Origin of the sequence: Ensifer sp. Root31 (genome assembly GCF_001424825.1) — a bacterium.
In the GTDB taxonomy this organism is placed as follows: Bacteria; Pseudomonadota; Alphaproteobacteria; order Rhizobiales; family Rhizobiaceae; genus Ensifer; species Ensifer canadensis.
Window position 1 is genome coordinate 1 of the sequence record NZ_LMCO01000038.1, and the last position, 44,068, is coordinate 44,068.

Consider the following 44,068-nt stretch of genomic DNA (forward strand, 5'->3'; position numbering starts at 1 on the left):
CGGTACTTGGGCGTGGCCTTGACCGTGACCGAGCCATAGAAGCCGGGCTGAAAGCCAACGCTCAAGAATCTCAAACTCCGAAACTCGCAGAATGACTGCAACGGAACTATATTGCAGTCAATGAARGCGATTGCGAGGGTCTGACTATGGCTATCCTGACAGTACGAAATGTACCTGATGAAGTGCACCGGGCTTTACGCGTCCGAGCGGCGATTCACGGCCGTAGCACAGAGGCGGAAGTCCGCGAGATTCTGGAACGTGCGGTAAAGCCCGAACAGCGTGTTCGCATCGGCGATGCCTTGGCCGAGTTGAGCGGGCGGCTTGGATTGACCAATGATGATTTCGAAGTGTTCGACCAGATGCGAGAGAAAGCGCCGGCGGAGCCAATGAGGTTTGAATGATCGTCCTGGACACGAATGTCGTCTCGGAGGCGATGAAGCCGGCCCCGGATTTGGCTATACGCAATTGGTTGAATGACCAGGTAGCCGAAACCTTGTATCTGTCCAGTGTAACGCTGGCGGAGCTACTGTTTGGCATCGCTGCGCYACCGGAGGGCCGGCGCAAAAAGGCGTTGGCCGACACGCTTGATGGCCTGCTCGAACTGTTCGACGATCGCGTGTTGTCATTCGACACTGCGGCCGCTCGGCACTATGCGGACCTTGCGGCAACCGCGCGAGCAGGGGGGRAGGGATTCCCGRCACCTAATGGATAYATTGCGGCTATTGCAGCCTCCAAGGGATTTACAATCGCGACACGCGATACGAGTCCCTTTGAGGCGGCAGGAGTCCCCGTCGTCAATCCTTGGAACCACCTATAGACTCGGCAAGGGGCGGGTCTCGGGTTCAACTGGGTTCAAGGCGAAGCATCGAAACTCACCTCGGAGACCGCAATGGTGGTGAGAAGTCGCCCATGGCCANGTCAATCCTTGGAACCACCTATAGACTCGGCAAGGGGCGGGTCTCGGGTTCAACTGGGTTCAAGGCGAAGCATCGAAACTCACCTCGGAGACCGCAATGAGTGGTGAGAAGTCGCCCATGGCCAGCACACGGGAGGACGAAACTGTCATTCGAGCGAGGTGTTACCGTGCTGAAAGGAAGGCCGAAAGATTTGAAGCACATCTGCCACGAGGTCGGCGTTCCCACCCGCTATTTCACCATTCGTAAGTTGGCACCAAGGACTGCCTCCTTGCGCACATACATGTAGAGGAACAGTTCCTTGTTCGGTAACAACACTGAAATACCGTCGAGCCGTCCGAGCGCACGCTCCGCTGCGCTGAGGCGAGTGAGCAGGCCCGTGATCGCGATTGGCGGAGATGGGGGAAGGGGAGGCGGCACAAACGCCTTGACGCGCTCGCCACCCACAGCGGTTTCCACGAAGCGACCTAGTCGCCCGTTGGTGTTGGGGTCGTTTCTGACCATATCCTTCCTGAGCCGATTGTTGTGCTGACGTCAAATTGCACGGCGTCTTAATAAACGAAACGGCATTTTTGTTAATTAACGCATTCGCTTAATTAACGATAGGGCAATCGAAGCTGGTTCGAATCCTCAAGGCGAGGGATTGGAGACATCGGGCCTGGGGCGGCATGTTGCCGGCTGCCGGTCGTCTCAGTCGGGTGGAGAGTTCGCGATACCCGCTCTTGATCGGAACGCCCGAGAAGCGCATCAACCGCGATACTTGGCCAGCTGACCCGAGCGTCTCCACGACCGTCTGCGAGGACACCCAACACAAAAAACGGACATTAGAGTTCTTGCCGCCTAGGTCTGGGATTGACCCGAAGCGGTCATCCGCCTTTTCGAGCGTGAGGTTGGGAAGCTAGTTGAAGGAGCCGATCCATCTCGGGATGCGAGTGGAGCACGGCTACCGGAACATTCGGCCCGTAACGATCTATTTGCTTGATGAAAATAGGTGCGTATTTTTTCTCGAAGTTCCAGATATAGGAGAGGAACTCGCGATCTGGCAGTGGCTCAGGACAACCATCAGCCATCGCTGGCCGAACGGAGCCGTAGAAACGAGAAACCCTCTTCAATAAGCCGAGGAGCGCGACCCGTCGGGGAACACGCACCCACAGAACTAGATCAGTTTGCGGCAATCTGATGTCGAAGGAAGACGCTCCACTGCCGTCCATAACCCATCGGCTCCGATGGACCATATCAGCGATGAATTCTCTCTGTTCCCGCGGATCACGCTCTACCCAGCCAGGAAGCCACCGCACATCTCGGTCGAGTGATTGAAATTCTAGGCCAAATGACTCTGCAATCTTGGCGGAGAACGTTGTCTTGCCGCCACCAGAACATCCAATGACAAGAACGCGCCCGACTGTCGCCAAAAGGTTAGCGGTTTCAGTCAACGATACATATCGAGGCATGCAAACTCGCCTTGCCGAAAGTTAGACCAACATGCGTGCGTGAGTCCGCTTATGCATTTTCTTTAACCGCTGCAATCAACAGCTGATGGAAAACAGGTTTAATCCAGACACCTCGCTTTCGATTTGCTTGAAGCCACGTGCAAGGTAGTAAGGCGAGTTGTCAGGCGTTGCACAGAGATAGCAAAATGCGTGTCCCCGCGCCGAAGCCTCTTTTCGAGCAGCGTCCATCAACTTCGCGGCGATACCGTTTCGTCGCATCTCCGGCTCAACCCAAAGAGCGGCAATCCACGGCGTGTATTGTGGCCGGTCATCAAGGTCATTTTCGATCAACAAGACTGATCCGACGTACTCGCCTTGCTCATGGGCGACAAGAGCGAGCGGAATGCCTTCGCCCTCAATCATTTGGTCAAGGTGAGCCCGATATTCGGCTAAAGACACTTCGCTCCCAGTCCACCACGCATTCCAAGCACGGTCAGCGATGATGTCCGCGCAAGTCGGAAGGGCTGTAAGATCGCAAATTTCCACTGAACATCCTCCGGAGCGGCTTTCGAAGCGACCGCAGGGTCACAAGGGGCGTGTGGTATCGTGCAACACCCAGACGAGCAAGGGACGTTCGGTTCTGGCGCAATCAAGCCGTCCAGCCCTCGCTGGTGACGTCTGCTTTCGGGCAGCGGCCAAGTTGGTCTCTACGGCGGAGTTGACGGCGCAAATCCGCCGTCCCTGCGTAACGAATTAGTTGTCCGCTTCGGACTACCAAATCGTGTCCATAGCCAAAGTGCCCAGTGATTGAAGGGGGTTCTTCACGAGCGCGTTGCACGGCTTGTTGCTGCGATGTTCGCCTTTGGCGTCTAAGATCGCATAATGTATCGTTTGGAATAAGCACCTTGGCGCCGCTTTAAACGTTTCGAGAATTTTCAAAGCCATTGAACTGCTTCGTCGACCGCCAATCGCCACGCCTGATGTATCTAACATTATCGTTACAATTAACAGTAACGCACTTTCCCCACCCCCGTGCGCCCTAGGTAAACGATCTCACAGCGGCGATAGCTGCTGTTGGGAGGAAGCTCAGCGAGGCTTTCGCAAACTGCAGTCTCTATCGATGGTGGCAGCGCCACCGCGAGCATCTCATCTGAATACAATCGGGAGAAGTGAGAATGCGAATTCAGCGATATTTATCTAGCTTGTCGATCATTGCCATCATTGCGGCCACTGCAATGCCCGTCCATGCACAAAGTCCACAGCCGCAAAAGGACGCGACGGAGGCAACGAAAGTTGCCAATGGCAAACTGCTGCAACAACTTCCTTTCAGCGACACGACTGATTTCGAGGATGCCAAACGCGGCTTAGTCGCTCCCTTGCCGAGCGAACTTCTCAAGGGAGAGAGCGGGAACGCGATCTGGAACCCTGAACAGTACGGCTTCATCAAGGAAGGGGCCGAAGCGCCGGCGACCGTCAATCCTAGCCTTTGGCGGCAGTCGCAGCTCATCAACATGAGCGGCCTGTTTGAGGTAACCGACGGAATCTATCAGGTCCGCAACCTCGATCTTTCCAATATGACGATCATTGAAGGCACCGAGGGCATCACCATTGTCGACCCGCTCGTCTCTGCGGAGACGGCAAAGGTTGCCATTGACCTCTACTTCAAGAACCGGGGCACCAAGCCTGTGAAGGCGGTCATCTACACGCACAGCCATGTCGACCACTACGGCGGTGTGCGCGGCGTGGTTTCAGAAGACGACGTCACCTCCGGCAAAGTTAAAATCTACGCTCCGGAAGGCTTCCTGGAAGCCGCTGTGGCGGAGAACGTGATGGCTGGTACGGCCATGAGCCGCCGGGCAAGCTACATGTACGGCAACCTGCTTGCGCCCGACCCGAAAGGCCAGGTCGGTGCTGGACTTGGCACCACGACATCGGCCGGAACGGTGACGCTCATTCCTCCGACCAACATCATCACCAAGACCGGTCAGAAAGAAACAATCGACGGCCTCAACTACGAATTCCTGATGGCCCCTGGCTCCGAAGCGCCTTCGGAAATGCTGTGGTACATCGAGGAGAAAAAGGCGATCTCGGCCGCCGAAGACGCGACCCACACGCTCCACAATACCTACTCGCTTCGTGGCGCCAAAATCCGCGAGCCTCTACCGTGGTCCAAGTATCTGAACGAGGCGCTCGTCATGTGGGGCGACAAGGCGGAGGTGATGTTTGCCCAACACCATTGGCCGACGTGGACCAACGAGAAGGTCGTGAACCTGCTTGAAAAGCAGCGCGATCTCTATCGCTACATCAATGACGAAACACTGCGCATGGTGAACCATGGGATGACTGCGGGAAATCGCCGAGACGTTCAAACTGCCGCCTAGCCTTGATAATTTCTGGGCAAACCGCGGCTATTACGGCTCGATCTATCACGATGTCGCTGCCACATACGTGCTTTATCTCGGCTGGTTCGACGGCAATCCGTCGACGCTGCACGAACTTCCGCCGGTCGAAGCGAGCAAGAAATACGTCGAGTTATGGGCGGTTCGGACGCCGTTCTGGATAAGGCGAAGAAGTCGTTCGAGGCGGGGGACTACCGCTGGGTTGCCCAGGTCGCAAACCATGTCGTCTTTGCCGATCCGAACAACCAGCCCGCCAAGGATCTCGTCGCCGATGCGCTGGAACAGCTCGGCTATCAGGCGGAGTCCGGACCCTGGCGCAACTTCTACCTGACGGGTGCGAAAGAGCTGCGCGAGGGTGTTAAAAAACTTCCGACGCCGAATACAGCGAGCCCGGACACCGTGCGTGCGATGTCGCTGGACCTGTTCTTCGACTATCTCGGCGTACGGCTCAATGCTGAAAAGGTCGGCGACGCTCACATCGTCCTCAATTTCGACTTTGGTGCCGACGGCAAGTATCTCGTCGAACTTGAGAACGGTGTCCTGAACAACACGAAAGACAAGCAGGCCTACGAGGCCGATGCCACCATCACCCTGACGCGAGCCGATCTAAACAGCATTGCGCTGGGGGAGACAAAACTCGACCAGGCCGTTTCCGACGGTAAGGTCAAGGTCGCCGGCGACAACGCCAAACTCGGCCAGCTCGTTTCAATGCTCGACAGTTTCGACTTCTGGTTCAACATCGTGACGCCGTGACAACCCAAATCTTCCTGCCGTCTTAAGGCGGCAGGAGGTCGCGCTTGTTAAGTGAGAGACCAGCTTGAGAGAGCGCACGCGAGTTCGGGAGGCTTGCTTCGGTTTAATCGAGCAGGCTCCCCGTTCGAAAAACGCATCGATGTTTCACGCTTGGTAAAGTCACGACTATTCGTCAGCAAAAGCCGACGCGATCTCCTTTTTAACCTTCTTAGCCGCCCGTTTTTTTACGGGCGCTCTCTCGAATATGGTCAATATCCTTTCGAGGGATTTATCTGCTTCGGCCTTTCGCACCGCGCTCTTTTTCATCGCTGATTTAAAGTCCGGTTCGCATCCCACTGAATTGACGCTGCGAGGTTCGTCGGCGTGCTTTGACGTATGAGAAGCATCTGGTAACTGGAAAATTTGCTCAGGTATGGAACTGCTCGACGGCGTCATTATCCCCGCCAAGCTTTTCTCCGCAAACTTCCCTCCAGGTGTTGTATCAGGGGGAGGTGGACTATCAGAACGATCTTCAGGATGCCCAATCGTCAAACTGGTTGCATTATTGGTGATGTGCCGGCTTTTCGGCGCGGGTATCTGCAACCACGCGCGTTTCAACAGTTCGTTGTCGGCATAGTAGAAATTCCGAACACCAAAAATTGGTTGCTGGTTTCGAAGCTTGATGATGCACCGCGTCTCGTCCATTGAGCCGAGTTCGTCCGGGCGCATCAGGGGCCGCATCGTGGTCTTATGAGACATCGTGGCGCCCTTGCGATCAAACAGGGTCAAGCCCGTGGAAACGGCCTTGTCGACCGTCACTTCCTTCCGCTCGCCCAGCAGCTGCGAAATATACCGCTGATCCTCGGGATCCTGCGCTCCAAGGAAGATTTGAGTGCGGGCGGAGTTGACGAGCGTCTGACGGCCTTCGCGCGTGTAGACGTTGTCGATCGACCGGAGCGATTGGACAAAGAACCAGCAGGGAATGCCGTAGCCGCCGAGGACGGTCGCGACGGTGAGCGCGTTCTCCAGCTTGCCGAGGTTCTGGAATTCATCAAGCAGAACGAGCACGCGTCGTTCGTTACGCGCCATCATGTTTCGCGACATGTAATCCATGAACTGGACCATCAATACATTGAAGATCGGGCCGATCAAGCCGATCTGCTGGATGCGGAAATCCAGATAAAGGCTCATATTCTGTCGGCGCATGGTGCGGATGTCGAACGTCGATCGCGCCGTCGCCCGCAGGATCCGATTGTTCTTGAACGGCCGCACCGCTGCGGCGAGCGAGCCATAGACACCATCGAATTGCTTGCTGGCCATGACGGCGAAGCGGGCGAGGGTGGTGTATGTAAAGGGACTAATCCATTCGGCGCGAAGCTTAGAATTGGCGACTTCCTCCAACCACTCATGAAGCGGCTTGTTGCCGCCTTCGATCACATTGAGGACCGTTCCAAGGTTCTTATCCTTGTCGCAGACATCCGGATTTTCCAGTACCCATGACGTAACGCCGGCGAAGAGTGCGCGGGCGTCGGAGATCCAGTAAGCGTCGCCCTTCGGCGTCGGCAAAAGAGCCGTCGCGATGGAATTGATGTCAATATCGCGCTGGTCGGGATCGATCGCGACGAAGTCGAGCGGATTGTAGCACTCCGTATCGCCATTTTCGTCTGCCGGTGAGAAACGTAACACGCGCGAGAATTTCGAACGATATCCGGCCGTGGCCTCATAGGTCTCGCCGCGGATATCGAGCACGACGATGCTGTCCGGCCATAGCAGGCAGTTCGGCACGATCAGCGATGCGCCTTTGCCCGACCGTGGCGGTCCGATCACGAAGCCACCGACGTCGTCCCCGTCGATCCAGAGCTTCTTTCCGCCGAACAGCATGGGCTTCATGAACCGACGCCGGCCGGACCCGCGCTGCGTGAATCCGCCCGGAACCTTCATCAAGCTGCCGCCGATCCGACCGACGAACACGCCACCGTTGCGCGTGAGGCCAAGGGCGCGGGCCTCCTGCGTACTGAGAAAGCAAGCGTCGGTCGATTTCTTCTTGCCAGTTATGGCGGCAACAAACACAGCGCCACCGGCAAACAGGCCAGTCGTGGCCGCTATCGCCGGCCGATGCCAGTCACTGGCGGCGAGATCGAGCCGCGCCGCGCTATAGGATGCAAGGATATCGTCCTGCAGCGCCTGAAACATCCATGTCGAGTTGTCGAACGCATAGTAGAGGCCGGCATAGGCGAGCGAGGCGACGAACGAGGCTACGGCGGCGGCAATCGCCAGCCCGAACAGCAGGATTGCCGGGTTCATAGCATGTCCCCCTTGGTAAAGACGATTTCAGAGACGACGCGGCGACCATCCGGAATGCGCGAGAGCTGGACAACGACAGGGATGACTTCCTTGAGGTAGTCGATAATCTCCTGCTTCCCGAGCGCAACGCCGCTCTGCATGACCATGAGGGCCAAGCGGTCATAGGCCGAGCGCGCTGAGTTGGCGTGGACCGTTGTGAGCGATCCCGGATGGCCAGTATTGATAGCCTGAAGGAAGGAAAACGCCTCGGCGCCACGAAGCTCGCCCAACATCAGCCGATCTGGACGCATGCGCAGCGATGCTTCAAGTAGCTCCTGCTGCGTCACTTTGGCGCGGCCCTGGCCTCCCTTCGAGGCGAGCAATGCGACTGTGTTCGAGGTGATCGGCTTTAACTCGCGCGTGTCCTCAATGGTGACGATGCGCTCCTCTTCGGGAACCTCCTTGAGGAGTGCATTTAGGAAGGTCGTTTTGCCTGTCGACGTACCGCCGGATATGGCGATCGAAACTCGCGAGCGCACAGCAGTTTGAAGAAACTGCATGGCGTTGACCTCGCCCTTCATCATGGCTGCAAGCTCCTCCTCGGCCGCCGAAAGCCTGAGTTGCCGCCCGACCCTGGTGTGCTCGAACGCGCCACGGTTCTTGTAGACCTCCAGCCCTATGTCGTGGATGACCTGCTTGCGGATGGATATCGCGCCGCCGTCGGGGGCGGCCGGCGGCAGAACACATTGGAAGCGTTCCCCGGTCGGGAGCGATGCCGACAGAATGGGATGCTCGTCGTTGACGATCTGGTTGGTGGAACCGGCAACGCGCTCGCTCAATGTCCGTATCCAGTCGGCGGTAAACTGCGCATCGAGCTGGCGTTCCATGCCGCTGACGCCGAGCCGCTCGATGAAGAGTTCGCCTGGCCGGTTGATCGAGATTTCGGAGACTCGATCATCCGAGAGATGTGGCTTTAACCGCTCCAGCGCCTTTTCGAGAAAGGGGAACTGCTTCATTTGTGGATCGGCGCGATCGGATAATAGGGCGTGGAATCGACGTTGCGCCGGATTTGCCCGCCACGCTTCAGCCGCATCATCTCCTGCCGGACCGGATCGGCATAGAAGTCGGAGAAATCGAGATCGCGCCGCAGATAAACGATAATCGACTCGCCCTGGGCGACATAGATCGTCGGCGGGATCTTCGCGCTTTCCTTAAAAGCTTCGTTGGCAATGTCCTGAAGGATCGCCGATGACTTCTCCGCGGCGATCGATCGCGCCTCCGCGGCCGTTCGGCTCGGTTCGGTTGTGATCGTCGTGACCGCGCCGGTGATGGGATCGACCGTCGAGATTGATCGGGCGCTTTCTGTCGCAGTTTCCCCGAGTGCCGAGACATATTCCGCAGCACCGCCGATCACCGAAAGCATGATCGCAGAACCGAAGCGTTCCCAGAAATGCGTGTCGATCTCGCCGGTGAGCCCGGCGCGGCCGAGACGGTCGGCGCCTGGCGAGCCGATCTCGACGGAAAGACCATCCGACCGGATCACGCGGGACCAGACGATGAAGATGCGCTTCTGGCCGCGCGCCAGGCCCGACTTGTATTCGCCGATGAGGCGCGAGCCCTTGGGAATAAGTATGCGACCGCCGTCGAGAGACCGGACATCCTCACGCACGACGGCGCGCACCATGCCGGGAAGGTCGGTATTGATGGCCGTCTCCAGAAAGCCGCGGATCATCGTGCCCTGGGCCACAAGCGCGTCGGTCCGATCGAAGCGCGTCGCCTTCACGATGCTGGCGGCCTGCTTTTCCGACTGAGCGAGGAACGCCTTGTTCGCGTCGCTTTCCGCGCCAGGAACTGAGACGAGCTGACCATCGTCGGCAATCGTCACCGACTGGTCGCCGTCTGAAAGGCTTTCGCGGCCGGAGCCGTCGACGATAATCTGGTCTGAGCGGAGCCGCTCCCACCGTGCCTTTTCCTCCTCCTCCCGGCGCTTGGCCTCCAGCTCGGCCAGCCGAGCTTCCTCTTCGGCGCGCCGGCGCGCTTCCTCCATCCGAAGTCGTTCTTCCTCGGCGCGGCGACGCGCTTCTTCGAGCTGACGCAGTTTTTCCAGATCGACGCCCGGGTTCACGGTGAGATTGGCCGCCGCGGACTCCACTGGCTTCTTTTCGGCAGTCGGAATCTGCACAAGGTTCGGATCGGCCGCCTGTTCTCCCGGCTCCTCCGGGAAGTTGCGGATGCTGGAGTTCGAGGTCTCGAATGTCTCGCCGGAGCCCTCGGCAAGGCTGGCGCCTTGCGGCCCCATCGGCCAGTTGACGTAGGCAAGGACGCCGGCGCCGACGACAAGCAGAAGCGGAAGCGCGAACTTGCCGACGCGGCCGTTACGTTCGCTCGCCACACTGCTTTGACCGTCGAGGTGATCAAAATCGATCTTGCTCATCGCTGGCGCTCCTCTTTGCGGTCGAGGCGCTTCGGTCCACGGGCGTCTTCGATGAGATCGAAGGATTGGCGATTGGCTTGCCGATTGTAGAGGCAAAGCCATTTGTCGCCAGCGCGCAGTGTGAACTGCCCCGCGATCTTGTCGACGACGACATATTTTCCCTGCGTGCGCAGGTTGACGAGGGATTCCTGGCGCTTGCCTTCGACGACGAAGATGGCGGGGATTTCGTCGGGAAATTCCAGATACATATGCGTGCCGTCGTCGAAGGCGACCCGCGGCTTCAGGCTGGTATCGCCGCGGAAGACGTAATCGTAGTTCAGCCGGCTCGGGTCGAGATCCTTCAGCAGCGGATCCTTGGCACTCTCCTGCGCGGCGGCCAACAGCTGGGCGTTGACATCCTCGTCGGGATATTTGAACCGAACCTGGAATGCAGCCCGAAGGTCGGCCGCGGCCGAGCCCTTCAGCAGAAGGGCATAGACGCGCTGGTTGGTGACGATGTTGACGTTCGTCTCGGCGTTCTCGCGTAGCGGCTTGACGAAGAGGATCCCCGAGCCCTTCTTCGGGACAATCGACCAGCTCGCCGTGTCGCCGGCCGAGATCGTCTCGATTACCTCGGAGCTTCCAAGCTGGATCATGGTCGAGACGCCGAGACCCGCAGGCACGGTCACGACCGCATTGTTGTTGAAGGTGATGTAGCGGATGCGGGGATCGGCCGAGACTGGGGTTGCTACGGCAAGTAGCGATAGCGCCGCGAATGAAAGAAGAGATTTCCGCATCAGCGCGCCGCCTTGTCCGCCGGCAGAACTTCCGGCAGCGATTCCTGATCGCGCCGATACTCGGTGGCCTGGAAGCCAAGCGGGTTGTCGAAGCGATATTCGTTCTTTAGCGGCGCCGTCGTATAGCGGAAGCGGACCACCGAAACCCAGTGTTCGCGCCGAAGGGTGTTGTCGCGTCGCATTTCGGTTGAGAAGCGGACCGTCGCCGTGGAAGAGTTGAGGAACGAGACCGACTTTATGTTAACGGCGATGCGCGTATTGCGGCCGAGCATCTTGTCCTTCGACTGCAGGTTCGCGGGCTCGAAGTCGTGACGGAGATCCGAGGCGGCCTGGCCGGTCGAGTAAAGCTGGGCCAGATCGTAATTGTCCTTGAGTGCCCGAGGATCATACGTCTCGCGCGCCCGGATATACCGCACGATGTTCGCCGTCTTGATGGCATCGTTCTCGGAAAGCTTGCTCTCGTTCAAGGAGCGGGCGACTTCCACGAAGCCGGTGGTTTTGTCTGCGATCACCACCACGGCCTCGAACTGCTTCAACGGCACCAGCAGATTGAGGGCCGAGAGGCTGAGCAGTGTGGCTAAGCCAGCCACGGTCGCGACTGTCCATGCGATTTTCCGCGAGCGGCGCTCCTTGCGATAGAGTTCCGCCTCCCACGATGCACCGGCTACCCAGTAGGCGGTGAGATCGATTGGCGGGGTTTCGGGCGTATTCGCGGTTGGCTCAGCGTTGCTCATTGGAGTATCCGATGGTCCGCCGTCAGCGACGGATTAATTATAGTTTATGAATCAGGCCGAGCGATCACCTCTGCCGAATACATTGGTGCGGGAAGGGATCTGGATAGCCTGGAATTCGGGGTCGCTCAGCTCCGCGGCGCAGCGGTTAGGAAACTAGCTGCACCACCGCATCAGCGTTCTCTTGGAAGCCGTGTTCGTGAAATAGAAGGAGCGGTCATCCTTCACGTCGATCTTGACCGTGTCACGATCGCCGTCCGATTCATCGGAGCCGGCCTCGATCCACAAGACATCGAGAACAAAGGAGTTACCTTCCTGTTTGACGGCCAGAACTTTCCCGGCGGTCTTGTTCGCGCCGAGGCCCTTGTCCTCGACATAGATGAACGCCGCAGCTGCGGCTTCGCAGCCGCCTTCGGCGGGGGCATAAGCGCCAGTCAGCAAGGGCAAGATCGAGCTTGGCGATTGCGCCCATGCCACGCCGGGAAGCAGCAGGCCGACTATTATGATCGTCGAGACTATTTTCATCATCAAAAAGCCTCCTCGTTCAAAAGCCGAACAAGCTGCCGAGGCTGTGAGCGTATCCGGCAAGCGTGTTGTAAAGATCGATGCAATCCTCGGCAAATGGTTTGAAGAAGATGATGGCGGCGATGAAGAGCAGGTAGCCGAAGCCGCCACCTTTCTCGGATTCGGCGCGATCGCGTTCAGCCATCTCTTCGTTGAGGCGGTTTTGCGCGTCCATGGCAGCGAAGCGCCGACGGTCATCGTCCCAGGGGTGCACGGCCTTTCTCCTTCAGATAAACTATAATTACCAAGATTGGACATGGGAGACCACCTTAAAGTTGCCCATTCTTTTCTGTTTCTCGCTGAATTGCGCGAGCGCGAGCAGCCTGTACATCTGCCGACGTTCGGCGAGTACGAAGGCGAGTCCGCAAGATACGGGCGCGTCCGCTAACTTGCCGATCAGCGTAGGCGATTGAGCGTCTTCCGCCGATAATTGCCGAATCCCCTTGCCCTAACACACCGCCGCCGACGATGGATGCGGCGAAGGTCGGGATGAACCTGAACACCACGATCCCCAGGAGGCAGACGATCACGAATGGAGCCACATAGGAGAGCTTGCTTTCCGTCGCGGTACTGTTGGCCGTGTTGATGGCAAGTTCGATGAGCTGGTAGAGGAAGGCAAGAAACGCCATCATCAAAGTCTGCGTCACCATCAGATTGACCATCAGCAACAGCCAGCCTTCGGTGAAGCGGAAGGTCCAGCGATAGAGTGCCAGGATGATAAATACCGGTGCCAGCGCCAGGGTGATGAACAGCATCAGCTTGGCGGCCAGAATCGCGGCCGCAGCGACCGCGATGAAGATCATTGCGACGACGAACACGACCGCACCGATCAGCGCCCCGACATATTCGAAGGTGCCGGTGGCAACCTGCTCATAAACCTTACCTGCGGTCTCGAAGACGGCGTCGAGGATCTTCACCACGCCCGTTGTATCGTCGGTTCCGCCATTGAGCACGCCGCCGGACCCAGCGATCGACTCGATAATCGTGTCGGAGATCAGGTTCGGCACGGACTGCACGAGCTTGTAGAGCGTGGCGGAGAAGGCGCCCCAGTTGGTCGCCATATAATAGATGAAGAAGGCTCGGCCGAGCCGCCAGGCCGCCTCCGGCACAGAGAAGCTGTCGCGACCGGCAAGGATCATATAGCCCCACCAGATGACATAGAGGGTGAGCATTGACCCGAACAGGACATTCACCTGAAGCGCAAGGCCCTCGTAGGTGTTCCGAATGAACGTCTCGCCTATCGCGTCCAGCTTTGCGAAAATGTCCGATATGATCGTGGTTGCCGCCATCCGTTCATTCCCTCAGGACAGGCGCGAAGACGTCGTTGACCGGCGATGCCAGACCACACAACTCCTCCGCCTCCACAAAACTCGATATCGGCGGACAGGGGGCATTCTTTTCACCCTTCGTCTGGCATCCGGCCACCAGCGCGAGACCAGAAAGCATTATCGCGACGAGCAATGGCATGCGGCCTCACTTGAAGGGGTTGACGTCTTTGTATTGCAGCATCTTGGCTGTCTCCGACTGCTGAGTGAGCCGCATCTGCATTTCTGTATTGAGCGCCGAAACCGCGCCATTCGAGACACTGATCAGCTCGTTGATCGTGCGCGCCGTCTCCAGCTGCATGCGGGTATTGGCGTCGACCGAACCCTTGACGTCTTCGGCCGAGCCGATCTGGCCGGTGGCCGACTGAAGCGATTGCTCACGCTGCGAAACCCCTTGTGACGCCTGCTGGGACAGCGCCGAGAGCAGGGCGACCGTGTTGACGGTACCGGAAAAGGCATTGTTCATCGCCCCGGCATCCTCGCCATCGATGATCGCCTTGACTTGCTTGACGAGCTGCAGCCCGTTGATCAGCGTCGCGGCAACGTTCTGTGCGTCGGAGCCAAGACCGCCGAATGACAGTGTGCCGCCGTTCATGATCGAGGAGAACGATGGCGCCGCCGAGACGGACATGTTGCCGCCGAGGCCGGTCGAGGAAATCCCCATCGACCCGTCGCGACTGCCGGACAGCGCGCCGAGGATCTCCTTGGTCTTTTCGAGGATGTTGGTGTTGGTTTTCATGATCTTGCCGGTGTTTTCGGCGTTCTTCCTAGCGATCGCCAGGTTCTTTTTATCGATCACTGGAACGTCGGCGAGGGCCGGTGTCGAGAAGGCGAGGGCGGTAGCCACGGCGAACGTCGTTTTCATTGCAGACCTCCTTGATCGGCCGCGTTGGCGGCATTCTGGATGAAAAGAAGATTGTTGCCGATCGCGCCGTCGGTGCCTTGAGGGGACATGATCGTGGTTTCCGCATCTGCATCCACGACTACGGCGCAGCGTGGCCAGTCGTCGCGCGACAACTTCATCTGTTCTAGGATGACCGGATCGCAGCTGTACGGATTGACCTTTGGATCGGACTTCAGGGTTTTGGCTGTCTCCGAGATCTTCGACAGCTTCATCTGCGTTCTGGCCTGAAGCAGCTCGTTGAAGAGCGTGCGTGCCGTGATGAGATTATTCATCAGCTCGGCATTGACCGCCCGCGCCTGAGTGTTGTCGTCCCACGCATCCTGATAGATTTCCGAGGCCCCAGCGGACGCTGAAAGACTATCAATGCGCCGGCCCGCCTCCTGGACGCGTGCCGTGCTTGCATCGATGCCGGGAACGACGCGACCGACCGCGCCTACTGCCGCGCTATTCGAGCTACGCGTAGCGCCAGAGCCATAGTCGACATAGGATTTGAACGACGGCGAAGAAATGTCCTCGATATTCGAGCCGCCGGCATAGGCGTTGAACCAGGAATGGTTCCGACCGACCTTGCCGGCCCAGTTGCTTTGCTCCGAAGCAGTCGAGCCGTTGTACCAGGAGGCCAGGCACGCATAGTCGGTGCTGCCGCATTTGTTTACGCCCATGCCGAGATATTTGACGCCGCCCTCAATGTTCTCCTCATTGATCTCCCGGTCGAAACCCATACCCTTGCCGGTCTTCTTCGTCAGCTGCATGACGCCCTTCACGCCGGTCGGAGAGCCTGAGCACGTCGAAATTCCGGACTCGGCGTGGGCCACAGACAAGGCAAGGCCGACCGGGACATTGTGCTTGTTTGCATAGTGCTTGATCAGCTCGACGTTTTTGGCATCCTCGTGCACGGCTTGCGCCGGTGAGCGGTAGAGACGGCGGTACTTCTCCTTCTTTGAGATGTTGCAATTCGTCACCGTCTGCCCCTCGAGTTGATGGCTTCGTGTCTCCGTGTCCTTCTTCGAATGCCCTTCATCCTCGGAGCGCTTTTCCTTCATGTCGTTGTCGTTAACAGGAACGTCCGCGATGGCGGGTGCTGGTGCTGTGACCAGTGCAGCGGAGAGCAGGAGAAGGATCGTTCTACGCACTGGTCGCCTCCGGGAGGGTCCAGCCACAAAAATGTGGGAGCCAGGCGGCAGGCTCCTCGCCATAGCTTAGGCGTAGCGTCTGGCATTCGCGTACCGTTTCCGGCCGACCGGACAACACCTTCACCAGATCGGGCATCGCCGACAGGTCGAGCCGAGCGATAATTGAGTCCTGTGCATGTTTGATCAGGAACGTGCGGCTCGCTTTATCCGCCTGCTTGACGAAGCGGAACTCCTTATCCGAGAGCCCGAAAGCTTTGCGGTAACTCTCCTCGTCGGCGGAGGCGTTGGGGAAGAAGATGTTGGTCATCGTCTGTTCGATGATCGTGTTGCGCAGTTCTGAGCGCACCACGTCGGCTGCCGATTGCGTGCCGAAGCCGACGATCCCGTTCATCTTGCGGATCGTCTTCAGCCAATCCTTGATGAAGCCGGAGAAGACCTCATCATCGAGCAGCCGCCAGCCTTCATCGAGAAAGATCATCGACGGTCGGCCGTCGAGGATCTCCTGGATGCGGTGGAACATGTAGAGCAGAGCTGCCGATCGCGTCCGCTTGTCGGAGAGGATCTCCGTCATGTCGAAGCCGATCAGCGAGCCAGAGAAGTCCAGTTTGTCGGCGGGATTGTTGAACAGCCAGCCCTTGTCCCCGGTGGTCCATTCCTTCAGCCGGTCGGCGAGGTCGCCAATCCCAGAGCACATGCGCCCTCGCATGGCCTCGGCGAGCATATCGAGCCGGCGCTGTTGCCGGTCAAAATCCGTATAGATGCTATCAACCGCATCGGAGATGACGGCCATCTCTTCGGCATTGAGCACGCGGTCCGAAGGCGTGACCAAATAGGAGACGAGCGTCTTGCCAAAGCTTCGGTTGGCCGGCGTGTCTTCAAGCTGGAGCGGTGCAAAGCCAGTCGGCTCACCCGGCGAAAGCCGTTCGTAGCGCCCGCCCATGGCGCGGACGAAAATCTCGCCGCCGCGGTCCTTGTCGATGAATACGCAGCGCGGCCGTGGCTCGACACGCATGCCCTGCGCCAAGAGGAAGGAAAGCGCCACGGTCTTGCCCGATCCGGTCGGGCCGATGATGGTGAAGTTGCCGACATCAGCCTCGTGGAAATTGAAGAAGTAGGCGGTTTGGCTGGTGGTCTCCAACAACGAGATGGGAACGCCCCAATGGACCTTATGCGTCTGGCCGGACGGGAAGTTATGCGCGGAGAACAGCCCGGCAAAGTTCACCGACGAGATCAGCCCTTGACGAGCAATATAGGAGAAGTTGGTTGGCAGTTGCGCCCACCAGGCGGCTTCCTGATTGAGGTCCTCGCGAACGGCGACAACGCCCATGCGCGCAAGTTCGGCGGAAACGTCGGCGACGGCACGGTTTAGCCGCGAGAGATCGCGCTCGAACACCGCAACCGTCATGTGGTGTTTCCCGAACACGACTTCGCCCGAGGCGAGCCGGTCGCGCGCCGTCTCGATGTCGTCTTCGACTACCGTGCCGCCATCGTCGGAGTTTGCGATCTGCCGGCTGATCGTCACGATCGCCTCTGTGACGGTTGTCCGATCTTCCGGCGCGAAAGAATGGGTAACGATGAATTCGTAAGGCAGGCGCAGCAGTCCGTCGAGCTGGCCGGGCGTCGTCATCGGCGGATATTCCTTGATCGACACCATCGCCGCGACCTTGGAGGTCGAGCCATCCGCCGACCAGATTTCTGTTGCCTTGCGGCCGAACATGATCCGCCCGGTCCCGATATAGTCGGCAAGCGACATGCGAGGCAGCGGCATTGTCCGCTCGTCGCCGGCGGCGAGGATCTTGGCTAAGAACTCGGCAGGCTCGGAATAAATACCGCCGTCACGGGTAACACAGGAAAGAATTTCCGGGCGATAGGAGCGAAAGTCGCCGACGATACCAGAGACCATGTCGTTGAGGTCGCGCAACGCCTCGCTGCTGGCTTCGACCTCATTGTCAGCCATGCGGAAGACGTCGAACATGCGGTCGACCTTGCCGGCGCGCCCGGTCATAGGCCGTCGGATGACCGTGAGGTAAAGCTCATTGACGAACATGGTCCGGTGCTTCAGCCCGTCCATGTAGCGGGCGTTCAGCTCGTCGGCGAAGGGATTATCGAAATCGCCGTCGATTGCTGGCACGATCTGGCGACGGATGATAGTGGCGTAAAGGGCAAAACGCGACGATCCGAGCGACCGAACTGTCATGTTGCGGTTGGCCAGGCGCGCATTGATCTCCGCCTGATCCATCGTTTGGTATGGGAGGCCGGATAACCGGATTACCTGCAGCAACAGGCCGGATTTGGTGACGATCGTCGCTTCATCGACATGGCGGAGATACGGGACATGCGTGCCGATCCCCATGTCGCGGGTGCGTTCGCGCCCGAACTTCAAGTCGCGATTGACGATGTTCATGGGGCGTAGCTCCCCGCTTTCCAGAAGCGCCTGTTGCGGATCGCTCTGCGCATCGACAGGAACACCTGCACGACCCGGACGATGTGGATATCCCGCTGGCATAGGTAGAGCGCGACGAAGTGGATCGGCAGGACGACCAGCGGCGCCAGGAAATTCGATGATGCGATGAAGATGACGATCCCAAAGATGCCGTTCACCACGAACACGATGATATCCACCCCGAAATACATTGGAGGCCTCGTCAGCGGCAGGATGAGCGGTTCGACATCGGGAGCATCGTCTTGCATATCAGAGGCCCGCCGAGGACTTCATAGCGTCGACCAGTTCGGCCGCACCGAAAATGATCGCAATGCCGATGATGATCGAAATTGCAACCTGCCAGGCCATGCGTCCAGAGAGGAACAGAAAGCCGAGGAAGCACACTGCGATGATCATGAAAGATCGCGCGACGTTGCCCTGCAGGACACCGACGAACCAGTCAAGAATGCCTTCGATCGGGGCCGCAGATTGCGCATAGGCGAATTCCGGCACCAACGCGGCGGGCGTTGCCAGCAGCGCTAGTGACAGAATAACTTTGCTTCTCGATCGCTGCATCATGGGAAGAATGTTCATTCGAATGTCCTTCGTATTTTTGGGAGGATGGAAGTCGGGGTGAGCGTCATTACTCCGCGGTCCACACGTGTTCCTCGCGCCATGGGGAGGGCGCTAATGCGACCGTCTCTTGTCGATGCGCGCTACCGCTGCGCTTTTCCAGGGCCGCTGTTGCCTTTGCATTCAGCTTCCACCGGTTCATCACCTTGACAATGTACTGGGCGGTTTCATTGAATTCGGGGATGCCACCCTTCTGGTAAACCCGCTCTGGACCGGCATTGTAGGCGGCGAGCATCAGCAGCGGATCTTCGAACTCCCCGTAGAGTTTCTTGAGATAACGCACGCCGCCGCGGATATTGGATCGAGGATCGCAGCGATCGGTTACGCCGTAGTCGGACGCGGTTTCCGGCATCAGTTGCATGACACCGATAGCGCCCGCGTCGGAGACCTGATGTTTGCCGCCGGCGCTCTCGACGTCGACCACGGCGAGGGCCAGATCCGGATCTAGCTCCTCCTCGGCGGCAATCGTCCTCACCATCTCCAGAACGTCGGTAGTGTCGACCGCTTCACAAGCATTCGCCGTTACGGTCGACGCGGAGATGAGGAGAAGAAGCAGGGTAATTTTCAAATTCTTGGCCCCAGGTTGATACGCTGGCGAATAAACTATAATTAATTCGCATTAGATTCCTCTGTCAACCCGGAAATGGCCATGCATACGCGCATACAGCAACTCAAGGTTATCAGCCTTGCCGTCACGCTTCTTTCCGTAAACGCGACGCTCTTGAGGGCGGACGGTGAGGATCCCTATGCGGAGCCGTCCCCGAATTACCTTCGGCAGTTCGTACAGGAAGGGATGAAGATGTTCGTGCTGGAGCTCTTCGACGCCGAGGGAAAGCTTGTGGCACGTTCCTTAGAAAAGGTGGAAGCCGAGGTCGGGATCGAAGGCCCTGTCAAGCGAACGATAGGGGGCCGCGAGATCAGCCTACGGGGCCTGAACGCCTGCCCGTCAGAAAAGGTTCTCTATAATCGTGTGCAGACATGGAGCTGTGTCGATGCCGCGCGCGATTACGCCAAGGCTGTCTACAACGGGCGCGCCAGCGTCATCCTATGTAAGACCCTGCTGCTATCACCGCCGGAGGGAGAAACAATACCAGCATCATGTTTCCTGCTCGTTGGCGGCAAGGGCGAGCCTTTCCGGACAGTGAACGACGATGACAGCATGGTCTTCCTTGGCCTGGCTGCAATCGGACGAACGCAAGATGGTCGTTCCCGGCGTCCTGACCTTGAAGAATCGCAATCTCTTTCCCAGTCCATGGGGTTTCGCAATGCGGACTAATCTTTTGCTTCTTATCGCTATCAGTGAACAGTGGCTTCTGCTCAGGAGAAAACCACCGCGTTTGCTTCGGGCGCGAGTTTCGAGCAGTCGTTACAAGGTTTCTGAACCGCCTGCAATAAGCCTGCAAAGGTCGACCTCAAGCGCCTCGGAGATGACCGCAATTTCCCGAATGGTCAGATTTTTCCAGTCGCCCATCTGAATGAGTTCGAATCTGTTTTCGGCAACTCCAGTCAGCAGCGCGAGCTTGCGGGGACTCGTTCCTTTCTCCACCATTTGCTGTGCCAAGTGAGATACAATGTCTGCTGGACTCTCGATTGGCATCGCGGCCTCCCATTTTACGTTTACAATACCGCCAAGGACGAGCTCAATTATTAGATGCAGATCCTCGGCGGTTCACAAAGCAAACTATTACGCATGGTGATGTAAATTATAATTAACGTCCGTGCGGTTTCGCGTCACGCTACTAGACGAGATGCCTGCTATGTCCTGCGATCATCAGCCCAAGTCGCCAGTTCGGTGTAGGGTTCAGGATCGTAGACGTATTCGGCGGGGATTGCGGGCTGCGCCATCAATGAAAGATAGCGCCGGAGGTTTTCCTTGCTGTTGCTAGCGGCCAGTCCGTAGAAGTTCCCGCTATTCCACGTGATGACGCAATGCCTGAAATGAGCGTATACCGCTGCTGCCATCTCGGCTAACGTGACCTCGCTGTGGTGCATTGTCGCCAGCACCAGCTTGGACTTACGCTCTATTTCCTCGGCCCCGAAGTACCGGGACTTGAATCCGTAGTCCTTTTGAAACTCCCGCAACTGATACTCCCGGAGATCCGTCGCACGGAATTTCTCCACGAAGAGCAGAATCCCATCTTCCTTGAGATGCTGCGCGACGAACGCGATCTGCTGACTTCGGTTGGGTGAGTACATTTGGAATGTCGTATCTTCCAGGATGATATCGAAACCGCCAGTGAACGGCTCAAGGTGGATTTCGGAATGGAGATGTTCTTTCGTCAATCGATGAAAGGGGCCGAGAAAGAAACTGGCGTGCGGCGGCTCGCCAAAAGCCAGGAAGCACTTGTAGTTTTCCTCGTTAGGGCTGCAGGACAAAGACTGGATCTTGCCTCGGCTCATCTCGGAAAGCGTGCGCGCCATCGTCCCTTCGGCTGTGCCGAGGCTATAAAGCAGAACCTTGGTCGTGCTCAGTTGGCTGTAGCGCAGGACCGCATGGGCCATACGGAATTCTTCCTCGAGACGATAGGGAATGCTGCCGTGATAATGTTGATCGAAGAAGCCCTGGCGGCGCGAATGCAATTCGACGAGCCGATGCAACAACGGGTCGTCGGGCAGGAGGCGCGTATCCACGGTCGGTTTGCGAACTGGTGCGCCACCATTGCCGGCGGCTGTCTCGGCGAAGAAACCGGCTAGATGATTCAAACGCGGGGCACGGTCGCATTCGGTGAAAAACTCTTTGAAATTTTGCATCGCAATACACCTAAGCAATCAGAGGGGCGACGCTGCCAGCTGCAACGGCAGTGGCGCACAAATTTCATGCGCTTAGATTTGCCTTTCCGCGGGCGGCGCCTTATTCCAGGTGTAATGCCGGTTTCGGCAACGCGCTTTCATGCGCATGCCACTTTTGCACGAAAGTGCCAAGATCACCCAACTGCGGGTTATCCAGAGTTGTTCGGCAGCTCAAGTTGATTCTATGATCCGGGTGATTTTGAAACGAATATTGAGGGATTGCTTCTCTTGACGGAGACGCTTGGCTTCCAGCCTGATGAGGTTCGCCGTTCTGATCACAAGACGGTCGTACACCAGCACATGGATTGGGGCGTAGTACGGGCCCATGTTGTAAAGCGAACCGGTTTGCTCCGACAGGAGACTCGGTTCGCGCCAGAGAAGCACGCCTTATTGTTCAATTTGCAGGGTGACGCGCGATCCGGGGACGACTATGTGGATGGGCGGCGTGTGGCGTTCACCCCTCGGCGGCCCGGATCGGTCGTTTTTTTGCCGGCGCATAGCGAGTGGACCGGGTGGGACGAGGGGGACGCTAGAGGCTGCTACCTTTTTGTCTCCATCGACCCCACCTTCATCGAGCAGACGCTCGGCGCCGATCATGTCCGAGGGTTGCATCCAGCTATCGGATTTAGAGACGGCATGATTGAGGCTTGTCTCCACACGATCGTGGCCGAACTCAAGAATCCCGATCCGGCCAGCATCATCATGGCGGAGAGCCAGGCGGTCCAGATGTTTATCCAACTCGCCAGGTTGAACGGCTCGGGATTGGAGCCTTTGAAAGGCGGGCTCTCACCATTCGACCTTAATCGGGTCGTCGCCCTGATCAACGCGCGTCTTGTGAACCCGCCAAACCTAAATGAACTCGCCGCGGAAGTAGGTGTCAGCAGACGCCACTTCTTTCGTGCGTTTAAGCAGTCTACCGGGATGTCTCCCTTCGCCTTTGTCGCGGATCTGCGCCTGAAACGCGCTGTCGACCTTCTGCGGGGGACGGATCGCTCAGCCACCGACATTGCCCTGGATTGCGGGTTCGGGAGTTCAAGTCATTTCGCGGTCGCATTCAAACGCGCCTTTGGCACTGCTCCCTCGGAGTTCCGCCGACGGTGGCGAATTTGATGGGTATCGGCGCGTTATTGGGCACGTTTTCGACAATGTGGTCCCGGTTCGAAAGCGGGGTTGCGGGGAAGTTCCCTATTAATATGGCGCATCCACCGAAAGGCGCCGCCAATGCTCCAACTATATTCTGTCGCAGATCCCAAGGCCGCCACTCAGGCATCGCGATCCTTCAACTGGTTCCTGGCGAGCACCTTCGTTTCGGCCGTTGGCCGAAACGGGTATCAAATAGCCTGTGCATGGATCCTCGTGGCGCAGGGATTTGGCGCCGCCTCAGTTGCTGTGTTTTTCGCGATCCTCAGTGTCACTGAGCTGGTATCGAGCCCGATCGCCGGCTGGATGTCAGATCGGTACGATCGCCGCGCTCTGTGTGTTACCGCTGACGTCATCCGGTTCGCTGGAGCTTTGGCGCTCGGAATGCTTCTGATCGTAAGCGAACTTCAGTGGGCGATCTGGTTGTCTGCTATGTTGTTCGCGACGTGCGATCGGATTGCGCTTACATCGTCCCAGTCGATGATACCCTCCGTTGGCGCCGGCCTGTCACTGCCAGCCGCAAACTCGATGGTGTTCTTTCTCATGCAGTCGGGGAGCCTCGTTGCGGCATTACTGACCGGTGTGCTCCTGCATTTCGCCATTCCGACGTATACATTTACTTTGCTCGCGGCGGCATTCGTGCTGTCAGTCTGTTTCATGCTGGCTGTACGGCGGGATCTGTCTCGTCAGTTTCGCGCCGGCGCAGACTCACGACCGGCATTGGAAGTCGATGCGCATTTGCTGCAATTGGGTGCAATCTATGCGCTCCTCTATACCGGAGGAGTGCTGGTCAGCGTCATCGGTCCGAGCTTCGTCTTTGTCGAGTTGAAAGGTGACGCGATTGACTTCGGGCAGTTGGAGGGCGCTTGGTCAGCAGGATCCATCCTGGGTACGCTCCTTCTAATACCGGTGCTGCGAGCGGCAAGGATTACTATCCTGCAGTTTGCGATCCTCGCGCTGACTGCTATCTCGTTCGCCCTTCTGAACGTGCTCGACACTCCGTGGACCCTCCTGATCTTTGCTATCCTCGGTGCGCTTTATAATTTGGGCAGGGTCGGTATAGAGGTGATGCTACAATCCTCCGTGCCTCAGACGGCCCTTGGCCGTGCGAAAGGCGCAGTGCATAGCGTCGGCGTTTTGCTCGGGGTAGTCTTGTTTGGCGTGGTCGCAGCTTTGGGGAACGAAGTGGAGCCCTCAACGATTTTTCTGGCGTTCGCCTTTATTCTTGCAGTGGGCACTTTGGTTTTGATCATCTGTCGTGTCGCCGACAGCCGATAGACCGCAGGTAACTCAGCTCCGGATTTAGCCGCGAGTTCTCGAAGATCGTATTGGGTTCGGTGTCGGAAACCACTTTCTACAGTTTCGGCCACAGGTTCCGCGCGGTTCTCGACTCAACCAGGGTTCTCACATCGGTGCCATTATGGAGCCCGAGGGTGGTGGGTTTGAAGGGCGAACCTACGTTAAGGCGCTAACCCTCGAGAAGCCCCTAGATGTGGTCATGAGTTTCACTGCTCTAGATCTCGATTTCCCCGACGCTCCGGCGGCGTCGTCACGACAACGACGCCAAAAGGCACCGACAAAAAGCGAGGAAGACAATCCAGCGCCAAGGCCGGTTCATCTTCATGAGAGTGCCAGAACATCACAATCGTGCCGCGATATTGTCGTCGTCGACAATTTTTACTCACTTAACCCTAGCGAAGCACCGCCGGATTCTCTATTTTCAACGTGAGGCAGTACGCGCTGCCTTGGGGCGTCGAAACCCCTACGAGCGACTGATGCTGGTCGATTCAGCATCAAACTCTCTGACCTTTGGTCGGGGAGCCTGTGGCGTATGTCCAGGTTCCTCGGAACTAAAGGCCACAGGGCTGTCTCGTACAGTTTCGAACTCCCCGATCAGTCGGAGGTTTAGTGAGTTTCGCGGGGGCGTACCGCGACAAACTCTCTTTCCGGGGAGCGGCCAATGCGGAATCCGAAATTCGCGAAAACAGTCAGACGTCTACTTTCACTCGACTCGTCTTCGATCAGTCAAGCTCGACACCCCGCCGATCAGAACGGCTGGCGTCGCCTGTTGTCGCCCATTGCTTTCCTTGGCCAAGGCCTGCCCCAAATCGGGGAGGTCCCATGTCATTGAACGTTGCCACCTCAGAGCCAAATTCCGTTTTCAAGACCGGGAGTTGCCGAACAATCTCCCGCGAGAAAAAGTCTTGGGATCGTGTGCAAGCTGAACTCGTTCGGCGGACTGGATTGGAGAAGGAAGAAATCGCAATCACATCGGACCGGCATTTGGTCATGCTCAATGTGCAAGGCGATTGTGAGCAGGGCCAGTACTTTCTGGACGGAAAACCCACCAGCTTCGTGCGCCGAAAGCCCGGGTCGATTCTCTTTGTTCCGGCCGGATGCAACTGGCAGGGATGGGAAGCTGGGGCACCCACGGCCGCCTACCTTTCGCTTTCGGTCGATCCATCATTTGTGACGGACCTTGTCGGCCGCACCACGCCTAACCTGCAACCTTCGCTGTCGCCGGATCTCGGTTGTGAGGATCCAGTCCTTATGAATGCGGCGCGTGGGATCGGTGCAGAAATACAAGACCAAGGGCCACACAGTGGTCTTCTTGTCGAAAGCTATGTTGCGACGATCTTCGCGCAGTTGCTCCGGCGGCAGAGGTACATTCCCTCCGTCAGCAAAGGCGGATTGACGCCGGCAAGCCTGAATAGGGTCATCGAGAAAATCGACGAGAACCTCGATGTCGGGCTTTCCCTCTCGCATTTGGCCGAGGTGGTGAACCTTAGTATTCCCCACTTTTGCAGGGCGTTTAAGCAGTCGCTTGGTTGTCCGCCCTATGCCTTTATCATCCGGCGCAGGATCGAAAGAGCAAAGGAATATCTGCGCCATTCGTCGATGTCCGCTACGGACATCGCCTTGGCCTGCGGTTTTTCGAATTCAAGCCACTTCTCGAATGCGTTTCGCCGAGAGGTCGGCATGACACCCGTAGCTTATCGTGGGGCCTGGCCCACCGAAGGGACCATAGTTTCTTGATCAGATCGTGCAGATGCATCAATCCGCGGCAAGCGCGATCTCGGTAGCGTCGCCATCCTCGGCAAACAACAGCCGAGGACTCCGTCGTGCACAGCAACGCCATATCCGACTATCGTTTTAGCCCACCCGACGCACGCATAGCGTTACGTGTTCGCGGTCTCAAGAAGCGCTTTGGCGACCTGGAGGTCATCAGGGGGGTCTCCCTCACTGCCCTCCGCGGCGACGTTATTTCTATCCTCGGCAGCAGCGGGTCGGGAAAAAGCACGTTGCTGCGATGCCTGAATTTCCTGGAGGAGCCGAGCGGCGGTGAAATCTGGATATCGGGGCGACAGGTTAGCGCTCGGCCCGGCAGGACCGGGCAGCGGGAAATCAATGCCCTGCGCGTGAAACTCGGGATGGTGTTCCAGAGCTTCAATCTCTGGTCTCACAAGACCGTCCTCGAAAACATCGTCGAAGCGCCGATACACGTCTTGGGTTTGTCCAAACGGGACGCCCGCCTTCGGGCGGAGGAACTGCTGCTTAAGGTTGGTCTGGCCGACAAACGTCATACCTATCCCTCCCACCTTTCCGGCGGCCAGCAACAGCGTATTGCGATTGCGCGTGCTCTGGCGATGGAGCCCGAGATCCTCCTTTTTGACGAGCCGACGTCGGCCCTCGATCCCGAACTGGTGGGTGAGGTGTTGAAGGTCATTCGTTCACTTGCAGAAGAGGGGAGGACGATGCTCATCGTTACCCATGAACTCGGCTTTGCGAGGCAAGTTTCCAACCGGGTTGTGTTCCTCCATCAGGGACAGATCGAGGAAGAGGCTGAACCGGAAGCATTCTTCAGCAACCCAACGTCACCCCGACTAAAGCAATTCCTGTCGGCGCAGCGCGAGGAGTTGCGTCAATGATCGACCTACAGGGCTTTGGCGATCAGATCGCTGCCGGGGCGGTAACGACGCTACGCGTTGCAAGCACTAGCCTGGTTTTGGGGATTGCTGTCGGTCTCTGCGGCGCGATGGCAAAACTGAGCCGGTTTCAGATACTCAGGCGATCGGCGGAGGCCTATACCACGATTATTCGCGGTGTCCCCGAACTCCTCCTCATTCTTATCCTTTATTTCGGCGGCACCGTTGCGATGACGGCGATCTTCGGTCGCTATGTCGAAGTCGATGCGTTCGCAGCCGGCGTATTCTCGCTGACCATCGTTTTCGGGGCTTACGCCACCGAGGTCTTCAGGGCCGCGATCCGAGCCGTGCCGGTGGGCCAGATCGAGGCAGCGCAAGCTCTCGGCCTGTCTACTCCTCATACATGGCGGCTCGTGATCCTCCCGCAAATGTGGCGATACGCGCTGCCGGGCATCGGAAATCTCTGGCTCACCCTGCTGAAAGATACGGCCCTCATCTCCGTAGTCGGCCTCGAGGATCTGATGCGCAAGACCGGTGTGGCGGCGGGTTCAACTCACGATCCTTTGACCTTCTATTCCATCGCCGCCGGCCTCTATCTCTCCTTCACCTCGGTTTCCCTGGTCGGCCTGACCTTGCTTGAACGACGCGCAAATCGCGGCGTCCGTATCGCAGAATGAGTAAACAATCATGAACTGGCACCTTATCGTTGACGTTCTGCCGCCTCTGCTTGAGGGAGCGCTTCTAACCGCCCAACTGACGGTCGCCTCCGTCTTGCTTGGCTTCGTCATCGCGTTACCGCTCTCGCTCATGCGAGCATCGACAATGACCGCACTCTCTCATCCGGTGCTTCTTTATACATTCGCGTTCCGTGGAACGCCGCTCCTCGTTCAGCTTTTCCTGATCTACTACGGTGCGAGCCAGATCGAGTGGATCCGTTCGAGCTTTGCCTGGGCCATACTGAAGGAGCCCTTTTGGTGTGCGCTCATCGCGTTTTCCCTCAACAACGCCGCTTACACCACCGAAATTCTCCGCGGTGGAATACGCGCCGTGCCGAGAGGGGAGATCGAGGCGGCGAAGGCACTCGGCATGTCCTACACGCTTCGCACGCGGCGGATTGTTCTGCCTATCGCCCTTCGCCTCTCACTTCCCGCCTATGCAAATGAAGTGGTGCTGATGCTGAAGGCGAGCTCTCTCGCCAGCACGATAACCATGATGGAATTGACGGGCACGGCCCGGAAGATCGTGGCGCAAACCTTCTCTCCCTACGAGGTCTTCATTTCTGCGGCTTTGATCTATCTCGGTTTCACATTCGTGCTCGTCCACTTATTCGGCCGACTGGAGAGACACATCACGGTCCACCAGCGCCGCGTCCATGCTGAGAGCGATAGTCGCGACCTCGCCCAAGGTTCGCAGGAGAAACTTGCGATAGAAAAGGTGGCGCGATGACCGCTCTCCTGGTCCCTTTCTCGCAAGAGCATGATCTTGGCTGCGCCGAGACCGCTCTTCTGCGAGGCAGTTGGTATGAAATTGATCTAGGTGCAATCAGGCACAACTATCGGCAACTCCGTGAGCAGCTGCCCACGAACGTGAAGATCTATGCATGCCTGAAGCGGAATGGATATGGGTGCGGTGCCGGTCCGGTCGCTGGCGCGCTGGCTTCAGAGGGTGCCGATGGTTTTGCGGTCGCCTCGCTTCTAGACGCCGTTTCGATCCGCAGGGCGGGAGTGGGGCATCCAATTCTTCTTTACCCAGGAGCCCTGCCGACAGCGGGGCCGATGGTGGAGGCGCTCGATCTAACGGTCAGTGTTTCCAGTATCGATGAACTGGAGCGCTGGCGGTCCGTGATGACGAGAACTCGCGTCTTCATCAAGGTTGATCTGGGTTTCTTTCGTGCAGGCGCAACGCCGCAAGAGGCAGGCGGGCTACTTGCCGCGGCCCACGCACATTCGGATGTGCAGATCGACGGCATCTATGCACACCTGAGCGAGTTGCCAACGTCAAAGCCAACGGACGTGGTCAATCAACTTGGGCGAATGCAGGCGATCTTGGCTGGAGCGGAAGCACGCGGAGGCCGGCCCGTTATTGCCATGATGTCGAGCACCGAGGGTGTCCTCACATATCCGGATATGGATCTGGATGCGGTCGACCCGGGGGCACTTTTTGTTGGCTTGCCAGAGGCCCAGCGGCCCACGCGGCATCTTACCTTGCGGCCAGCTTTGAAGGCCATCTGTACCACCGTCGTCGCTATGAAACGCCTCGATGTCTCGCTCGGGCCCACCCCGGAAATTCCTGGGTTTCAGCCGGGTATGGTCCTCGGCGTCCTTGGCATGGGATGGGGGGACGGCCTTCCTCGATTAATCCCCCGCAATGCCGAAGCGATTGTTGGCGGTAAACGAGCCAGGCTGTTGCCGCCGGCCCACCTCGAGCACCTGCGCATCGACCTCACAGAGATCCCTGAAGCGCGCTTCGGCGACCAGGTCGTACTGCTCGGCAGACAAGGCGACGAAGTGATCACCCATGAGGAAATCGCGGCGCTTTGGGGAACTGACGTTATAGGGCTCTACGCAGGCCTGCGTGACCATATCCCGCGAATCTACACTTGAACCCGCAACGCGGATCCAAAAAGGGGAACCAAATGAACGCGTTTAAAATGATAGTAAGTGTCATCGTTGTCGGCTCGTTAGCCGGGATGGCCCGTGCCGAAGACGAAAGAACGATCAAAGTCGCAACAGAAGGCGCCTTTCCACCCTGGAACGCAGTCGATACATCCGGGAAGCCAGTCGGCTTTGACATTGATGTTGGCGAGGCGCTCTGCGCACGCGCAAAACTGAAGTGCGAATTCATAACCCAGGCATGGGATGGGATCATTCCGGCACTGACTGTCGGCAAGTACGATGCCATCATGGCTGGGATGTCGATAACTGAGAAGCGTCGGCAGGTTATAGCCTTCTCAGAACCCTACGCACTGACTTCCAACTACTTCGTAGTCTCAAAATCGCTCAAGGTCCCTGTGATGGACAGCGAGGCGAAGCTCGATCTCTCAATGGACTCGTCGGCCAGTAAGAGCGTCCTCGCGGACCTGAAGGAAAATCTCAGAGGCAAATCGATCGGCGTGCAGGGCTCCACGAACGCTGAGGCTTTCATTAGGGAGTATTTTGGCGACATAGTGGAGGTCCGCACTTATGACAAGCAAGACAATCTAAATCTCGACCTCCTCGCTGGACGGCTCGATGGCGGCTTGGCGGATTTCTCCGTTTGGAAAGCTTTCCTGGATTCAAAGGATGGTGGGTCTGCACATCTCTATGGCCCACGTATCTCCGGGGGACTGTTCGGCCCCGGTATCGGCATCGGCCTAAGGAAGGGAGATGACGTGCTGTCACGAAAATTCGATGACGCCATTCGAGCAATTCAAGCAGATGGTACGTTAAGGGCAATCAGTCTGAAGTGGTTTGGTGCGGACCTGGTGACGCAGTAGGGGCAGCGCAATGCCGTCGGCCGCCCAGGGGCGGTCGATACGGGCCTCGACCTTGTATTTAGGATGGATGTGGCCGCCAGCTTATTTGCCGTCAACCTTTCTTCCCTGCCAGACGATGCCCTCGCGCAGCTTCATGAGAAGCACTCGGGCCGCTGACAGCCAACACTGCAGCTCGGGGCGATAGGGCAATGGCGACGGTAGCAATGGTATAGAGGGGCAAGTGTCACGCTGGCCGAGGCGCAACGGCGCGCTGACTTCACTAACATTAAGACTGCACGCTAACGACGGCAATGTTAGTGTGCGAGACGATGTTAGAGAGAGACATAAGCAGCCACCATGTTCAGTTTCCCGAAGTGTTGGAGCGCTACCTGGGAGAGCTTCTTCATGAGCGCATCGATGTCCGATCGAAGCCACGCGCAGCTTGCCGTCCTTTATCGGACGCACCTACACGCTCTACGGAGCCCGCATTCTTGGACGGCAATGCGTCATCGTTGCCAAGCTTGGCGGCACAGGCACTCCAGCCGATATCGCCAAATTTATCGACATGGTCCGCAACGCCACCCACACGACGGTGGCGTTCGCCACCATGACCATCAGTGCGCACAACCGGTCGCGCCTCATCGGTCAAGGCGTTCCCTTTATCGCTCCAGGCAACCAGCTCTGGTCGATGTCGCCTTCGGCACCGTTTTCACAAGCCTTCGGACCAGAGCTTCCCCTTCATGCTCGAGCTGTTTTCCCGCAAGCCCGGCACGCTCGACTTTCCGGAAATGCAGAACTCACCCCTATTGCTGCGCCCGCCGATCGCCGGTCGCGGCGCCGACAAATATCTGACCGACGAGCTGGGCGAGAACCTGACCATCGTGGTCGACGGCATCGACGGGCGGACGCATCATCTTGGCGGTATCGATTCGGCGCGACGCGCTACCTGACGGCGCGGACAAGGAAACGGCCCGGATCGAATGGCGAGTTCCGGCGTGATCATCCGTTGATCGCAACCATAGCCGCCCAGCTCGGGATCATGCCCGAGCAGCTCGAAACCATGGGGCGCGAGGCGCATAGCCTGTGATGGGCAATCGCGTCGTGCCTGCCAAGAGCTTTAAATCTAGAACTCTAAGCCGTCGAACTCCGGCAGTTTGCCCGGAATGTTAGCGGCGACGCTGACGAGCGTAAGGGGCTCGACGCTGTAGGTGGCGTAGCAACGAACCTGTGAAACCTCAACTTGAAGTCCAGTTTTCGCGGCGAACTTCACGGCAGCGTTAAACTCGCGCATCGCCTTAACCAGCCGTTCCTTGGCGCCGCGCTGATCGCGAGTTAGCGGAAATTCCAGGATGTTTGCCATTCGCTTCTCTCGCCTTCGTTCTCAGATCGCTCGCGTCATCACCTGAGCAGCGGCCGATGCCAGTAAGGCCGCCAGTGCGACGGCCGTTCCAAATCACACAATCGTCATCCGGCGCCTGCGCGGCCATCCCAATCATGGCCCATCCGCCCCGCTCCAACTGTTCCTGCCGTTGCGGTGATGATCAACCGTCTATGGCTCATTGAAACATCGCAGGTCCCTACGCGTTTACCACGAGATAGAGAATTGAGGTCTCAAATGTCGATCCACCTGAGAGATATCGGCGAGGCGGTGTTCGGATTGTTCCATTGGCATGCTGCTGAAGTAGAGCCCGGCCTAACCGATTGCTCATTGCGGCCTAACGATCCGGTCAGGTGCCGGAGGCCGCTTGGCAGGAGCACTTGGAACACGATCCGGCTCGCACAATATTGGCGGACAAATCCGAGGCATTGAACCTGGATTGCACTCCGCGGGGTTCTGCTGGCTCTAATCAGATTGCCAACGCCAGCAAAGTCGCGCCAATGATCAGCAAACCAGAAACCGTCAATGCTCGATCGTCAGCAGATCGTGGTCGTAATCTTTCTTCTCTCGGTCTGTGTGACGCATTTCGGCCTCCTCGCGTCGTTGCCACTAGGAAAACGCCGCTCCTTGGCTGAAGTTGCAATTACGTACGGCGGCCTACTACCACCTCGCGTTCTTTTCACCTTCCATCATCGCTACCGCGTCTGCTTACATGGCGCGGCACATGGTCTCGTATTCGGCCAGCAGCTCAGCGCGGACCGGATCCTCCTTGCGCAGATCGTCGACCATCAAAACCAAAGTGGCGTAGCACTCGCAGAGACTGAGGGAATGCCAGCCGTGGCGGCGAGGGCGTGTTGCTCACATAACGCTCGAAAAGCCCGGCTCTGTTGCACATCAATCAATGCTCGCAACGCTGGAAGCCTCAATTTCAGACGGGATCTACCGATCCTTTCAAGGTCCATAGGGGCCTGATGCCTTGCCCGACAGCCGACGCCTCGCGAGCTCTACTCGGCTCAGGGTTTCCCGGCCGACTACAAGATCGATTCCGATATCAATGGACGCCCTTTCCCAAAGAACGTTCAGGTCTCGTGCGTCGGCAATTAGGTATCACCTCCGGTGGCCGCTGCAATCGGTCCCTCGCTGCCCTCGAAAAGCGCGGGGCACCGGCATGATTCAGTTTCTCACCTCGGGCAGGGCAACATCAACGTTGTCGCAGGATGCCGGCCTCCTTGGCGGCGGCTTCAAACGCCGCCCTTGCTTGCGCGCTAGGGACTATTCCTTTGGCGGCATCCAGGCAGGCCTTCCGAGCTGTTGCGTAACTCGCGCTCTTCGTGTCGGGCCAGGACTTCATCAGGAACGCGACCGCCTCTCGGGCGCTCCTAATGACTTGAAAACGATCATCAATCTTCAACTCAACATTTTCATCCCAGATGGTGATCATCGTGTCCTCCGTTGGGCAGGTTTCCAAAAAACGCATATTAGAGGGATCTGTTCCAAGGCCGCGATCCTGCCGAAATTTTGGGTGGCAGGATGAGGCTCTTCCCCGACATGTGGCCCTTCGGCGACTTGCCGCCGCACTCCAATCTTTGGTGATTCGTTGGCTGTTCTGATTGCGAACCTCGATTAGAGGGAAAACTCGCCGGGCCTTAGGGAGGATGTCACCGCCTCCCGCCATAGCCTAATATTGCCTGAACTTCGGTGCTGACACCTTGCGAAAAGGGACAGGGACGCCATAGCTGGTCCAATGAGCATCGCCGCAGCCCACTATGAAATTTTCTACAAGGAAATCGCCGAGAGCGGGGTCGTTTGGACCATACGTGACGACGCGGGCTTTCCAACTTCGACAAACCAATCAAACGAAGCCGCCATGCCTTTCTGGTCGTCAGAAACTCGGGCTCGGCTCACTATTGAGACTGTTGCGTCGTATCGCGACTTTACGCCACACCAGCTTACCTTGGAGGTGTTTCGCGATTGCTGGTTGGTAGGGTTGGAAAAGGATGCCCTTAGGGTTGGCATAAACTGGAGCGGTGAGCGTGCGACTGGCTTCGATGTAGCGCCCGTCGACGTTCGCAGAAGGCTTGCGTCCGGCTCGTAGAAGAAATACATCCAAAATCAGGCGGCCGAAACCGCCCTTTCTCGCGCCCGGTAGGACCTCCAGGAAGCGTCCATATTGAAGCGTTGGTTCGTTTGATGGGTGCGCTTTGAAGTTTGTACCGGGAATTGCCTTCGCTGTCGGATCTCTTTTGCTTTTTTCGTCTTGCAGTGAGACCGGCTCATCGCAGACGAGCAGTAATCGCGCGAAGGTCCAATCGATAGCAAAAGCAAAGGCGCAGCCGAAGCTCAAAAGCACCCGCAAGAGTAGGGCGATGGCGATAGCCGAGGCAAAGGCGCTTTCTGAAGCGCGCAGCCCACGGCAGTGCAAGACACCCAAAAAGGAGTGCGGCTACGGCGCGGGTCCTGCCGGAGAAATATGCTCATGCTGGTCAGCAGAGGGTGCGCCCGAAGTTGGGGTCACAGTCAAGTGACACCACTCTTCAAACCGAAACGGCGAACGCCTGCGGTCACTGCGCGATCAGCTGTTTCAGCGGGTTATTGGGGGTGTCGGAGCTGTCTCGGATCCAAAAATCTTCTTTGAGCGCCATGAGGCTAAGTACGGCCCCAACGAGGACGCATAGCAGCACGATGAAGATGATGGCGGATCTGTTCATCACTCATATCAGGCTCAGAATGTGAGAATTCGTGGCGCAACCTTCCGGCGTCGCGTTCAGTTTCCAGCGCCATTGGTATTTGCCTCGCGCCTTAGCCGCGTAATGATTAAATTCCGTCGCGCTCACGTGCGGCTACGAACTCGATCGCGTCCCCGACTGTCACGAGCTGTCCCATTAACTCGGTTGTGATGAATACTCCGAACTCTTCTTCGATCATCATCGACAGTTGCGAAATCTTCAGGGCATCTGCTCTTAGATCGTCGACAATCGAGGCGTCGTCCGGAAGGTCAGTAGCTTTGACATCTAACACTTCAATGAAGATCATTTTCATGCGGGTGGCAACATCGGTTCTTGTGATCTTCATAGGGCTGGCTCCGATGCGTTCTATTAAACCTTCTTCTGGTTTTCAGCTAAGGCGTTTACCTTCTCTCGCGAGGTGCCCGCTTCCTTGATGATCTTGCGGGCCTGGTCTTCGGTGAGGCCGTGCTTCCGCTTGAACTAGTTCAATTCGTAGGCCTGTCCGGCGGCGACGCGGCCGCGATCCCGGCCAACGTTTTTCTTGTCGTCTGCCATTGGGTTCCTCCTTGTGTGTGGCCAGACACAACCGCGAGAGTCCCAGGTATGTTCCAAGTTCTGTCGGAGTAGAACAGCCCGGTGGCTCGCCAGCTCAGAAAGCTGGACGTCGCAGGTTCGAATTTTGCCGCCGCAACCGATTAATGCGCGGTGACTCTGGAGGCATCCGCGCCTTCACCCTGTCCGAGAAATTTCAGCAAGGCTGATAGCAAGGTTTCCGCCATTACCCGGTCGAGCGTGACCTCAATGACCTCGTCGTCCTCGGCCATCAACTCGAGGCGACCGACGAGCGGGTCAGTAGAGACCAAGTCAATATCCTTGCCCTGGTATTCAGCTTCAAGCACGGTCCAGTTGTACTGCATCGCCATCTCTCCTTCGTATTCACGGAACGATGAAACGCCATCGAGACGCGAGGTCTCACTTCAGCAGAAAGGAACCAGAATGCGCTTCCATAGCTTCTCACATCACCACGGATTCCACCACTTGTTCGTGATCGCGGACATCTTCGCGGTGGTCGCGACGATCGTCGCATTCTTCGCACTCGCCGTCATCCGGTACGGCGCCGGTCGCACATGGCATTCGCAGGCACCACCGCCTATCGCAAGATTGTCGATCTCCCGCCAGTCTACCGCGAGAGCTATGACAGTCACGGCCTCAGCCTCGAACCGGATCGAATGCGAACCTGATCCCGCTTGCCGGAAAGGAAGAGCTGGGCTTAATCGCCCGCTCTGCCGAACCCCTGCAAACCGTCAAGTCGGTTGACTGTAGCGCCGAGCGCGCTGACTGCCTCCATTGTGATCGCTAGGCTTTGCATAATCAGGGAAAGATCGTGGTCTTGATCCGGGTGAGCCAATTCGAGTGAACGCGTGTGAAGCCTCTGACTGACAGCGTTCAGCCGCTCGATAATATCCTCGTTCATTCAAACCTCCCGATGTTGTTGCTCCAGTAATGAAAAGGCGCGCGACAAACAAAGGTTCACTCCGGCGCTGACGAAAGGCAAATTATGATCGCCAAGCGCCCGATGACTTCAAATCGTTCGTCCCGGCGGCTGATGTCGGTGAATGGGTCGAAGCGACATTCTTCGACTCTTCATCGCCGGTCGCCAATCCGGAACATGAGCATCTTGCCAATGCCCACATCGGCTATCTCTGGACCGTGGTTGAGAACAATCGCAAGGGTAAGCGGGTGATAGGCCAGTGCGAGACCGGCTCACCGCAAGGCACAATGGGCAAGTGGTCCCGCGCCCGGGCAGAACAACAGGTCGTCGAGTGGTTCGGATCCGTCACTGATTTCATCATCACACTGGACGCCGATTACTGCAGGGAATGCGGAGACGCCGAGTTCATGGCGCTGGTCGAGCACGAGCTCTATCATGCCGCCCAAGATGTCGATGCTTTCGGCGCGCCAAAGTTCAGCCGATCGAAAGGCCGCCCGGTGTTCGTCATCCGTGGCCACGATGTCGAAGAGTTCGTCGGCGTCGTCCGTCGCTATGGGGCAGATGCTGCCGGCGTCTGCGCCATGGTTGACGCTGCCAACAGAAACCCGAGATCGCCAGAGTGCAGATCGCACACGTATGTGGCACGTGTCAGCTAAGGGTGGCCTAGCCCATATCGAAAGCGGTCAGCTCTTCCATTGCTGCTCGCCCCTCGGCCTTCGCTCGGATACGAGCCCCAACCATGCGGCCTGATCGGATAGGCTTGCAGCCATCTAATAGGACCTGCCACTCCCACTGGTGCTGCCCGCGTCCAGTAAGCTGCAGTTTCAGTCTATCGGCGCTGTATCGTTCCAATTGCCGCTCCTTTGACGGGACTTTGACGGATCAATGGCCAAACCAAAATTCTCCGATGAGGTCAAGACCTACATCAGGCGCTGGCTTGCTTCGATAGCCCGTCGGTCGTTGCCGCGGCAGTCAAGAAGGACTTCGGCCTCGATGTGAGCCGACAGCTCGTCGAGAGCCACGACCCGAACAAGAAAGCTGCCTCGGGCCCGGCGTCCAAGTGGCGCGCTTTGATCGAGGAGACCCGCAAGACGTTCCTTGAGGACACGGCCACCATCGCCATCAGCCACCGCGCAGTTCGGCTGTGGGCTCTACAGCGCATGGCCAACGAACTAGGGGACAGCTACACGAACCGGCGAGCAATCACCGGTCCAGACGGTGGCCCTGTAGAGGTGCGTAACGGTCTCTCCTGACCGTGCCTTCCCGCCTATCAACTATCGCATATTTCCCTCCTGGGCGGCGAGTTTGCGCGCATTTTCTCAGGAACATGTCTTTTCTAAACAGCGATGAATAGCCTTCTTCGCCCGTTCCTCGGGCATTAGTGTCGCGTTCCTTCGGAGGCAAGCTCTGTGTATCGGCCGATCGACCAGAGGTAATCGACAATCTCCAACATGATTGGATCACGGTCGCCATATTTCTCACTGATCCGCCGCGACGCGTTCATTGCCGCCTCGCTCGGGTCCAATGTCGCCGGCGACGTAACTATCGTGGCCGACGGCGCAGATGTCGCACCCAGCGGCAATTATATCAGCCACGTAATCCGGAATTTCACTCGACTTCATCAGTCGCTGCTTGCGTTTGGGCATCCTTGTCTCCTCCGATGGCGAAATCCAGAGCGGCGTACGCATCATTACCCGGGGCGGGCATGACTGGACCCACGCTTCTCTGCGATCGAGGCCGCGGCAAAGGCGCTAGGCCCTACGACCATGATCCTCGACGGCGAGGCGGTCGTGCTAGACGATGCAGGCCGTTCGAACTTTGGCATGCTGCAGGCGGCACTCGGCGGCCGAGGCGGCAAGCGCGTCGCCGGCGAGGCGTTATTTTACGCCTTCGATCTCCTCTACTTTGACGGTCACGACCTGCGGGGCATGGAACAGCGGGAGCGTCGGACGATGCTCGAAGATGCGATCGCCGAGGGCGGCACGGTTATTCGATTGTCAGAAGAGATTGAAGGCGAGGGCGCGGTGATCCTGGCGCATGCCTGCAAGCTCGACCTTGAAGGTATTATCGCCAAGGACAGGCGGGCGCCGTACCGTTCCGGCCGGCTCGGTGACTGGCTCAAGCTGAAGTGCATCCAGAGCGACGGCTTTATCATCGTTGGGTTCGAACCTTCAACGAAAGTGACCGGCGCGATCTCCCGGCTGCTGCTGGCGGCCAGGCGAGGCGACGAGCTGGTTTATGTCGGCGGCGTTGGGACCGGCTTTACTGACAAGATGGCCCGCGACCTTCGCAAGCAGCTGGCAGCCATACCGGCGAAGGTACCGCCGGTCTCGCTCAAGCGGAAGAACGCCGTGTTCTGCCAGCCGGTATTCGTCGCCGAGGTCACCTATACCGAGATCACCAGCGACAGGAAGCTACGGCATCCATCGTTCAAAGGGCTGCGCGAGCTGGCCGACAATGTCGACGTGTTTGAGCGCAAAAAATAGGCCCCGGGGAAGAGGGGCCTAATCAAGGTTCGGGGAACAACTTAAACATAGTGTCCGAAAAAAGGTTCCCGCATCAATCCCGCTCGGCCAAAATTTTCTGCATCCGAGAGAGTTTGCTTTCCGCAATAGCAAGCCGCTGGACAAGCACGTTCGGTCTCTCGGCCTTGTCCTCCATTGAAAAGTCACCGATGATTTCCATCGGGTGGGCGTTCAGGACTTCGCAGATTTGAATCAAGGTTGGAACGGAGAGGCGGTTCGCCCCGCGCTCATATTTCTGGATCTGCTGGAACGTTATGCCAAGCGATGCCGCCACCTTCTCCTGGGAAAGCCCCCGCATTTGACGGATTGTTCTGAGACGCTCACCAATTTGCAGGGAAAGCGCCATCGAGGTTTCGTTCATCTTGGCCATGTATACGCACTCCGCTTCTGAAACTCGGGCCTATATGGAACAAGACCCCTTGGCATCACAACTCGCAGATCTGTGGGTAGACAGGCGCTTTCGAGCGGTGGCGGAGATCACCCCTCGATGCTTGGCACCGAGTAGCGCCACGGCGATTATCTCTGGCGCCGACCGGTGTCATCCCTGAACCGGGCGCACGCCACCAGCCGGCGCCTGTATCCGCACCTCGACATTCTTGCGGCCGCACTTGGCACACTTAGCGTGGCCTCTGATATAGATCGGATGGTCGCGCCCGAGCTTCTTCACAAACGGCTCGATCGAGCTGATCCCGTCGCGGCTGCAGTCCAAGCACCAGAGATTAAACTGATAGCCGTCATCCAGCAGTTTTCCGAGCGTATCTATAATGACCGGCTGTTTCCCACACATGCGCTTTCTTCCTCGATCGAGGTTTTGACTAGCCGCATGTCGTGAAAGGCGCCCGCCAGCGCCGGTGGATCAGGACTTCTTGGCCGTTGGCCATTCGATCCGGTGTTCGAAGCAATACCAGTTTGGTGCCGCCCGTCCGTGGGCAGAGCCGAACGCGCCCCAGTTCCTGCAGCCTGGATGTTCGCATAGGTGCTCGAAAAGCCGCTTTCCGCTCTTTTGGTAGCGCCGATTTCGTCACTCATCCTCAATGCCTTCTGAGAAAATTCGTTCTACAAATGTTCTCATCGGCGCAGAGAGTCAACGACCAGATTTAGGGAGGCGCTTAGTGCGGCTTCCTCGCGAGGAGCACAACCCCGGCACCAAGCTCGAATATTTCGAGATCGGCATTTTCTAGGAAATAGTTGTCTGCAAGCTCGATCAATGCCGTCGCGACTTCCTCGCGTGACCAACCAGACAGTTGCGCTCGATCGGCAAGCGATAGGAATTCGCCCTCCAACGCCTCCTGGCAAAGGAGGTCGCGATCTGGGTGGTATTTTGGATGCTTCGGCGCAGGAATTTTCCGCATGACGTTTCCTCCTGCCGAAGATGGTAGGGAGCACTCCGCGTTCTGCAAGGCTCCGCTAATTTAACGATTCGCCTTCGATCTTGACGCGCCTGTCCGTCCAGCCGCGCCGATAGGCCTCGTCGAGCACGTCGCGCCACATGTCGTCGTCGACCCCGTTTACCCAATTGGCTTGAGCAAGCAGGAAGACCACCACAAAGCAAAACCTCGCGCAGCCGGGCCAGCGGATCGACTCCGGCCTATTTCTTAGGTCCGCAAATCAACGGTCGAAGCTCTTGCACGATCACGCCTGCCTTGGGCGATAGCATCGCGCCGATCCAATTGTCGGAAAATGTTCCAGCCTCATCGACAGGTGAAAGCCAAACCACTTCATTTGTCGCGAGTTCGATTTTCACCTCACTGCCGATCGGACTGCCGGCGACGGTCTGGACGTAGTGGCGCTTGATCGGATGGTCGTTTCCCGCCTCATCGATCAGTCGGTTCTCGCTATAGTCTACCGCGATTTCGCCGATCTCCCCGCTCGACTTGCAATCGATCAGCCGCTCGCACCGAATGACCGAGGTGAAAGCGCAGGTCCAGGTGAGGCCGCTACGCCACATTGGATTGTCTCCCGCACTTGCGGTGGTCGCCGCAAGGAGCAGTGCCGCAGCCAACGGTTTCTTCAGGATTGTCTCATCCCCTTTGGTCCGAATGCATAGTTCGAAGCGATAACGTGGGGCGATCATAAACTATAATTTCTAATGCCCGCAATGGCTCCGTGACCGGAACGATACAACGTTGGCCAATCAAAGTTCAGCTGTCGCTGGATTTCACGCCCATCATCAACTCTTGCAGAGGAACCTTCAGATTCGTGCTTATCCGCGTAATGACCTGCAAGGAAGGGTTGGCTGTCCCATTGAGGATTCCAAAATAGTAAGGATTGGTAATCTCACAGAGACGAGCCATATCTTTTTTAGCCAGCCCGCGCTTTTCCCGCTCGCGCTCCATGACCATCGCCATGTTTCGCAGGATCATCGTCCCAAGGTCTGTGTCGGGCTTCTTACGCTTGCTCGTCGCCATAGGATAAACTATAATTTACTCGTTGCTGTGTTTGATGGGATATTGCCGATGTTTGCCAAAGCTAAGTCTGTAACCGTCCTCGTCGCAGTGTTTCTGACGACCGCCGCGCTTCCCACCCCCGCTTCTGGGAGCGAATGGGGTTGCGAAGTCTTGCTGTGCGCGTCGTCTTCCAATCCCTCTTGGCGCGGTGTTCCCGCCTGCCATCCGCCGATGGCTCGCCTCATCTCCGCGATGAAGAAGCCGGGATTCAATTGGCCGACCTGCCCCGAAGGAGGGACGGGATCGCCAGGCTACGAGAGATATGCGGAATGCCCGGAAGGCTATCAGGTGAGGAGCAGAAGGGACGGCGACGGCTTCCCCAGGAAGGGCGACCTGTGCATCAAGACAGTCAACATTTGCCAAGGCAATGCGCACGGTCTTTACAACTCTGATCGGCAGCGGCGCTGCATACAATCGGTCTCCATTTCTCGGCCTCTCAGGTTAGAGCCCTACTTCTTCGACATCAAGAATGATACTTCTGGCAAAACCGAGCGGCATTGGTTCGGCTTGCACAAGTAAACGGATTCGAGCGGGTAAGGAAGGTTTAATCCATGCGATGTGTCAACCGCCACACCCTTCTCGGCCACGTCTTGAAAGTGAACATTTGCCACCAATCGGAATGGGTTACCACATGGCGACAGCAAGTCGGCGACCGCCTGATTCCAGGTTACGATCCTCGACAAAAAGCGGGCCGAGTGGATCAAGGATAGCGTCGGGCAGGTCTCGTCTATGTCGCTCCCGGATCTCGAATGCCAGCTACGAGCGGGACGGTGAACAGGTTTACACCATCGACGTCATCGCGCAGCATCTTCAACCCGCTTTCGGACAGCAGGGCTCACAACCATCACTAAAACTCGTGGGTGACTTGTCCCTCTGAGCCACCGCCCGTTCCGGTCGCCCGCGCTCGATGCCGCCGGCACGAAGCCTGCCTTCGGCTGTCTCCGCCGATTGCGGTAACGATCGCTTGTCCAGTCGGGTGCTTCGCGCCCGTATAGGAAGCCCGTTCCGGGCCACATCTTTGTTTCCGCCCCCATGACAGCGGTGCCCGAGCCGGTCAAGCGGCCCGTGAAGCCGTTGCATCTTCCGCGCCAGTCCGCCGAGGGCGGACCCGAGAAGATGCACCACCTTCCGCGCCACCCCGCTTGACAGTCTCGCTCCCCGCCGTGGGGCGGGCTCAAGCCCACCCCCCTCTGTCCGGGGGAATGTCAGAGGCCATTCCCCCGGAAAGACCGGGGAGGCTTCGCCCGAAAGGGGCTTCCCTTCGGGAAACGGGAAAACAGGAGACAGACAATGAGCATCTACGCCCGAACCGCCCGCTTCGACACCGGCCGTACCCTGACCGAAACCGAAATGCGCCACCTCGCGCCGTCAATCTTTGCCGTGACCGCCCATGAGAGCCGGTCCGAACGTTTCAAACCCATCCCGACCATCGAAGTATTGCGCGGCCTTATGAACGAAGGCTTCATGCCCGTCGGCGCCAAGCAGTCGCGCAGCCGCATCGAAGGCAAGGCCGATTTCACCAAGCATCTTATCCGTCTGCGCCGCATCGATGACGGCAAGATCTACAGTGTTGGGGACACCGTTTGCGAAATTCTCCTGAAAAACGCCAATGACGGAACCAGCGCCTACGAGCTGATGGCCGGGCTTTTCCGTGTCCGTTGCCTCAATTCCTTAGTGACGCAGACCGGCACCATCGATGCCATCAAGGTCCGTCATTCCGGTGACGTCCAACACAAGGTTATCGAGGGCACCTATCGCGTTCTCGGCGAGGCCGAGCGCACCCTTGCCGCCCCACAGGACTGGTCGACCTTCCGGATGAACCATGAGGAGGCGGGCATTCTTGCGGATGCCGCCCATGTTCTCCGCTTTGGAGACAACGAAGGCGAGACGACCACGCCCATCAGGGCGGAGCAGTTGCTTGTGCCCCGCCGCCACGACGACCGCGCCAATGATCTATGGACCGTCTGGAATGTGGTTCAGGAGAACGCCATTAAGGGCGGATTGCGCGGCGTCGGCCGTGACGATCTCGGAAGGCCCCGTCGTGTAAAGTCCCGCGCCGTTAATGGGATCGATCAGGATATCAAGCTCAACAAAGCCCTTTGGCTGCTCGGCGAAAGGATGGCGGCCCTGAAGGCGTGAGCAGGCAATCAGGTGTGCCGCCGAAAGAGGCGGCGCATCGCCTAGCGCTCGGAAATCCGCCGATTCGAAGGAAGCATTATTATGACCAACCTTCGCACTCTCACCCCTAAAGAGCACGCCACTCTTCAGGCTTACGCGCTCGAAAACGGTCGGCGTTGGAAATCCAAACTCCGCGAGGACTGGATGAATGCTCGTACCACCGGCATCCTGCAGGCGCTTCGCAATTCGCACGGACCTAGCTGGCTGGTGTCCTACTCCTTGACGAAGCGATCACCGCCATCTGAAGGCCAGTAGCCAGTGATCCCCGTAACGGCCGACAAGCGCGTGAGCGTCCGCTTCTCCCGGTCAGGAAATATCGGGAATCCGGTCCGCGATTTTCAGGAGATAGTCGTCGATCGCCTCCTCTATGTAGCTATTGAACTTGCGGCGCTCGATGGCCGCGAGGATCTTCAACGTCTTGTGGACCTCGGCACGAATATGGATTCCGGTGGTGACCTTTTCGGTGTCGCGAAAGCGCTTTCCGGCGATCGGATCGCGGCTTTCGCCCTTGGCAACCAGATCGCGGAACGGGGTGCGGCCGCCATCGTCGGGGCTTATCAGCGCAGGGGAGGCGGCCGGTTTTTCGCGCACGGTCGGACGCTCGCGGCCAGTCGAAATCAGCCCAAGGACGAGATTCTTGCTGTCCGATCCTTCGCTCATAGCTGAGCCTCCTTCGCGGTCGATCTATAGAGAGCGAGGAGTTCGCCAAGCAGCGTTTCCATTTCTGCGATCGCCTTCGGATCCGACCTCGCCGTGGTCTGCAGCNGCCTCCTTCGCGGTCGATCTATAGAGAGCGAGGAGTTCGCCAAGCAGCGTTTCCATTTCTGCGATCGCCTTCGGATCCGACCTCGCCGTGGTCTGCAGCGTTCCGGCCGCGCCAATCGATTGATAGGAGGCGCGCCGCGCTATTGGCTGGGATGCGAGGGCGACCCCACTTTCCCGCAGGATTTCGCGTAGCGGTTCGTGTGCCTTTGCCCGGCCGGTGACGAGATCGTGCTGGTTGATGACGATCATCGCCGCGAGCTTGCGCTTCTGATCCTCCTCGACCACGGGGATGTGATTGAGCGCGAGTTGCATACCGGCGACSACGTCGTCCTGGGTCGTCTGCAGCGGGATCAGAACGATATCGGCGCAGTAGAGGCCGGCGAACAAGTTCTCGTTCGTCGTTCCCTCGATGTCGATGAAGACGACTTTGCCCTGGCGTTGGCGCTGGAGCGCCATTTTGTAGATGCGGTTCGGATCGAGGCAGCTTTCCGCTTCCAGGCGCTCCGGCCAGACATTCATCTGTTTCGACATCGTGACCCAGCGCATCGTGTTGGCGCGGCTATCGGC

Annotated in this window: 49 protein-coding genes and 5 pseudogenes; 21 read left to right on the plus strand and 33 right to left on the minus strand. The window is 58.0% G+C overall.

Features of this window, described 5'->3' with window-relative positions:
• Positions 1 to 146: 146 nt before the first annotated feature.
• Both ASD00_RS27460 and ASD00_RS27465 read left to right on the plus strand, forming a co-directional pair.
• Positions 147 to 401: a hypothetical protein gene (locus ASD00_RS27460; RefSeq protein WP_057210311.1), complete on the plus strand. Its 255-nt coding sequence runs from the start codon at positions 147 to 149 to the stop codon at positions 399 to 401.
• Complete coding sequence (locus tag ASD00_RS27465; RefSeq protein WP_057210313.1) at positions 398 to 817, plus strand: type II toxin-antitoxin system VapC family toxin; 420 nt, start codon at positions 398 to 400, stop codon at positions 815 to 817. Before ASD00_RS27460 ends, ASD00_RS27465 begins: the two co-directional genes overlap by 4 nt.
• A 355-nt stretch (positions 818 to 1,172) precedes the next feature.
• On the opposite strand, the pseudogene ASD00_RS27470 reads toward ASD00_RS27465, so the two are convergent.
• From ASD00_RS27470 to ASD00_RS38160, 3 genes and pseudogenes are all read right to left on the minus strand, one after another.
• Positions 1,173 to 1,418: pseudogene (locus ASD00_RS27470) on the minus strand (Fic/DOC family N-terminal domain-containing protein); the annotation flags it as partial.
• Between the two features lie 362 nt (positions 1,419 to 1,780).
• Entirely contained in the window at positions 1,781 to 2,365 is a 585-nt protein-coding gene (locus ASD00_RS39310) for an AAA family ATPase (RefSeq protein ID WP_082523746.1), read from the minus strand.
• Positions 2,366 to 2,440: 75 nt separating this feature from the next.
• Positions 2,441 to 2,890: a GNAT family N-acetyltransferase gene (locus ASD00_RS38160; RefSeq protein WP_063963354.1), complete on the minus strand. Its 450-nt coding sequence runs from the start codon at positions 2,888 to 2,890 to the stop codon at positions 2,441 to 2,443.
• Between the two features lie 629 nt (positions 2,891 to 3,519).
• Here ASD00_RS38160 and ASD00_RS42015 point away from each other — a divergent pair.
• The 3 genes and pseudogenes from ASD00_RS42015 to ASD00_RS42025 all read left to right on the plus strand — a co-directional run bounded on the left by ASD00_RS42015 (position 3,520) and on the right by ASD00_RS42025 (position 5,496).
• Positions 3,520 to 4,725, plus strand: coding sequence for an MBL fold metallo-hydrolase (locus ASD00_RS42015; RefSeq protein ID WP_244496142.1), 1,206 nt, complete (start codon positions 3,520 to 3,522; stop codon positions 4,723 to 4,725).
• Positions 4,715 to 5,040 (plus strand): annotated as a pseudogene (locus tag ASD00_RS42020) (alkyl sulfatase dimerization domain-containing protein); the annotation flags it as partial. The gene ASD00_RS42015 and the pseudogene ASD00_RS42020, both read left to right, overlap by 11 nt.
• Positions 5,041 to 5,088: 48 nt before the next feature.
• Entirely contained in the window at positions 5,089 to 5,496 is a 408-nt protein-coding gene (locus tag ASD00_RS42025; protein ID WP_280137518.1) for an alkyl sulfatase C-terminal domain-containing protein, read from the plus strand.
• A gap of 165 nt (positions 5,497 to 5,661) precedes the next feature.
• Here the strand turns inward: ASD00_RS42025 and ASD00_RS27485 are convergent, their stop codons facing one another.
• The 6 genes from ASD00_RS27485 to ASD00_RS27510 form a co-directional block, all read right to left on the minus strand.
• Positions 5,662 to 7,779, minus strand: coding sequence for a type IV secretory system conjugative DNA transfer family protein (locus ASD00_RS27485; RefSeq protein WP_057210316.1), 2,118 nt, complete (start codon positions 7,777 to 7,779; stop codon positions 5,662 to 5,664).
• Positions 7,776 to 8,774, minus strand: coding sequence for a P-type DNA transfer ATPase VirB11 (gene virB11 / locus ASD00_RS27490; protein ID WP_057210318.1), 999 nt, complete (start codon positions 8,772 to 8,774; stop codon positions 7,776 to 7,778). The genes ASD00_RS27485 and virB11 overlap by 4 nt, the downstream gene beginning before the upstream one ends.
• A complete protein-coding gene (gene virB10 / locus ASD00_RS27495; RefSeq protein WP_057210320.1) occupies positions 8,771 to 10,192 on the minus strand; it encodes a type IV secretion system protein VirB10 in 1,422 nt (473 codons plus the stop codon). Before virB10 ends, virB11 begins: the two co-directional genes overlap by 4 nt.
• A complete protein-coding gene (locus ASD00_RS27500) occupies positions 10,189 to 10,968 on the minus strand; it encodes a TrbG/VirB9 family P-type conjugative transfer protein (protein ID WP_057210321.1) in 780 nt (259 codons plus the stop codon). The genes virB10 and ASD00_RS27500 overlap by 4 nt, the downstream gene beginning before the upstream one ends.
• Positions 10,968 to 11,702 carry a type IV secretion system protein gene (locus ASD00_RS27505; protein ID WP_057210323.1) on the minus strand — a complete coding sequence of 245 codons (735 nt, stop codon included), beginning with the start codon at positions 11,700 to 11,702 and terminating at the stop codon, positions 10,968 to 10,970. Before ASD00_RS27505 ends, ASD00_RS27500 begins: the two co-directional genes overlap by 1 nt.
• 153 nt (positions 11,703 to 11,855) lie before the next feature.
• Positions 11,856 to 12,227 carry a hypothetical protein gene (locus ASD00_RS27510; RefSeq protein WP_057210325.1) on the minus strand — a complete coding sequence of 124 codons (372 nt, stop codon included), beginning with the start codon at positions 12,225 to 12,227 and terminating at the stop codon, positions 11,856 to 11,858.
• Between ASD00_RS27510 and ASD00_RS40415 the strand changes: the two genes are divergently transcribed.
• Complete coding sequence (locus ASD00_RS40415; protein WP_156585820.1) at positions 12,202 to 12,504, plus strand: hypothetical protein; 303 nt, start codon at positions 12,202 to 12,204, stop codon at positions 12,502 to 12,504. The two genes, ASD00_RS27510 and ASD00_RS40415, sit on opposite strands and share 26 nt — an antisense overlap.
• A gap of 28 nt (positions 12,505 to 12,532) precedes the next feature.
• On the opposite strand, the gene ASD00_RS27520 is transcribed toward ASD00_RS40415, so the two are convergent.
• The 7 genes from ASD00_RS27520 to ASD00_RS27550 form a co-directional block, all read right to left on the minus strand.
• The gene (locus ASD00_RS27520; RefSeq protein ID WP_057210329.1) at positions 12,533 to 13,552 is read right to left on the minus strand and encodes a type IV secretion system protein; all 1,020 of its coding nucleotides are present in this window, start codon (positions 13,550 to 13,552) and stop codon (positions 12,533 to 12,535) included.
• Between the two features lie 184 nt (positions 13,553 to 13,736).
• Entirely contained in the window at positions 13,737 to 14,453 is a 717-nt protein-coding gene (locus ASD00_RS27525; protein WP_057210330.1) for a type IV secretion system protein, read from the minus strand.
• Positions 14,450 to 15,625, minus strand: a complete 1,176-nt coding sequence (locus tag ASD00_RS27530) for a transglycosylase SLT domain-containing protein (protein ID WP_057210332.1) — start codon at positions 15,623 to 15,625, stop codon at positions 14,450 to 14,452. The genes ASD00_RS27525 and ASD00_RS27530 overlap by 4 nt, the downstream gene beginning before the upstream one ends.
• Positions 15,618 to 18,029 carry a VirB4 family type IV secretion/conjugal transfer ATPase gene (locus ASD00_RS27535; RefSeq protein ID WP_057210334.1) on the minus strand — a complete coding sequence of 804 codons (2,412 nt, stop codon included), beginning with the start codon at positions 18,027 to 18,029 and terminating at the stop codon, positions 15,618 to 15,620. Before ASD00_RS27535 ends, ASD00_RS27530 begins: the two co-directional genes overlap by 8 nt.
• Complete coding sequence (locus ASD00_RS27540; protein ID WP_057210336.1) at positions 18,026 to 18,316, minus strand: VirB3 family type IV secretion system protein; 291 nt, start codon at positions 18,314 to 18,316, stop codon at positions 18,026 to 18,028. Before ASD00_RS27540 ends, ASD00_RS27535 begins: the two co-directional genes overlap by 4 nt.
• 1 nt (position 18,317) lies before the next feature.
• Positions 18,318 to 18,641 (minus strand): TrbC/VirB2 family protein, encoded by a 324-nt coding sequence (locus ASD00_RS27545; RefSeq protein ID WP_057216055.1) that lies wholly within the window; start codon positions 18,639 to 18,641, stop codon positions 18,318 to 18,320.
• 49 nt (positions 18,642 to 18,690) lie between these two features.
• A complete protein-coding gene (locus tag ASD00_RS27550) occupies positions 18,691 to 19,248 on the minus strand; it encodes a lytic transglycosylase domain-containing protein (RefSeq protein ID WP_057210340.1) in 558 nt (185 codons plus the stop codon).
• Positions 19,249 to 19,329: 81 nt separating this feature from the next.
• Here ASD00_RS27550 and ASD00_RS27555 point away from each other — a divergent pair, with 81 nt between their 5' ends.
• A complete protein-coding gene (locus tag ASD00_RS27555) occupies positions 19,330 to 19,956 on the plus strand; it encodes a hypothetical protein (protein ID WP_057210342.1) in 627 nt (208 codons plus the stop codon).
• A 90-nt stretch (positions 19,957 to 20,046) separates the two neighbouring features.
• Here the strand turns inward: ASD00_RS27555 and ASD00_RS27560 are convergent, their stop codons facing one another.
• Positions 20,047 to 20,277 carry a hypothetical protein gene (locus ASD00_RS27560; protein ID WP_146160961.1) on the minus strand — a complete coding sequence of 77 codons (231 nt, stop codon included), beginning with the start codon at positions 20,275 to 20,277 and terminating at the stop codon, positions 20,047 to 20,049.
• Between the two features lie 158 nt (positions 20,278 to 20,435).
• Positions 20,436 to 21,431, minus strand: a complete 996-nt coding sequence (locus tag ASD00_RS27565) for a class I SAM-dependent methyltransferase (RefSeq protein WP_057210345.1) — start codon at positions 21,429 to 21,431, stop codon at positions 20,436 to 20,438.
• 267 nt (positions 21,432 to 21,698) lie between these two features.
• Here ASD00_RS27565 and ASD00_RS27570 point away from each other — a divergent pair, with 267 nt between their 5' ends.
• From ASD00_RS27570 to ASD00_RS40420, 9 genes and pseudogenes are all read left to right on the plus strand, one after another.
• A complete protein-coding gene (locus ASD00_RS27570; RefSeq protein WP_063963357.1) occupies positions 21,699 to 22,580 on the plus strand; it encodes an AraC family transcriptional regulator in 882 nt (293 codons plus the stop codon).
• Positions 22,581 to 22,691: 111 nt separating this feature from the next.
• On the plus strand, positions 22,692 to 23,888 hold the full coding sequence (locus ASD00_RS27575; protein ID WP_057210347.1) for an MFS transporter: 1,197 nt from the start codon (positions 22,692 to 22,694) through the stop codon (positions 23,886 to 23,888).
• A gap of 843 nt (positions 23,889 to 24,731) precedes the next feature.
• Positions 24,732 to 25,646, plus strand: a complete 915-nt coding sequence (locus ASD00_RS27580) for an AraC family transcriptional regulator (RefSeq protein ID WP_063963355.1) — start codon at positions 24,732 to 24,734, stop codon at positions 25,644 to 25,646.
• A gap of 86 nt (positions 25,647 to 25,732) precedes the next feature.
• A complete protein-coding gene (locus ASD00_RS27585) occupies positions 25,733 to 26,539 on the plus strand; it encodes an amino acid ABC transporter ATP-binding protein (RefSeq protein ID WP_280137517.1) in 807 nt (268 codons plus the stop codon).
• Positions 26,536 to 27,213 (plus strand): ABC transporter permease, encoded by a 678-nt coding sequence (locus tag ASD00_RS27590; RefSeq protein ID WP_057210349.1) that lies wholly within the window; start codon positions 26,536 to 26,538, stop codon positions 27,211 to 27,213. Before ASD00_RS27585 ends, ASD00_RS27590 begins: the two co-directional genes overlap by 4 nt.
• Positions 27,214 to 27,223: 10 nt before the next feature.
• Positions 27,224 to 27,982 (plus strand): ABC transporter permease, encoded by a 759-nt coding sequence (locus ASD00_RS27595; protein ID WP_057210350.1) that lies wholly within the window; start codon positions 27,224 to 27,226, stop codon positions 27,980 to 27,982.
• Positions 27,979 to 29,139: an alanine racemase gene (gene alr, locus ASD00_RS27600; protein WP_082523749.1), complete on the plus strand. Its 1,161-nt coding sequence runs from the start codon at positions 27,979 to 27,981 to the stop codon at positions 29,137 to 29,139. Before ASD00_RS27595 ends, alr begins: the two co-directional genes overlap by 4 nt.
• A gap of 32 nt (positions 29,140 to 29,171) precedes the next feature.
• Complete coding sequence (locus tag ASD00_RS27605; RefSeq protein ID WP_057210351.1) at positions 29,172 to 30,011, plus strand: transporter substrate-binding domain-containing protein; 840 nt, start codon at positions 29,172 to 29,174, stop codon at positions 30,009 to 30,011.
• 797 nt (positions 30,012 to 30,808) lie between these two features.
• A pseudogene (locus ASD00_RS40420) lies at positions 30,809 to 30,928 on the plus strand (DUF3363 domain-containing protein); the annotation flags it as partial.
• 185 nt (positions 30,929 to 31,113) lie between these two features.
• Here ASD00_RS40420 and ASD00_RS27615 read toward each other — a convergent pair.
• The 7 genes from ASD00_RS27615 to ASD00_RS27645 all read right to left on the minus strand — a co-directional run bounded on the left by ASD00_RS27615 (position 31,114) and on the right by ASD00_RS27645 (position 35,568).
• On the minus strand, positions 31,114 to 31,350 hold the full coding sequence (locus ASD00_RS27615) for a hypothetical protein (RefSeq protein ID WP_057210353.1): 237 nt from the start codon (positions 31,348 to 31,350) through the stop codon (positions 31,114 to 31,116).
• Between the two features lie 1,219 nt (positions 31,351 to 32,569).
• Positions 32,570 to 32,809: a DUF982 domain-containing protein gene (locus tag ASD00_RS27620; RefSeq protein ID WP_057210354.1), complete on the minus strand. Its 240-nt coding sequence runs from the start codon at positions 32,807 to 32,809 to the stop codon at positions 32,570 to 32,572.
• 441 nt (positions 32,810 to 33,250) lie between these two features.
• A complete protein-coding gene (locus ASD00_RS42030; protein WP_244496143.1) occupies positions 33,251 to 33,799 on the minus strand; it encodes a hypothetical protein in 549 nt (182 codons plus the stop codon).
• Positions 33,800 to 33,929: 130 nt separating this feature from the next.
• Positions 33,930 to 34,076 (minus strand): hypothetical protein, encoded by a 147-nt coding sequence (locus ASD00_RS40425; protein WP_156408130.1) that lies wholly within the window; start codon positions 34,074 to 34,076, stop codon positions 33,930 to 33,932.
• 106 nt (positions 34,077 to 34,182) lie between these two features.
• Entirely contained in the window at positions 34,183 to 34,440 is a 258-nt protein-coding gene (locus tag ASD00_RS27630) for an acyl carrier protein (protein WP_057210358.1), read from the minus strand.
• Between the two features lie 349 nt (positions 34,441 to 34,789).
• Positions 34,790 to 35,011 carry a hypothetical protein gene (locus ASD00_RS27640; protein WP_057210360.1) on the minus strand — a complete coding sequence of 74 codons (222 nt, stop codon included), beginning with the start codon at positions 35,009 to 35,011 and terminating at the stop codon, positions 34,790 to 34,792.
• 353 nt (positions 35,012 to 35,364) lie between these two features.
• Positions 35,365 to 35,568, minus strand: a complete 204-nt coding sequence (locus ASD00_RS27645) for a hypothetical protein (protein WP_057210362.1) — start codon at positions 35,566 to 35,568, stop codon at positions 35,365 to 35,367.
• Between the two features lie 200 nt (positions 35,569 to 35,768).
• On the opposite strand from ASD00_RS27645, the pseudogene ASD00_RS42035 reads away from it, so the two are divergent.
• Both ASD00_RS42035 and ASD00_RS39325 read left to right on the plus strand, forming a co-directional pair.
• Positions 35,769 to 36,242, plus strand: a pseudogene (locus tag ASD00_RS42035) (putative metallopeptidase); the annotation flags it as partial.
• A gap of 229 nt (positions 36,243 to 36,471) precedes the next feature.
• A pseudogene (locus tag ASD00_RS39325) lies at positions 36,472 to 36,839 on the plus strand (DUF2280 domain-containing protein).
• A 225-nt stretch (positions 36,840 to 37,064) separates the two neighbouring features.
• On the opposite strand, the gene ASD00_RS42040 reads toward ASD00_RS39325, so the two are convergent.
• Complete coding sequence (locus ASD00_RS42040) at positions 37,065 to 37,232, minus strand: hypothetical protein (protein ID WP_244496144.1); 168 nt, start codon at positions 37,230 to 37,232, stop codon at positions 37,065 to 37,067.
• A 120-nt stretch (positions 37,233 to 37,352) separates the two neighbouring features.
• On the opposite strand from ASD00_RS42040, the gene ASD00_RS27670 reads away from it, so the two are divergent.
• On the plus strand, positions 37,353 to 38,072 hold the full coding sequence (locus ASD00_RS27670; protein ID WP_057210367.1) for a hypothetical protein: 720 nt from the start codon (positions 37,353 to 37,355) through the stop codon (positions 38,070 to 38,072).
• Between the two features lie 73 nt (positions 38,073 to 38,145).
• Here ASD00_RS27670 and ASD00_RS27675 read toward each other — a convergent pair whose 3' ends face one another.
• From ASD00_RS27675 to ASD00_RS27695, 6 genes are all read right to left on the minus strand, one after another.
• Positions 38,146 to 38,481 (minus strand): helix-turn-helix transcriptional regulator, encoded by a 336-nt coding sequence (locus tag ASD00_RS27675; RefSeq protein ID WP_063963356.1) that lies wholly within the window; start codon positions 38,479 to 38,481, stop codon positions 38,146 to 38,148.
• Positions 38,482 to 38,649: 168 nt separating this feature from the next.
• Positions 38,650 to 38,898 (minus strand): hypothetical protein, encoded by a 249-nt coding sequence (locus ASD00_RS27680; protein WP_057210369.1) that lies wholly within the window; start codon positions 38,896 to 38,898, stop codon positions 38,650 to 38,652.
• 322 nt (positions 38,899 to 39,220) lie between these two features.
• Positions 39,221 to 39,463: a hypothetical protein gene (locus ASD00_RS27685; protein WP_057210371.1), complete on the minus strand. Its 243-nt coding sequence runs from the start codon at positions 39,461 to 39,463 to the stop codon at positions 39,221 to 39,223.
• A gap of 55 nt (positions 39,464 to 39,518) precedes the next feature.
• Positions 39,519 to 39,656, minus strand: a complete 138-nt coding sequence (locus ASD00_RS40430) for a hypothetical protein (protein WP_156585824.1) — start codon at positions 39,654 to 39,656, stop codon at positions 39,519 to 39,521.
• A 43-nt stretch (positions 39,657 to 39,699) separates the two neighbouring features.
• The gene (locus ASD00_RS27690) at positions 39,700 to 40,059 is read right to left on the minus strand and encodes a hypothetical protein (RefSeq protein WP_057210373.1); all 360 of its coding nucleotides are present in this window, start codon (positions 40,057 to 40,059) and stop codon (positions 39,700 to 39,702) included.
• Positions 40,060 to 40,252: 193 nt separating this feature from the next.
• Entirely contained in the window at positions 40,253 to 40,519 is a 267-nt protein-coding gene (locus ASD00_RS27695) for a helix-turn-helix transcriptional regulator (protein ID WP_057210374.1), read from the minus strand.
• A gap of 48 nt (positions 40,520 to 40,567) precedes the next feature.
• On the opposite strand from ASD00_RS27695, the gene ASD00_RS27700 reads away from it, so the two are divergent.
• Together ASD00_RS27700 and ASD00_RS27705 are read left to right on the plus strand one after the other, a co-directional pair.
• Positions 40,568 to 41,077: a hypothetical protein gene (locus ASD00_RS27700; RefSeq protein WP_057210376.1), complete on the plus strand. Its 510-nt coding sequence runs from the start codon at positions 40,568 to 40,570 to the stop codon at positions 41,075 to 41,077.
• Positions 41,078 to 41,848: 771 nt separating this feature from the next.
• Positions 41,849 to 42,697 (plus strand): DUF932 domain-containing protein, encoded by an 849-nt coding sequence (locus ASD00_RS27705; protein ID WP_057210378.1) that lies wholly within the window; start codon positions 41,849 to 41,851, stop codon positions 42,695 to 42,697.
• Between the two features lie 345 nt (positions 42,698 to 43,042).
• Here ASD00_RS27705 and ASD00_RS27710 read toward each other — a convergent pair whose 3' ends face one another.
• Positions 43,043 to 43,396, minus strand: coding sequence for a hypothetical protein (locus tag ASD00_RS27710; protein ID WP_057210380.1), 354 nt, complete (start codon positions 43,394 to 43,396; stop codon positions 43,043 to 43,045).
• Positions 43,397 to 44,068: the final 672 nt, after the last annotated feature.

What these genes read in the sequence shown, in the direction of transcription:
- ASD00_RS42015 (WP_244496142.1), top strand. Translation starts at nt 3,520, where the DNA reads ATGCGAATTCAGCGATATTTATCTAGCTTGTCGATCATTGCCATCATT.
- ASD00_RS27580 (WP_063963355.1), top strand. Translation starts at nt 24,732, where the DNA reads ATGTCATTGAACGTTGCCACCTCAGAGCCAAATTCCGTTTTCAAGACC.
- ASD00_RS42040 (WP_244496144.1), bottom strand. Translation starts at nt 37,232, where the DNA reads ATGCCCAAACGCAAGCAGCGACTGATGAAGTCGAGTGAAATTCCGGAT.
- virB11 (WP_057210318.1), bottom strand. Translation starts at nt 8,774, where the DNA reads ATGAAGCAGTTCCCCTTTCTCGAAAAGGCGCTGGAGCGGTTAAAGCCA.
- ASD00_RS27460 (WP_057210311.1), top strand. Translation starts at nt 147, where the DNA reads ATGGCTATCCTGACAGTACGAAATGTACCTGATGAAGTGCACCGGGCT.
- ASD00_RS27675 (WP_063963356.1), bottom strand. Translation starts at nt 38,481, where the DNA reads ATGGCCAAGATGAACGAAACCTCGATGGCGCTTTCCCTGCAAATTGGT.
- ASD00_RS40425 (WP_156408130.1), bottom strand. Translation starts at nt 34,076, where the DNA reads ATGAACAGATCCGCCATCATCTTCATCGTGCTGCTATGCGTCCTCGTT.
- virB10 (WP_057210320.1), bottom strand. Translation starts at nt 10,192, where the DNA reads ATGAGCAAGATCGATTTTGATCACCTCGACGGTCAAAGCAGTGTGGCG.
- ASD00_RS27525 (WP_057210330.1), bottom strand. Translation starts at nt 14,453, where the DNA reads ATGAAAACGACGTTCGCCGTGGCTACCGCCCTCGCCTTCTCGACACCG.
- ASD00_RS27620 (WP_057210354.1), bottom strand. Translation starts at nt 32,809, where the DNA reads ATGATCACCATCTGGGATGAAAATGTTGAGTTGAAGATTGATGATCGT.
- ASD00_RS27505 (WP_057210323.1), bottom strand. Translation starts at nt 11,702, where the DNA reads ATGAGCAACGCTGAGCCAACCGCGAATACGCCCGAAACCCCGCCAATC.
- ASD00_RS27645 (WP_057210362.1), bottom strand. Translation starts at nt 35,568, where the DNA reads ATGAACGAGGATATTATCGAGCGGCTGAACGCTGTCAGTCAGAGGCTT.
- ASD00_RS27520 (WP_057210329.1), bottom strand. Translation starts at nt 13,552, where the DNA reads ATGGCGGCAACCACGATCATATCGGACATTTTCGCAAAGCTGGACGCG.
- ASD00_RS27575 (WP_057210347.1), top strand. Translation starts at nt 22,692, where the DNA reads ATGCTCCAACTATATTCTGTCGCAGATCCCAAGGCCGCCACTCAGGCA.
- ASD00_RS27485 (WP_057210316.1), bottom strand. Translation starts at nt 7,779, where the DNA reads ATGAACCCGGCAATCCTGCTGTTCGGGCTGGCGATTGCCGCCGCCGTA.
- ASD00_RS27605 (WP_057210351.1), top strand. Translation starts at nt 29,172, where the DNA reads ATGAACGCGTTTAAAATGATAGTAAGTGTCATCGTTGTCGGCTCGTTA.
- ASD00_RS27555 (WP_057210342.1), top strand. Translation starts at nt 19,330, where the DNA reads ATGCATACGCGCATACAGCAACTCAAGGTTATCAGCCTTGCCGTCACG.
- ASD00_RS27590 (WP_057210349.1), top strand. Translation starts at nt 26,536, where the DNA reads ATGATCGACCTACAGGGCTTTGGCGATCAGATCGCTGCCGGGGCGGTA.
- ASD00_RS27560 (WP_146160961.1), bottom strand. Translation starts at nt 20,277, where the DNA reads ATGCCAATCGAGAGTCCAGCAGACATTGTATCTCACTTGGCACAGCAA.
- ASD00_RS27630 (WP_057210358.1), bottom strand. Translation starts at nt 34,440, where the DNA reads ATGAAGATCACAAGAACCGATGTTGCCACCCGCATGAAAATGATCTTC.
- ASD00_RS27565 (WP_057210345.1), bottom strand. Translation starts at nt 21,431, where the DNA reads ATGCAAAATTTCAAAGAGTTTTTCACCGAATGCGACCGTGCCCCGCGT.
- ASD00_RS27595 (WP_057210350.1), top strand. Translation starts at nt 27,224, where the DNA reads ATGAACTGGCACCTTATCGTTGACGTTCTGCCGCCTCTGCTTGAGGGA.
- ASD00_RS27685 (WP_057210371.1), bottom strand. Translation starts at nt 39,463, where the DNA reads ATGCGGAAAATTCCTGCGCCGAAGCATCCAAAATACCACCCAGATCGC.
- ASD00_RS27690 (WP_057210373.1), bottom strand. Translation starts at nt 40,059, where the DNA reads ATGTGGCGTAGCGGCCTCACCTGGACCTGCGCTTTCACCTCGGTCATT.
- ASD00_RS27705 (WP_057210378.1), top strand. Translation starts at nt 41,849, where the DNA reads ATGAGCATCTACGCCCGAACCGCCCGCTTCGACACCGGCCGTACCCTG.
- ASD00_RS40415 (WP_156585820.1), top strand. Translation starts at nt 12,202, where the DNA reads ATGATCGTCGAGACTATTTTCATCATCAAAAAGCCTCCTCGTTCAAAA.
- ASD00_RS27670 (WP_057210367.1), top strand. Translation starts at nt 37,353, where the DNA reads ATGATCCTCGACGGCGAGGCGGTCGTGCTAGACGATGCAGGCCGTTCG.
- alr (WP_082523749.1), top strand. Translation starts at nt 27,979, where the DNA reads ATGACCGCTCTCCTGGTCCCTTTCTCGCAAGAGCATGATCTTGGCTGC.
- ASD00_RS27545 (WP_057216055.1), bottom strand. Translation starts at nt 18,641, where the DNA reads ATGAACATTCTTCCCATGATGCAGCGATCGAGAAGCAAAGTTATTCTG.
- ASD00_RS27615 (WP_057210353.1), bottom strand. Translation starts at nt 31,350, where the DNA reads ATGGCAAACATCCTGGAATTTCCGCTAACTCGCGATCAGCGCGGCGCC.
- ASD00_RS27535 (WP_057210334.1), bottom strand. Translation starts at nt 18,029, where the DNA reads ATGAACATCGTCAATCGCGACTTGAAGTTCGGGCGCGAACGCACCCGC.
- ASD00_RS27700 (WP_057210376.1), top strand. Translation starts at nt 40,568, where the DNA reads ATGTTTGCCAAAGCTAAGTCTGTAACCGTCCTCGTCGCAGTGTTTCTG.
- ASD00_RS27710 (WP_057210380.1), bottom strand. Translation starts at nt 43,396, where the DNA reads ATGAGCGAAGGATCGGACAGCAAGAATCTCGTCCTTGGGCTGATTTCG.
- ASD00_RS39310 (WP_082523746.1), bottom strand. Translation starts at nt 2,365, where the DNA reads ATGCCTCGATATGTATCGTTGACTGAAACCGCTAACCTTTTGGCGACA.
- ASD00_RS27540 (WP_057210336.1), bottom strand. Translation starts at nt 18,316, where the DNA reads ATGCAAGACGATGCTCCCGATGTCGAACCGCTCATCCTGCCGCTGACG.
- ASD00_RS27695 (WP_057210374.1), bottom strand. Translation starts at nt 40,519, where the DNA reads ATGGCGACGAGCAAGCGTAAGAAGCCCGACACAGACCTTGGGACGATG.
- ASD00_RS27500 (WP_057210321.1), bottom strand. Translation starts at nt 10,968, where the DNA reads ATGCGGAAATCTCTTCTTTCATTCGCGGCGCTATCGCTACTTGCCGTA.
- ASD00_RS27510 (WP_057210325.1), bottom strand. Translation starts at nt 12,227, where the DNA reads ATGATGAAAATAGTCTCGACGATCATAATAGTCGGCCTGCTGCTTCCC.
- ASD00_RS27640 (WP_057210360.1), bottom strand. Translation starts at nt 35,011, where the DNA reads ATGCAGTACAACTGGACCGTGCTTGAAGCTGAATACCAGGGCAAGGAT.
- ASD00_RS27680 (WP_057210369.1), bottom strand. Translation starts at nt 38,898, where the DNA reads ATGTGTGGGAAACAGCCGGTCATTATAGATACGCTCGGAAAACTGCTG.